This is a genomic window from Thermostichus sp. MS-CIW-30, assembly GCF_054058015.1.
Map to the genome: position 1 here is coordinate 1 of NZ_JBSRZW010000011.1, position 56283 is coordinate 56283.

Consider the following 56283-nt stretch of genomic DNA (forward strand, 5'->3'; position numbering starts at 1 on the left):
GTCAGGACTTGGGTCATGGTTCTATCGTAACTTCCGCATTCCTCCCGACACTGACCCTACGGGTACAGTGCGGGGCTCCTGCGATTTCTAGCTGACCCTAACCAGCGGGCGGTTTCTGCTAGAAACCCATCAGACGAGCAACAGCGGACAGCTCAGGGACAACGCCGGTGTGGATAGGAGCGGATCCCTGGTGGCTGGCCGTGTCCGGATCCTTAAGGCCATTGCCCGTCAGCACGCACACCACCTGTGCTCCAGCAGGCACCTGCTCTCGCCATTTCAGCAATCCTGCCACCGAGGCCGCGCTGGCCGGCTCGCAAAAGATCCCTTCTTCGGATGCCAGGAGACGATAGGCTGCCAGAATCTCCTCGTCGGTGACGCTATCCACCTGACCGCCGCTCACCTGCACTGCCGCCTTGGCCTTCACCCAACTGGCAGGATTGCCGATGCGAATGGCCGTGGCCACCGTCTCTGGGTGTTCCACCACCCGGTTCAACACCATGGGGGCAGCACCGGCAGCCTCGAAGCCGTAGAGACGAGGGCGACGGGTAGCCTTGCCCTGCTGGCGGTACTGGCAAAACCCCATCCAATAAGCCGTGATGTTGCCCGCGTTGCCCACCGGAATACAGAGCCAATCGGGGGCATCCCCCAAAGCATCCACCACCTCGAAGGCGGCGGTTTTCTGCCCTTCCAAGCGGAAGCGGTTGACCGAGTTCACCAGGGCCACCGGGTAGGTTTCCGCCAGCTGCCGCACCATAGCCAGCGCTTGGTCGAAGTTGCCTTGAACGGCGATGATCTCCGCCCCGTACATCAGGGTTTGGGCCAGTTTGCCTTTGGCCACGTAGCCATCGGGGATCAGCACATAGGCCCGCAGACCTCCTTTGGCCGCAAAGGCAGCAGCCGCCGCCGAGGTGTTGCCGGTACTGGCGCAGATCACGGCCTCTGCTCCGGCCTCTTTGGCCTTGGACACCGCCATCGTCATACCCCGATCCTTAAAACTACCGGTGGGGTTGAGGCCCTCCAGCTTCAGGTAAACTTGGCAGTCTCGCCCCAGCCGTTGGCTCAAAGCCGGGGAAGGCACCAGAGGCGTGTTGCCCTCATGTAGCGTGACCACAGGTGTGCTGGCGCTGACGGGGAGCCATTCCCGATAGTGCTGGATCAGGCCGGGCCAAAGCCCCACTTGCGCGCGGGATCCGGCTATACGAGGGGGATGGGTGGGATTCAGGGTCGCCATGCCGCAGAGGACACCGAGGCTAATCAAAGACCGGCTTTCTCACTGTAGCTGTTCGTGGAGGGGTTCGTATCCACCTCCCGCAGCGGCGGCAGAAACATCTTCCTGATCCCCTCTCTTCAGAAGCTGGGGAGCGGAGGAGCTGCAGGTCGCAAGGCCAGAGCCTGCACCAGAGAGCGCAACTTCAGACGAATCTCGGCCAGCTCTTGCTCTGGGTTGGAGTCAGCCACAATCCCGGCACCGGCATACAAGCGGGCCCAATTCCCCCGAATTAGGGCGGAGCGGATCCCCACCACAAACTCGCCATTGCCCTGTAAGTCTACCCAGCCCAAAGGAGCAGCATAGCTGGAGCGATCAAAGGGTTCCAACCGCTCTAGCCACTGCAGCGCCGCCTGTTGGGGATACCCTCCCACCGCTGCCGTCGGGTGGAGCTGGGCCAGCAGATCGAACAGATGTACATCGGCGGGGAGCTCCGCCTCGATCAAGGTTTGCAGATGCTGGATGTTGGCTAGACGGAGCAGCCGCGGTTGCGGGGAAATGCAGGGATCCATTCCCAACCGACTCAGAGCCTCCCGGATCGAGCGCACCACCCACTGGTGTTCGCGGCGGTCTTTGGGGCTGCGGAGCAGCTCCTCGGCCAACTGGCGATCCTGGACAGGGGTGGCGCCGCGGGCGGCGGAGCCGGCTAAGGCATCGATCTGCACCCGGCCTTGCCACACGGAAAGCAAGCGCTCCGGGGTGGCCCCCAAGAAAACCTGGGGAAAGGCCCCCTCTTGGACCAGGGGGAGAGGCCTGGCCGGCAAATTCCCCCGAGCATCTGCCTCCAAGGACTTCGGCCCGCTGACGCCAGCGGCAAAGGCAAAGATGCTGCAATCGGGATGATCTGTTTCCAGGTAGGCCAGCAGGGACGGGATTGACGGCGGGACAGGCAAGTGCAGATCCACGGCTTCGGCCAGCACCACTTTCTCCAGGGATCCCGCCTGAATCACCTGCAGGGCTTTTTGGATGCGCGCCAAGAGGGGGGCTTCCTCCAAGTTCACTGGCACAGGAGCTTGCAATTCCCACGAGGGCAAGGGGGATCGAGAAAGGCGCTCCATTTGGGCAAAAAAGGCGGTGATCTGCCCGGCCAAAGCTGCTAGGTCACTTTCGGGAGCAATTTCCAGATTGAGCCGCGCCACCGCCAGAGATCTCCAGGAGCCTGGTACCTGCAACAGTTGCCAGCGCGGCAGAACCAGCGCCGCCCCCCCATCACTCCTGGGGCTGAAACCAAGGCGACAGAAACACAGGGGGCGTTCCTGCCGGCTGTCTGGGAATCTTCCCACTTCCGAGGGCTCCGTTCTGCCAATGCAAGCGGCATGGACGTGGGGCTGCAGCTCTTCTACAAAGCTCCGTGCCGCCCGCAAGCCCCCTTCTCCCGAGAGATCGACCTGCCGCAGGGATCCCCATCCCAACACCCGCACCCTTTCCCCGTGGGCCTTGTGGGAGAAATAACAGTAGCTCGGGAATCGGTTCGTGGGGAGAGAACCCAGCTTCTGGGCCAGCACCGCCAGCGGATCCAGCTCTGGGATGGGCTGGGACAAGCTGAGGATTTGGGGCACGCCCCGCGCCCGCGCCATCTGTTGGCAGGCGGCTAGGAAGGGATCCCAGTGGCGCCGATTCCCCGTCTCGCCTGTCCAAGCAGAAGTGCGCATCGGCGGCCATGCTCTCGGCCACTCCAGGCACTCAAGCGTACCGTGGGCATTCCGAGGGGAAAGAGAAGAGGTCATGCGAAAGAGCAAAGAGAACGATCCCACCTTGGCCGAAAACAGGACACCTGTCGATGGAGACCGGCAGGAGATGACTTTAGGATAAGAGATTAGGAGAAGAGCCGGCAGCCCGGGCTTTTGGGGGCCAGATCTGAGGAGCTTCTTCACGGACTGCAAAGTTTCTTAGCATCCTGGAGAATGCTTCCTAAGGCGCTCTACCTTACAGAACAGATATAGACAGATCCGGAGACGGGCCCCAGAGCAGGCTTGCTCCCCAAGGAGAATTCGCATGCATCCAGATGTCGGCCAAGTGCAGCCACCAGCAGAGGTCGCATGGAGTGACCCCTCCCGCCGGCAATTGTGGATGGCTGCCCTCAAGCCCCCCATGTACAGTGTGGCGATCATGCCCATCTGGGTGGGATCCGCCATTGCCTACGCCCAGTCAGGGGTACTGGATTTGGGGGTTTTGGGGGTGTTTTGGGGAGCTGCCATCTGCATCTTGGCCTGGGTCAACCTCAGCAACGACGTGTTCGATGCCCAGACAGGGGTGGACAAAAACAAACTCCACTCCCTGGTTAACCTGACGGGCAAGCCGGGGCAGGTGTTTTGGGTGGGGAATGCCTTTTTGGCCCTGGGTCTGCTGGGGATCCTGTGGCTGAGCTGGCGGCAATGGGATCCGACGGTGCTGCTGTTGGTGCTGCTGGCCTGTGGGCTGGGCTATGCCTACCAAGGGCCGCCCCTGCGCCTGGGCTACCAGGGCCTGGGGGAGATCCTCTGCTTTTTCAGCTTTGGGCCGCTGGCGGTCTCGGCTGCCCACTACAGCCAAAGCCAGACCTGGTCGCTGCCGGGGTTGGCAGCCTCACTGGTGGTGGGAATGGCGACCAGCTTGATTTTGTTTTGTTCCCATTTCCATCAAGTGCAGGATGACCTAGCCTGCGGCAAGCGCTCGCCGGTGGCCCGCCTGGGGACTTTGCGCTCGGCCCGCCTCATCCCCTGGCTCTGCGGCAGCCTTTTTGGCCTGATGCTGCTGTTTGTGGGGCTGGGGATCTTTCCAGCTTGGACCCTGCTGAGTTTGGCGGGGATCCCGTTTGCGGTGCGGCTCTCCCGCCTGCTGGGGGCTTACCATGACCAGCCGCAGCGGATTAGCCATTCCAAGTTCATTGCCGTCGGCCTCCACTTTTGGCTGGGGCTGTTTCTGGGGTTGGGGTTCATCCTCAGCCGCTATGGCTGAAGGCTGAAAAGTCGGCTTAAGGCTAGGTGTGCGCGGGATCCCTCCGGTGCAGCCGGCAAAATGGGATAAGCTACAGCCTAGAGTGCTAGCTCAGAGCGTTGGCTCCAAGGGGAGTGGTCAGTTCGGGTCGAGGTGAGGCGGCAGCAAGAATAGGATGGGGCGATTCTTCAATTCCAACCTGGGAGTGGCGCTGTTGGGGAGCAGCATCTTGGCTGCTTTGGTGGGCTGGGCCTTGTCGATCGACATCGAAGAAGTGAAGGTGGAGTCTCCTCCCCCCGACCAGCCCCTCTCGGTCAGCCGCAGGGTAGATATCTTGGGTCGTCGGGGAGGCCATCAGCGGTGGCGACTGATCGCCGAGCAGGTGGATCTGGCAGCCGGGCAACAAGTATTTGAGCAGGGGGCGCACGGCTACTTCTACGGAGAAAGCGCCGACCGACAGGAAGGGGTGCCGGATCCCTTTTTTGATAGCAGCGAGCAGATGACTTGGCGGGCCAAGCGAGCCCGCTACAATGCCACCGCCGACGAGCTGTATTTGGATGGCGAGGTGGAGGTGAGGAGCGACGATGGCAGCTTGCTCTTGACCAGCGCCCTGAGAGTCACCCCCGAAGAACGCATCGAGGTGCCCGCGGAGTTCACCCTCAAAGGCCGGGAAATGGTGTTGCAGGGCCGCTCTGGCTCGTTTAACTTTCAATTTGCCCTTCTCAGCGCTCAGCAGGGCAAGCTGATAGTGTTGCCCCCAAACGGCTCGGCACCCACCTCCACCACCATCACCGCCGACCAGATCACCTACGACCGCACCCAACAAGTGGCTCAGGGGAAAGGGAACCTGCGCATTCGCGAACGTGGCATCGAAATTCGCGCTCCCCAGGGCACCTACCTGCGCCAGCAGGCCCAAAGCATTCTCTCCGGCGGTGTGGTGTTGCAAGAGGTGGCCGGCGACAGCAGCCGGGATCCCTTATTGGCCGATCTGCGCTTGGCCCAGGCCTCTCCCGGCCCGGAGGCGACCCCAGACCAACAGGATCAAGAAGTCACCATCATTGCCGACCGCCTCACGTACGACCGCAACACACAAATTGCCCAAGGGGAAGGCAACCTGGAGATCCGCCAGGGGGAAACCATCATCCAGGCGGCCCAGGGCACCTACCGCCGCCGCGAATCCCAAAGTCTGTTGACGGGAGGAGTTACCCTGGAAGAACCCGGACGGGTGCTCACCTCCGCCCGCCTGGAGGGCAACCACCGCGACAAGATCTTCTTCTTTGAAGAGAACGTCCTTTACCGGCAGATGGCTGCCTCTACCCCCACGCCCGGCGGGGGATCCCTGACAGAGGAGCTGCGCCAAGCCGAAACCGAGGTGCGGGCTGCCCGCCTGGTTTACAACTCCCGCACCGGCACTTCCGAGTTTAGCGATGCCGTCGAGTTCATCCAGCGGGGGCGCAGGGCCAAGGCCAACCAGGCCACCATCACCCCTGAGAAAGTGGAGCTGCGGGGAGAGGTGGTGATCGAGCAGATCGAGGGGGAGTGGCTGGCGCGGCGCTTGCAAAACTCAGAGACCCAGGCGGATGTGGATCAGCCGACGGTGATCTACGCCGACCGGGTGGAGATCGACCAAGCCAGCGGCGATGCCCGCTTCTTCGGCAATGTGGTTATTGTGCAGGCCAACCGCGCCATCGAAGGGGATCGCGCCGATTACTTTGACCGAGAACAAATTTTCAAAATCAGCGCCGAACAGGCTCCTGTGGTGCTCTGCGATCGGGGAGAGGTCGGCCGCCTTCCCGGGGAGAGCACCCAAGCTCTGCCGGGCCGCAACGCGCTGGATCAGATGTGCCGGGGCGCCAATCGCCTCAGTGGCAAGCTGGTTACCCTGAACATAAAACAAGATGAATACACCGTCGAAGGGGACGGGCAACAGCAGGGCATGTTTCAGTTTCGCATCACCGACGCCCTCTGATGGGATCCCCCCTCGGGGAGCCATCTGTGGTTTTTGATCGTCCAGGTTTGGCTGAGGTTGTGATCCGAGGTGATGTCATGACGGCTCCACTCGCCGAGGGCAAACTGCGCAGAACCCCTGCTCAAGCGGGCAGCTTTTGGGGATCCCTGAGATTGGGGGCTGCCTTTTTGGAGTTTTATCTCTTCAAAGAGATGATTCGCCCCTTCTTTCTGGGAGTGGCCGGGGGGACGGTGCTGATGCTGGGCAACCAGCTGTTTATCTACACCGATCTGCTGGTGAAAAAGGGCGCCCCTCCCCTGACCATTTTGCACATTCTCCTCCTCAATTTGCCCGCCATTTTGGTGGTCACCTTTCCCATTGCCGGCCTCTTTGCCACCTTGCTCACCCTGGGCAAAATGGGAGCCGACAGCGAGATCACCGCCCTGCGTGCTGCTGGGATCCCCTATCGCAAAGTGTTTATCCCCGTGCTCTGTATTGGCCTGCTGATCAGCGGCTTGGCGCTGTTGACCAATGAAGTGATTGTGCCGGAAACCAACCAAAAGGTGAAAATCCTGAACAAGAACCTCATCTTGGCTCAAGATGCTCTTTTGTTTAATCCAGAAGAGATCGTGCGGGTGGATGATGATCTCTGGTTTCATGTCGGATCGATTGACCCGAAGACCGGCTTGATGCAGGATTTGTTGATCCTGGATCGCAAAGCTGAGACCGGCCACCTGCGCTATCCGCAGGTGATCTCCGCTCAAACCGCGCAGCAGGTGGGCCAATCGTGGCAACTGCGAGATGTGGTGATCCGCCGTTATGACGAGCAGGGGCGCACCTACTATGAAGGCCAGGTGGAAGAAATGCAGCTCAACATCGTCAACAAACTGGTGGGCCTGGTGTACGCGGAAAAAGTGCCCCAAGAGCAACGGGCGGGGGAGCTGTGGGAGCAGTGCCAGCGATATCGAGCGGAGCAACGCCCTTCTGCCGATGTGGCCCGCTGCCTGACGGAATACCACCTCAAGTTCGCCATTCCTTTGGCCAGCTTTTTCGCCATCTTGGTGGCTGCCCCCTTGGGCCTGCAAACGGTGCGGCAAACGGGGCGCTACGGCGGCGTGGCGCTAGCGATTGTTCTGGTGTTTATTTACTATGTACTGATGAGCCTGGGACGAGCGATGGGTCGAGTGGAGCATATCGATCCCTGGCTGGCTGCCTGGTTGCCGAATATGATTTTCGGTGGGGTGGGCTTCTCTTTACTGTGGCGGTTTTTACGGTGAAATCCTGCAACTTCCCCCCTGACTTCAGCCCTTGGGCAAAGTGGTTGGCTCTTTGCTGGGGCGGCTCCCTGTGGTTGGGGACGGGGGAGGCCGTCTTCGCCCAGTTGGACCCCCTGCCCACTGTTGGCGTCGGCGGGACGGAGTTCTCTCTGGAGGGCTACCAGCGCTTTCGGTCAGCGCAAACACTTGCTCAGCGCCTGCAACTGGCCCGCCGGGCTTCCAGCCCAGAACCGATGGCTGCCGCCGATGAGGAGCCCATCACCTTGGCCGAGGCGCAATCTTCTCTGCCTGCTACAGCCTTGACTGCGGCAACCCCACCCCCTACGGCCCCGGTTTCAGACTTTGGATCCCCTCCCCTTGCCAACTCTCCTGAAAAGCCCCTCACGCCAGAAGAACTGAACCGACAGCGGCTACAACGGCTGTTGGCCGAAGGGGCAGCAGCCCATGCTCGGCGACAGGCGCAGCAGGCCCAGGCAACACCTTCTCCCCAACCCCCTTCACCGGCGACGCCCACCGCGGCAGTTCCCAGCCTGAACTCCCTTCGGCTTTCCCAGCCCATGACTTCTCAGGCTGAAGCCCTGCAGGTGGAAGAGCAACCCTGGCTGCGCCCCACCAAGGACTCCGTCCCGCTGACGCGATCGGAATCCAATGGCGAAAACCGGGCTACGGCCCAACTGCAAGGTGGAGCCGGTTCAGAGGCAAGGTTAAATCGGATCCCAGCTTCCCCCAAGACCATTCCTCCCCTGATCTCCCAAGCCGGTGGGAGCTTGGATTTGGGCGGTGTCCTGTTGGCAGAGGCCACCCCTGGGTCGGGGCTGACGGGATCCCCTCCAAGGGGAACGGAAGCCTTTATCCCCACCGCTGGCTCACCCCTGGCTCCTCAACTGCTGGAGCAGTTCCCCCTTTTGCGGGATCTGGGCACCGGGGCAGATGCCGTCTCGGCGACAGGGAACGTTAGCCAGGGATCCCAGATTCGCCAGCAGCTCTCGGCCACCGCGCAGCGGCAAATTCCCCTTGACCCGGATCAAATCAACGTGAGTGGGGATGTGCTCAGCTACATCGCCGAACAAGACCTGGGCATTGCCGAGGGGAACGCCTTGATCCAACTGGCTGACGGCACCCGCATCACCGGCGACCGGCTGCTGTTTTATCGGCGGGAGCGACGCCTGCGCAGCGAGGGCCCTTTTCGCATGGAGCAGCCCCCTGGCCCCCAAGGGCGGGGGATCCGGCAAATCGAAGGGCGAAATTTGGATCTGGATATCCCCGGTCGCACCGCCCAATTTGAGAGCTCGCTAGTCATTCTGCCGGGGGAGGAGCCGGGCACCAAGGTCTTTGTGCGCAGCCAAGAGACCACTGCCATTTTGGGGGATCAGATCTTTTTCGAGAAAGCCACCGTCACCACCTCGCCAGAGCCACCCATCACCCACTACGTGCAAGGGGATCGGGTGGAGGTGTTTCCCGATGACCGGGTGATCGTCTACGACGCCCGCGTGTTTGCCGGCGGCGAGCTGACAGAAGCAGGGGATCTGCGGGCGGGCCTTCAGGTCGCCTATTTCCCCCTGTTCATCTACAGCCTGCGGGATCACCAATGGGTGCTGCCGGGGCGCAGCGAGACAGAGGGGGTGTTTGTCAAATCCAGTTGGGCCTACCGCTTCGACGAATACAACTTCGGCGGCCTGCGGCTGGATGCCATCCAGAAAAAAGGGGTGGGCATCGGCTTCCTGCACGACTACATCCTGCCCATCCCGGACAGTGTCAACTACGGGCGAGCCCAGTTTTACTTGGTTACCGAAGCTGACCAACAGCGCTTCTCCAGCCGTTTCCGCATCGACCACAACTTCGACTTCTACGCTGCCAACCTCTTTGGGCAGGAAGGCCAACTGCGGGGACAGCTCAACCTCAACCTGGACAACACCTACCGTCCTGCCGGCGGACGCAACGACAACGCCGATCTCCGCCTCAACGCCACCTTTCAGGGGGATCTCTCCACCACCACCCTCAACATCAGCCGCACCGGATCCCAGGAGCGGGGCATCTACAGCTTCCCCCTCACCCTCAGCCACACTCAGCGCTACGGGGGCGTGCATTGGCTGCAATCGGATCTGCGCTTGGACTACAACCAGCGGGTGAGCGTCAAAGATGGCCCCGACTTTGCCGATGCGCGGTTGACGCTGGGCACTCAACTGACCCCACCCGGTTGGGGAGGTACCTATCGCCTGGCCTACCGTGCCTACAGCAGTTCCAATGGCGACAACGAGCCGCGTCGCAACTTCGAGCTGGCCTTTAACCCCGACCTCATTCGCATCACGCCCGATATTGCCCTCAGCAGCGCCCTCACCCTAACTCAAGAGCAACAGCCGGATCAGGAGGTGGGGGCGGGCCTCCACTTTTTCAATCGCTACGAGCTGCGCTCCAGCCTCCAGTTCAACGATATTCAACCGGCTCCCTGGATCACCTTCATGCCGGGTTCTATCGATTACACCCAAGTCCTCTACTCCACTCCTGACCAGGAGTCTACCGTCAGCCTCAACCCTCGCCTCAGTCTCAGACCTGCCGACTGGAATACCATCGACCTGCGCTACAGCCGCACCTTCTACGGCAACAATTCTGTGCCCTTCCAAACCCTCTCCACCAGCCCTAAAGATGTGGATCGCATCAATGCCAACATCAGCTTCTTTACGCCCCGCGATCCCCTACCCGATGTGCCCCCAGGCTACATTGCCTTTGAAGATGACCTGCCCGGCGAGCTGCCGATAGCCCTGACCTTCCCCGACGATACCCCGGAGGATTTGGCAGCGATTGCCTCCCGCAACTTGCAGGAGCTGCAGGCAGAGGTGAGAAACTTGGTGCGCCTGGACACCAGCTTTGGCTACGACTTCGTTGCCCAGAAGTGGGACACCCTCAACGCCAACTTCACCTGGAACACCGCTCCCGATCTGTTCAACATTCAGTTGCAGACGGCCTACGACCTCAACGAAGGGCAGTTGCAACCGATCCGTCTGGAATATCGGGGGCGCAGCAGCACCACGTTTAACCGGGATCAACGCTCCGGCCTGGATGTGTATGAGCCGGGGATCAGCTATGCGCTGCAGGCGGTTTACGATCCCCGGTTGGGCCAGATCTCTACCTATGGCCTGGAGCTGGATGCCACTCTCGGCACGCAGTGGCAAAACCACTGGCGGCTGCGCCTGGGCCTGACGGAAGCAGGGATCCGCCGGGTGGAAGTTCGCCGTGACCTGCGGGATTTTGAGCTGCGCTTTGCCTACGATCCGGTGGCAGAGTCACTGCGCTTGGAAGGGATCCTGGTGGCTTTCCCCAGTCGCCCGGTGGGCCTCACCCAAGAGCGGGGAGATTTTCAACTGACCTCTCCCATCACCTCCCCTATCGGCACCTTTCTGCTCCGCGACGCCGAAGCGACCGGCTGGGATGGCCTCAGGCCCTGATCCCCGCTTCTCCAGGAACCGCCGCCGGCAGGATCCCTGCCAACAGTTGCGGCGGGTTAGGTGATGACGTCTGGCTGCTGCCGACCGGTGCGGGCGCGAATCTGGGCAAGGTGATCGGCCAGTTGAATCTGTTCGGCCAAGGCCGCTTGGGGCTCCAGGCCATGTCGGGCCGGATCCAGCTCCAATCGCTCCAGGTACACCCGCAGGGTGGCTCCGTGGGTGCCGGTTCCCGAAAGCCGGTAGATGATGCGGGAGCCATTTTCAAAGCCGATGCGGATCCCTTGGTGGCTGGTGGTGCTGCCGTCTACGGGATCGGTGTAGCTGAAGTCATCGGCATAAGCCACTGTGTGGGATCCCAAGCGCTGGCCCACCCACCCAGGCAGGGAGCGTTGCAAGTCTGCCATCAGCGCCTCGGCCACCTCCACCGGCAGTCCCTCGTAGTCGTGACGGGAGTAGACGTTGCGCCCATAGGTGCGCCAGTGCTCTTCCACGATCTGCCGCACCGGCTGCCGTCGAACGGCCAAAATGTTCAGCCAAAACAGGACGGCCCAGAGCCCGTCTTTTTCCCGGATGTGGTGAGATCCGGTGCCGAAGCTCTCTTCCCCGCAGAGGGTGACCTTGCCGGCATCCAGCAGGTTGCCGAAGAATTTCCAGCCGGTGGGGGTCTCGTAGCAAGGGATCCCCAGCTTGGCCGCCACCCGATCCGCCGCCTGGCTGGTGGGCATGGAGCGGGCAATTCCCGCCAGACCTTCTCGGTAGCCGGGTACCAGGTGGGCATTGGCAGCCAAGACTGCCAAGCTGTCGCTGGGGGTCACGTAAAATTGGCGGCCCAGGATCAGATTGCGATCCCCATCCCCATCGGAAGCGGCCCCAAAGTCCGGCCCATCTTCCCGAAACAACAGTTCCACCAATGAGCGGGCATGCACCAGGTTGGGATCCGGGTGTCCGCCGCCAAAATCCGGCAGGGGCTGCCCGTTGAGCACACTGCCCTCTGGTGCTCCCAGGGATCCCTGGAAAATGGCGTGGGCATAGGGGCCGGTGACGGCGTGCATGGCGTCGAAGGCAATGCGGATCCCAGAGGCCAGGTAGTCGCGGATGGCCTCGAAATCGAACAGACGCTGCATCAGGCTCAAATAATCGGCCACCGGGTCGATGACGGACACCGTGAGGGACCCCAGCCGTTGCTCGCCCAAGCGATCCAGATCGACATCGGGAGCTTCCAGGATGCGGTACTCCCGGATCTGCTGGGTGCGGGCGTAAATGGCCTCAGTCACCTTCTCCGGGGCAGGGCCACCGTTGCCGATGTTGTACTTGATGCCGAAATCCCCCTGGGGGCCGCCGGGGTTGTGGCTGGCAGAGAAGATGATCCCCCCGTAGGCGCCGTACTTGCGGATGAGACAGGAAACCGCCGGCGTGGAGAGGATCCCTCCCTGCCCCACCAACACCCGCCCAATGCCGTTGGCCGCCGCCATCTTGAGCAGGATCTGAATGGCCTCGCGGTTGTAGTAGCGGCCATCTCCCCCCACCACCAGGGTTTGGCCGGCGGATCCCTCTAGGACATCAAAAATGGATTGGACGAAGTTTTCCAGGTAGTGGGGCTGCTGAAACACCGATACCGGCTTGCGCAGGCCAGAGGTGCCGGGTCTCTGGCCAGGGAAGGGCGTCGTGGGAACGATGCGCAGGCTCATAGGCTGCCGGAAAAGCTGCTTGCTCCTCTACTATCTCATCGTTGGGCCTCTCGTTTGGGCTGAGCAGAGTTCTTTCCCCTCCACCCATTTGTGGATGGGTTGAATGGATGCATCGATCTCCGCTGGTAGCCCTCCATCTTCAATCCCCTGGCTTAACCACCCACTCCACCGGGGTTTTGCTGGGATCCGGCAATTTCAACGAGAACAGCCCCGCCGCCAAGATCAAGAGGGTGGAAAACCAAAGACAGCCCTCCAATCCGTAGAACTGGAAGAGGATCCCAGAAGTTACCGTCCCCAACAGCCGCCCGCCGGAATTAGCCATGTAATAAAAGCCCACATTGAGGGCTACGTCGTCGTCTTCCGTGTAGGCCAGCACCAGGTAGGAATGCACTGCCGAATTGAAGGCAAAGACGATCCCGAACAGGATCAAGCCGCCGGTGATCACCAGCTCCGGTGCCAGCCCGGCCATGAAGGCTGTGGCAATGATCGCCGGCACCGCCGTCAGCACGAAGGTCCAAATCTGGATGGTGCGGGCCTTGGGAGCACGGCCAGGGCGACCCCCACCCAGCAGTTGCGGCGCTACAAACTGAATGAACCCATAGCCGATCACCCAGATGGCCATGTAACTGCCCACCTGCATAAAAGTCCAGCCCAGCTCGTCGTAGAGAAACACCGGCAGGGCCACCACAAACCACACATCCCGCGACCCAAACAGGAAAAAGCGAGCTGCCGAGAGGATGTTGATCTCTCTGCTCTTGGAAAACAGCCGCTTGAAGGGGATCTTGGCCTTGATTTTGCCCATGTCTGCAGGCAGCAGCGCCCCCGAACAGAAGATCAAAGCCAACGCCCCCGCCTGGACAAAGTTGGCCATGCGGAAGCCCATGGGATCCCCGTAGATTTCGGTGAAGATCTGCAGCAGGGCCGCTCCCACAAAGAACCCCACCCCCTTGAGGGCGTTTTTGGATCCCGTGAGCATAGCCACCCAACGAAACAGGCGGGATTCCGCTTCTTTGGGCACCACCAGGCGGATGGCGCTTTTGGAGCTCATCTTGGTGAGGTCTTTGGCGATCCCGGCCAGAGCTTGGGCCGTCATCACGTAGGCCACCTGGCCCCAGACCGGCCACTGCATGTTCAACACGCCCAGCATCACCAATCCCAAGATCTGGATGGCAATGCCGCCATACAGGGTCAGCCGCAGGCCAAACAGGGATCCAATCCACCCGCCCAGGAAGTTGGTAATCACCCCGAAGATCTCGTAGAAGAGAAACAGCATGGCAATTTGGATCGGGGTAAAGCCCAACTTGTGGAAGTGCAGCAGCACCAACATGCGGATGGCGCCATCGGTGATGGTGAACCCCCAATAGGCCGCTGTAACCAGGGCGTAGTTGCGAACCGCAGAGGCTTGAGCCGTCGAAACAGAAGTCATGGGCAGGTCTCCAAAGGGGATCTATAGACTGCGGGCCACTTTGCGGGCCAGTTCCGCCATGCGGTTGGCGTAGCCCCATTCGTTGTCGTACCAGGCCAGGATCTTCACCTGGGCGCCATCCACCACCATCGTCGAGGGCGCATCCACAATGCTGGAACGGGGATCCCCTTTGAAATCCACCGAGACCAAGGGCAGCTCCTCATAGCCAAGGATGCCTTTGAGTGGGCCCTCGGCTGCCGTTTTTAAAAGGTGATTAACCTCCTCCACAGTGGTGGGCCGCCTGACCTCAAACACGGCATCGGTTAGGGAAGCGTTCAAGAGAGGAACACGCACCGCAATGCCGTTCAACTTGCCGTTGAGTTCGGGGTAAATCAGCCCAATGGCCGTGGCCGAGCCGGTGGTGGTGGGCACCAAAGACAGCAGAGCGGAGCGGGCCCGCCGCAGGTCTTTGTGGGGGGCATCCACCATGGTTTGGGTATTGGTGACGTCATGGATGGTGGTGATCACCCCGTGAACAATGCCGATTCCCTCGTGGATGACCTTCACCAAAGGAGCCAGGCAGTTGGTGGTGCAGGAAGCCGCCGTCAGCAAATGGTGCCGGGCCGGGTCGTACAGGTGATCGTTGACACCCATAACAATGTTGAGGGCCTCTTCGTCCTTGACAGGGGCAGCCACAATCACCTTGCGCACCCCCGCTTTGAAGTAGGCATCCAGCTCTGCTGCCTTGACAAACTTGCCCGAGCATTCCAGCACTAGCTCGATCCCCAACTCTGCCCAGGGCACTTCACCAGGAGACTTGTGTTCGCTAAAGGTGAGGGTTTTGTCCTGAATGCGCAGCCGGTTATCGGATCCCTCAATGTCGATAGCCCAGCGGCCCTGCACCGAGTCAAACTTCAACAGGTGGGCCGCCGTCGCAGCTCCCCCTTTGATCTCGTTGATGTGGGCGAATTCCAGCTCTTTCCAGCCCCAAGCAGCCCGCAGCACCAGCCGTCCGATGCGGCCAAAACCGTTGATGCCCACCCGCACTGCCATAGCATTGACCCTAGACTTGTCCAGAAGGGATCCCGCTCTCTCAGGGCAAATCCCGCCTCGACTTTATCAGAACGCCCTAGTCGTTTCAAGACAAGTTGATGGGTAGGGTCAGGAGAGACTGGCCGATGGGGGTCGGTTCACGGTTGGCCTTGGGAAATGTTGCCGAATGTCCTGAAATCCAAAAGGGATCCGCTGAGGCAGCCCCAATCGACAACAGGGCCTATCCTGTAGCCGATTTGCAGTCCAGATCCACACCTCTGGGCAACAATTCGCCCAACCCGGCAACCGGTGGCGTGACATACTCCCATCGCTGACCCTACGGGTACAGCGTGGGCTTCTCGCTTCAAAGTGCTACGCACCGCTGACGCGAACGGGGAGCCTACGCAAGAACCCTCCACGAGCAGACACGGAATGCCCTACCGCGTAGTTGCACCAGATTCCGGCAAAAGCCGTTTTGTGCAAGTACTCCCACCATACACCATGTGGGGGTATCTGTATCTCGACACTGACTCTACGAGTACAGTGCGGGGCTTAGCTACCCCCACACCCCGACAAGCTAAGCTGGGAAAAGTTGTGCTTTTCTGGATGTGCCCCCGCCGCCTCAGCCTTCTGTGCAGGATGACTTTCCTCCCTTACCCCCCCCACCTCCCCGTTCTCCGGCTTTGAGGGTGGTGGAAACGGCTTTTTTGGCCAGTACGGCAGCCTTGATCTGGATCCTGAGCTACACGCCGCTAGCTCCTTTCATGCGCCTGTTTTTCCCCATTCCGGTGGCGCTGGCGGTGATGCGCTGGGATCCCCGCACAGGGGCAATGGCCCTGGCAGTCTCCGGCCTGTTGCTGACGGTGCTGATAGGGCCCACGCGCAGCATTCTCTATGTCATTCCCTATGGTCTGCTGGGCTATTGGTGTGCCCGCCTGTGGCAGCAGCGTCTTTCCTGGTACGTCTCGGTGGTGAGCGGGGCTGTGCTCAGCGCCCTGGGCTTGATCTTTCAGTTGGTGCTTTCCTCCCTACTGGTGGGGGAAAACCTCTGGATCTACGTAACCATTCAACTTACCGGCCTAACCAACTGGCTCCTGGATGTGTCCCTCAGCCGATGGGGCGTCTACTGGGTGGCAGAACCCTGGATGGTTCAGGTGGTGGTGGTGGGATTTATTGCCTTCAATTCCCTCATCTACGTATTCACGGTGCATTTGGTGGCCGCCCTGGTGATGGAGCACTTTCGTTGCCCGCTGCCACCCCCGCCGAAGTGGGTACAGTTTTTGCTGGATTAGCAGCCCCTGTGAGTTGTACAAGAGCAGAGCAAGCTGCTCTACAAATGAGTTCTTGACAAATCTTGACAAATGAGTTCTTGGCAAAAGTCCCACCCTATTGCCATGCAACGCTACAGGAATGCAAGAACTGGAAGGTTCTCTGCTAGGATCGCGGTAGCGGGACGGAGTCCTTTCGCGTTAGCGGGACGGAGTCTCGTTGGGATCCTGGTGGCAACAAGATATCAAGATTTAAGACTGCGATTATGGCTTCCCGCAAGAATCAACTGGCTATTGACAATGACGAGCTGATGCGTCGGGTAGAGGCTCTGATCAACGCTTCCAAAAATCGCTATCGCATCACGGTACAGGTGGCCAACCGCGCCAAGCGCCGCCGCTACGAGGATCCGGATGATATAGAAGATGGCTGGATGAAGCCAATCCGCCGCGCTGTCATCGAAATGTCGGATGAACTGACTGAGCCGGAAATCATCGGCGATGAGTAGTCACTAGACTTGCGGCCTGCTGGCGCGACCGCCCTGTTGAAACTGCTAGCCGGCTGAGCGGCTAAGGGTAGAAGCTTTCGGCAGCCGCCTATTTTGTCAATTTGTCAAGTCGTTTGCAACGGGATCCCTTTCCCGCAGGCGAGCCTCGAGCCGCGATTCCATCAGGTGCAGCAAGCGGTGGGTCTCCTCTGGGCTGAGACCCTGGATGCGCATCTCCAAGGGGCTGTGGAACCAGAGGGTCTGCTGCGGGAAAGGAATCTGGATCCCTGCTTGATCGAAGGCGTGCTTGAGGCGACGGCGGTATTCCCGCGCCACCCTCCACTGCTGCAGGGGCTGCACCTTGATCCAAATGCGCAACGTGATCCCCCGCTCCCCCAGATCATCGACACCGTGCATTTCGGGGGGCTCGAGAATTTGTTCCCGCCAAGCCGGCTCCCGGTACATCTGCAGAGCCACCTGCTCGGTGATGCGTATCGCCTGTTCCAGATCGTTTTCATAGGCGATCACAATCCCCAGATCCACCCGTGACCAGCCGTTGGAGAGGTTCTCCACCACCCGGATGGCACTGTTGGGAATGGAGATCAAGCTGCCTTCGGTGTTGCGCAACTGGGTTAGCTAAACCGCCGGGAAGCCCCGCACTCTCTGCAACAGCAGGAGGGTCGGGATGAAAGGCGTATATATCCTGTGCCATAATCAACATGGCTGTACAAAACGGCGTTGCCGGAATCTGGTACAGCTACGCGGTGGGACATCCCGTGTCTGCGCGTGGAGGGTTCTTGCAGTAGCTCCCCGATGAAGCGCGAAGCCCACGCTGTACCTGTAGGGTTAGTGATGGGAGTATGTCACAGACGCTGGCAAAGGTGCTGAGGCGTTTGCTGAGGCGATAGGTGGGGGCATTTTGCTCTTGGCGCAGGGCAGCAAAGAGGTTATCCAGTACCAGTCCACTCAGCCAAACACTGCCATAGGTGGCCAGGCCCACCCCTGTCAACCGCAACAGAGGGCCGCGCAGCGAAACCAGGAAAAACGTTTGCAGGGGTCGCGTTTGTGGGAAAAGGCCCAAGCTCACCCCGACTCCGCCCACCCACAGGCTAATTTGCACCAGGCGCAGCAGGCGAATTTGCAGCTCCAAGTAGGATTCCTGCCGTTTGCGTCCGGCCTGTTGTTCGACCAAGACGGGATCCACGCCCGGCTGCTCTTCCCCCGCTAGGCGCTCCTGAATCTCTGCTTGGATGGCCTGGTATTCCGTCTGCAGGGCATCGCGTTTTTGCTGCAGCCGTCGCCGTTTTCGCTGGCAGAGCTGGCTCAGGCTCCCTACCACAGCCAAGATGCCGAGGGCAATCACCGCTTGGCGGCGCAAAAATTGAGGCTGCCGTTCCCGTTGCGAGGTGCGCAGCGCTTCCTCGACAATGCCGGCTACTTGCTCAGCCCAGTCCATGGGTTGGGCGCCCTGGAATTGAGCATCGAGGGAGGTGATGGTTAGCAAATGTCGCCCATTCACCCGGATAACAGGCTGGTTGGTCTGGCCGTCCAGGGTGACTTCAACCTGCAGCGCCTCTGGATCGAATCCGGCGCTGGCCAACTGGTGCAGGGTTTGTTCAATGGAGCGCACCCGCTGCAACACCGGAGGCAGGCTGCCGGGATCCCCCTGGGGAGCAGTAACCACAAACAAATGCCGCCCATCCAGCGTCACGGCCTCCGCCTGGACAGAGGAGGTGGGGAGGCTAAGCGCTTGCCGCAGCTCTTCTAGGGCATCCAAACGGTTGAGCAAAGGCAGGTTGGAGGTGGTGCCGTTGTTTTCGGCAGCTTCCTGCCCCCATGCGGGCCCGCCTATGGGGGATAGGGCAAAAGATGCACCGAAAAGGAGAGGCCACAACAGGGATCCCGTTTTCCCCGGCTTCGGCTTGTCTACCGATCGCAGTTTGTGCAGCATGAGCCGTTTGCGTCAGCGGTGCAGAACACTTTAACGCCTCACTCCAGAAAGAAGAAAGCAATCCCGAGGATGGCATAGGTGGCCAAGAGCAGTAGCCCTTCCAGCCAGTTGGAGCGCCCATCGCTGCTGACGGAATTGATCAGCAGCACCGAGACTGCAATGGCCACCAACTCCACCATGCCGAAGTTGAAGTTCATGGGCTGATGCAGCACATCCCCGGCCAGCACCAGCAGAGGTGCCACAAACAGGGCAATTTGCATCGTCGAGCCCAGCGCCACCGAGAAGGAGAGATCCATCTTGTCTTTCATGGCCACCGTGATCGCCGTCGCATGCTCTGCCGCGTTGCCGATGATCGGCAACAAAATCACCCCCATAAACAGCGGCGTCATGTGAAAGTGTTCCAGCGTGTCCTCTAGGGTGCTCACCAACAGTTCCGACTCCAGCGCCACCAACACCGTCAACCCCAAGAGGGCCAGCACCCAAAACCCCAAACCGGCTCCCTCGGGCGGAGCCGTCAACACCTGGGGAATGGATCCTTCCGCCTGCAAAACCGGATTGGGGGCCAGGCGATTGGCCGCCTCATCTTCTGCGGCTTCTGCTTCGTGAAGGGCGTAGAGGTAACTGTGGGTTTTGAGGGAAAACAGCAAAGTGAGACCGTAAACCCCAATCAGCACCAGGGCTACCGCCGTGGATAGCTCTTGGATGGAGATCTCCCCCAAGTTGGCATCGGTGTAGGTGACCACGCTGGGCAAGATCAAGGCCACCACCGCCAGGTTCATCACCGAGGCATTCATGCGGGCCACCTCGGGTCGAAAGCTCTGCTCCCGAAACTTGATCCCGCCCAAAAACATGGCCAAGCCGGCCACCAGGAGCAGGTTACTGATGATCGCGCCGGTGATGGAGGCTTTTACCACATCCACCAGCCCCGCCCGCAGTGCCACCAAGCCGATGATCAACTCCGCCGCATTGCCAAAGGTGGCGTTGATCAGCCCCCCGACTGTCGGCCCTGTCAAGGCTGCAATCTCTTCCGTGGCCTGACCCATAAACTTTGCCAAGGCCACCACCGCCAAAGCCGCACAGAGGAAGACCAGGTTGGGATCCCAGCCCCGGAAGTGCCCCACCCAAGATAGGGGAACCCCCAACAGCAGCAGGAACATTATGCTGTTCAGACCTCTCTGCCAACCTGATGCAGAGCGATCCGGGGAAATCAAAGGATTTGCATTAGCCAGGGTCATGGTTCACAAGGGGAAAATAAGGTAGCGAGGCTGTTTGGGTTTCGGGGAGCCAGATCCCCCATGGCCAGGAGTGACCATCTCCAAGAGTCTAACGGCTGCGAGGGGAGGTTGGATAGGTGCTGCTGGCTAGAGGGAGATAACCCGGTTGCGCTGCAACTGCCGGGCGATCTCGGCTCCCAATTGATCGGACAGATGCTGGGGATCGGCGATTTTCAAAAAACTGCTGCCCTCTACCTCAAAGGGAAAGGATCCCTCGATGCCGTCGCGGGGGAGTTGTACCAGCAGCAATTGTTCGGGGCGCTTCGATTGCAGGGCATAGCCCAACTCCAGACAGACCTGAGGGCTGGGTAGGGGACGCCCCCGGCCATTCACCTGCACAGGGGTTACATCGGCCACCACCAGCAGCGCGTGCTTGAGCTTGCGAATCAAGGCCGCATCGATGAGCGGGGTCTCAGCCTCAGCGGGAAGGGATCCCTGAAGCTGTAGGGGCACAACCGGCCCGTGGTTGCGATTGAGGGTCTCTACCACGGCTTGCAATGCCCGGTGCAGAGTGGCGCTGGAGTCGGGGTAATCCGATTGGCCGCAGAAGTAGATGACCGGCTCGGTCATGTTCAGGGTGGCCCGCTTATTAAAGTAGATCTCACGGCTGATCAAATCGAGGTTGGAGATGCTGTAGGCGCCGCTGCCTTCGATGTAAAACTCCACCAGCTCTCCTTCCAGGTAGCGCTGCCACCACAGGGAAGCCTTCACCTGCTCCACATCGTCGAGAAAGTCGGCCCGCATCGCCGTTTTCAAGAGGCCGGTACGGCTTAGGCGCAGGTCAGGGGCCCTCTGTTGGACTTGAGAAGCAGACAACACCGAATCCAAATACCAGGCTTTCAGGACGATGATCGCCATGGGATCCCTCTGCGCTCAGCCTTAAAGGTACGTGACATACTCCCACACTCATGCTGACGCAAAGCGCTCCGCGCCGCCAAAGCGAGAGAGTGCAGGCTTCAAGGACTCCGTCCCGCTGACAGGAAGAGTGGCCCGCGCCCTGTCCACAGGACGAGCGCCGGGAGGATGTCACTCCTCTGTCCAGAAACGCTCGGAAAGATATTTGTCAGCCCCGTCGCAAAAGATGGTCACCACCACTCCAGAGGAGAGCTGACGGGCCACCTCTAGGGCTGCCACCACATTGGCGCCGGCAGAGATGCCCACCAGCAGGCCTTCTTCCAACGCCAAGCGCTTGACCATTTTCTGGGCTGCTTCTGTGGAGATCTCAATGTGCTGGTCAGGCAGGGTGGGATCGTAAATCTCGGGTTTTAGAGCTGTGGCCATGTGCTTGAGCCCTTCCAGGCCATGGAAGGGAGAGTCGGGCTGCATGGCAATGATTTGGATATCCGGGCGATACTCTCGCAGGCGCCGCCCCACCCCCATACAGGTGCCGCTGGTGCCTAGCCCGGTAACAAAATGGGTGACCTGCCCCTGGGTTTGCTCCCAAATCTCCACCCCAGTGGTTTCGTAGTGGGCTTGCCAGTTGGCGGGGTTGCTGTACTGGTCAGGGTAGAAATAAAGCTCGGGGTTTTCCGCATAGAGGGCGCGGGCTTTCTCGATGGCCCCATCGGATCCCAGAGCGGGATCCGTCAGAACCAAGTCCACGCCATAGGCAGCCAGGATCTTCTTGCGCTCCGGGCTGGCGTTGGCGGGAAGAGCCAGCTTGACCTTGTAGCCCAAGGCGGCCCCGATCCAGGCATAGGCGATGCCGGTGTTACCGCTGGTGGCATCGAGGATGATCTTGCCGGGGGTAAGCTTGCCCTGGCGTTCGCCAGCGCGAATCATGTTGAGGGCCGGGCGATCCTTGACTGAACCCCCAGGGTTGTACCACTCTGCCTTGCCATATACCCGTACCGATTCCGGCAAATCGGCAGCAACCCGCCGCAGACGGATCAGCGGCGTCCCCCCCACCAGCTCAATAGGGCTATCCACAGCAGGGAGTAACGGGCGAGAAGAAAATGCAGTCGGATACAAGGGGGATCCCTCGCTAGACAGGCATCGGCTGGACAACCATTGCTCATCTTACCCCGGTCTTTCCGGCCTCTTGGGAGCTTTTTAGTTTCCCCCTCCTGCCCAAGTTCTGGCTAGGCTCCAAGTAGGCTCTAAGATGGGGGTAGAAAAGTGGGATTTTCCCACAGCAGGATGACGCGGAGGGGCATGGCAGAAATTGGGATTGTGACTGCCCAGCAGTTTGATCGGCGACGGGGCCAGATCCATGTCTACGACGGCGAGGGCAAAGGCAAGTCCCAGGCGGCCCTAGGGGTTGTGCTGCGTTCCATTGGCTTGGGGATCGAAAAGGCGGCCCCCAGCCGGGTGTTGCTGGTGCGGTTTCTCAAGGGGCCAGGCCGAACCTATGCTGAGGATGCGGCCATTGCGGCTCTGCAGCGAGGCTTCCCCCATCTCATCGATCAATTGCGCACCGGGCGGGGAGAGTTTTTCGGCCCAGATGAGATCACCAAGTTTGACCGTCAGGAGGCCCGCCGCGGTTGGGATGTGGCCAAAGGGGCTTTGGCGTCGGGGTTTTACTCGGTGGTGGTGCTGGATGAGCTCAACCCGGTGCTGGATCTGGGCCTGTTGCCTGTGGAGGAGGTGGTCAGTACCCTCAAGCAAAAGCCGGAGGCCATGGAGGTGATCATCACCGGGCGCGGCGCTCCCAAGGAAATTATCGACCTGGCGGATTTGCACTCGGAAATGCGCAGTGTCCGGCGGGCGACGGATCCCCGCAACGGCGAGCTTCCTTCCAGCGGCATCGAGATCTACACCGGCAACGGCAAGGGAAAATCCACCAGCGCTCTGGGGCGGGCTCTGCAGGCGATTGGACGCGGCATCAGTAAGGATCTCTCCCATCGTGTACTGATCATGCAATGGCTGAAGGGGGGAACGGGCTACACCGAGGATGCAGCCATTCGGGCCCTGCGGGAAAGCTACCCCGATTTGGTGGATCACCAGCGCTGCGGTCGGGATGCCATTGTCTGGCGGGGCAAACAACAGGAAATCGACTATGTAGAAGCGGAGCGGGGCTGGGAGTTGGCGCGGGCGGCCATCGCTTCTGGCCTGTACAAAACCATCATCCTGGATGAGCTGAACCCGACGGTGGATCTGGAGCTGCTGGACGTGGAGCCGATTGTCCAGGCTTTGCTGCGCAAGCCGCGGGACACGGAGATCATCATCACGGGGCGGTGCCATGCCCCCTTACCTTACTTTGAGCTGGCCTCTGTCCACTCGGAAATGGTGAGCCACAAGCACTATGCCGAGCAGGGGGCCGATCTGCGGCGCGGGGTGGACTATTGATGGGATCCTTCGCAGCGTTCTCAGCCAATTCTGCTCTCTCTTGGCCTCCAGACCCCAGGACTCTGGCCCAGTTGTTGCTCACCCTTTTCCAGACGGAAGTGTGGGTGGAGGGCAAGGAGCACGTTCCCGCCGGCCCGCTGGTGGTGGTGAGCAATCACCGCAGTTTTCTGGATGCGCCGGTGCTGATCGCGGGGTTGGACCGACCGATTCGCTTTGCCTGCCATTACTACCTGGCTCAGGTGCCGCTGCTGCGGGAAATCGCCCTGGCTTTGGACTGCATTCCCCTCAAGCAGGGATCCCGACAGCAAATCCATTTTTTTCGCCAGGCACAGGCCAGTTTGGCAGCGGGGGTGGGTGTGGGGATCTTCCCAGAAGGGGCGGAGCAGATCACCCGTGAGACCTCGCCTGGGGAGGTGGGGCGGTTTCAGCCAGGTTTTGCCCACCTGGCGCTGGCGGCAGCGGTGGATCCCTTGCCGATTCTGCCGGTGGCGGTGTGGGCGCAGGAAGAATGGCGGGGAGTAGATATTCCTATGGCTTTTTTCCGCTGGTTTGACCCCACTGAACCCCGATTTCAACAGGAAGGGGGACATCCGGTGGTGTTGTATCGGCGGGTGGTGCTCAGGGTGGGATCCCCCCTTTGGGTGGGCAGGAAGCAGCGCCAGGGATCCCGACGCGAGCGAATGCAGGTCATTCAAGAGCTAACTGCAGCGGCCCGAGAACAGGTGCGATTGGGATTGGCAGAGAGATGAGAAAGTTGAGTGGCGAGCCGGTAGCATCTGCCTCTAGCTTGGTCAGCCCGGCAACGGGAGCGGTCGGTCAGGAGCGGCCCCTGCTGCTGTATTTGCCCGGTATGGATGGCACAGGTACGTTGTTTTACCGGCAGGCGCAGGCTCTGCAGCGGGAGTTTCGCATTCGCCCCCTGAGTTTGAACCACCCGGAAGCGGGGGATAGCTGGGAAACCCTGGCCGATTGGGTGGGATCCCAGCTAGAAGCGGGGGCGTACTTGTGTGGAGAATCCTTTGGGGCCTGCCTGGCCTTGCTGGTGGCCGCCCAATGGCCGGAACGGTGCCGCGGCCTCATTTTGGTCAATCCAGCCTCGTCGCTGCGACGTAGGCCCTGGTGGTGGGCAGGACATGTTCTCCTGCCCTTTTTGCCGCCGGGGCTCTATCACCAGTTGTCGGAGCGGGGGTTGGGGGCTTTGGCGGAGCTCAGCCAAATGGAGCCGCCGGATCGGGAGCGGCTGCGCCAGGCAGTTCACAGTGTTGAACCCACAGTGGCTGCCCAGCGCTTGGCTTTGCTGGGATCCTTTGCTGTGGAGAAGCTGCCTCTGGAGTCGATGACCTTGCCGACTTTGCTGGTGGCGGGGGGGCGGGATCGCCTGTTGCCCTCGGTGCAGGAGGTGGGCTGGCTGGCGGAACGGCTGCCCCAGGCGCAGGTAGAAATCTCGCCCCAGAGCGGCCATGCTTGCCTGCTGGAGCGGCGGATGAACCTGCGGCGTTACCTGCTCAAGCCGGATGGCCTTTTTGCCCCTCTGCTGCTCAATTCTGCTTCGGCCCATTGAGCATGGACAGGGATCCCCACAGATCTTCTATCCGCTCTGGGCAGGAGCTCTCCTTCCCCTCTCGATCCAGCCAAAGGGCTCGCAAGCCTGCTGCTTTTGCCCCCTGATAATCGTCGCGGCGGCTGTCGCCAATGTGGCCGGCGGCTGCGGGGGGGATCCCGTGGGCTGCCAGGGCAGCTTGGAAGATGCGAGGATCGGGCTTGGCATAGCCCACTTGGGTGGAGAGGGTGAGGGTGGAAAAGTAGGGATCCAACTGCAACTGCTGCAGCACCCTGGGCAAGCGGCTGTCGAAGTTGGAGATCACCCCCAACCGGATCCCTTCCTGCTGCAGGGCCCGCAAAGCCGGCAGCGTCTCGGGATACAGCTCCCAGGGATCCGCCCCGGCAAAGTGCTCAAACAATTGGGCGAAAAAGTCTTCAAACCGGTGCTCTCCGAAGGCAGCCAGGGATCCCACCCGGGCAAAAGTCTCCCGCACCACCTGGCGCCACCAGGTCCGCTCCCACTCCCGCAAAGGGGATCCCGTCAATCCTGGGCAGGCCGGGGCTGGAGCCTGGGCAAAAACTTGGCCAAAAGCGCGATCCAAGGCCTGGGGATCCACCCTTACCCCATACTCCGCTGCCACCTGGCTGTAAACCTGGCCCACGCTGCCCCGCACCCGAAACAAAGTGCCCACAGCGTCGAAAAAGAGCACCCTCAGCTTCACGACTGCCCCTCGTAGCGGGCGTAGGCATCGACAATCCGCTGCACCAGAGGGTGGCGCACCACATCCCGCTGGTCGAAGTAGCAAAAGGCAACCCCCTCTACCCCTGTCAGAATACGCTCTGCCGCTGCCAGGCCGGACATGCGATGTTTGCCCAGATCCGTTTGGGTGAGATCCCCGGTAACCACCATACGCGACCGGAATCCCAGCCGCGTGAGGGCCATCTTCATCTGCTCGGGGGTGGTGTTCTGGGCTTCGTCCAAAATGATGAAGGCATTGCTCAAAGTACGGCCTCGCATATAGGCCAGCGGCGCCACTTCGATCACCCCCTGCTCCATCAACTGCGGCAGCTTGGCCGGGTCGATAAACTCGAACAGGGCATCGTAAAGGGGCCGCAGATAGGGATCCACCTTTTCCACCAGATCCCCCGGCAAAAACCCCAGTTTTTCTCCCGCCTCCACAGCCGGGCGAGTCAAGATCAAACGCTCGTACTCCCGGTTTTGTAGGGCAGCAATGGCCACAACGGCAGCCAGATAGGTTTTGCCGGTACCCGCCGGTCCAATGCCAAAGCAGAGGTCGTGGGTGCGAATGGCTCGCACGTACTCCTGTTGGCGGGGCGTTTTCGGTCGGATAAGCTCCCCTTTGCGGGTGCGGGCCAAAACTCCTGCTTGTGCTTGCTGATAGGCGGCAGCCTCCTGGCCGGAGAGGGCGCGAAAAGCTTGCTCTGCATCGATCACAGTGACGGGGTGCCCAGTTTGCCAAAGCGGCCTCAGCAATTCTAGCCATTGCCGCACCTGCTGCCGCTGTTGGGGAGTGCCTTTCAGGTACAGGTCCTGTCCGCGCAGCGTTACAGAAGCACCGCTGGAGCGACTGATCCACCTCAGGTTGGCCTCCTGAGTGCCCGCCAAAGACATGGCCTGTTGAGGATTGGACAGAGAGATGACTTCGAAATCAGAAGAGAGGGAAGTAGGGTTGTCGTGCATGCCGTGGGCGCCGGGCACCCTGGGAGACCTGTAGGGGTGATCTTACCAAAAACGCTTGTCAGGGCGCTCTGGGCTGTGGAAAGCCGCTGCAGAGCCCAGGGGTCGAGCGCAAGAGTGCTTAACAGGCGATTACACCATTAATGTGTTCCAAAATACAAGCTTCTGGAAGATCTGCAGCAAACCTGGATTTGGGTTCTGGCCTTCATTGGCAGCCGAGTCACAGGGAATTAGCAACTCCCTAAGGTTCCCTAAAAAAGTATTGCAAAGGGCTATCTTTTCGGGAATAGCTTTTATTCATCAAGTAACGTTGATCTATCTGCTAAAGGAGCTTGAACTCCCAACCTCTCATCCGTTTGGGCAAGAGCTTGAGGTTTTCAACTCCGTTGGTCATCGTGCATCTGACATTCTCTACCCAGCAGGGGAGATGTGGATAGGTTGGTCTCTTACAACCCTTCCCTAGACACATTTTTGGGATCCCTGCGGCTCCTCAATCTCTGGGGAGGGAGCCCATCCTTTCTGGAGTCATTTTGAAAAATCAGATGGAAAAAGGAGAGATAGATGTTTACCCAATCTGCGTCTGATACCCTGGGGTTGGCACAACTGGATTTGGCGCAAATTCCGCGGCAGATCACCTGCGATGGCAGTGACTTGGATTGGAGCCAGGCCCTGGCCATCGAAGGGATCCAACCTGAAGAAGAAGCTTTACAGGCTTGGATGGCTTTCCGTGACCTGCGGGTGAACCAAGAGGCGGGCAACATTTTACGCTGGCAAGGGCGTCCGTTGCGGGCCAGCCGTATCCGCTTTTTCCCCAGGAATGTGGCTTGGCGCTATGGCTTCTCGTTTTCCACCAGCATCCGCTCGCCCCTTGGCAAAGGGATCCCGACCCCTGAGGAGTGGCGCTACCCGGGCCTCTGCCGCTACGGGATTGTGCTGTTTCAACCCAAAGCCCAACTGGTGGCCCATCAGGTTTTCGAGTCCTCGCCAGAGCAGCCCCAAGAGGTGGATCTGGATCCCAACCTGGATATTGCCTTCAACATCAATGACGCCAAGGGCAGCTACGGCGACAATAGCGGCAGCTTCGATATTTACCTGCAGGTGGTGAGCTAGACTCACCCAACCCCAGGAGGGATCCCGGCTGATCGCGATAGCGGGACGGAGTCTTTGCAGGGCGGGTCAGGGGGCAGTTGCCGGGTGGGATCCCATCCCCTACAATGAGTGAACTGGTGTCTGGATCCCAGCTTGCCATTGCCCTTCCTGGCCCTGGAGAGGTGGCTGAGTGGTCGAAAGCGGCTTCCTGCTAAGAAGTTACGGGGCCCAAAAGCTCCGTCGAGGGTTCGAATCCCTCCCTCTCCGTCCATATTTGCTGTCCATATTTGCTGACCAAGGTTGTTGACGTCCTCTGCGCGCCGTTAGCTTACTTCCCCATAGCGGTAGGGCGGGGCTTTTCTCAGTAGCTCGGGCGTCTCAGACTAACCTGAAACGACCATAGAGGCCAACTCCGCTACCAGTCATGGGTCGTGGAAGCAGGAAGAAATCAGAGACGTCACCTCCTATTGGGGTTTCGTAAGTTTTTCAGAGGGGTGTAGTCCTCAATCCAAATAGGCGCTCAACTCCTCCTCCAATGTAGGCAGTTGCACCTCTCCCTGCTCCAGCTCTTCCAAATCTTCCAGTTGCTTGCGCAAACGGGCGATCCGCTCTTGCAGGCACTCTTTGATGCCTTTGGCCCCCAAACCGAGGCAGCTGCGGCAGACTTCCCCGTAGATTTGCCCGCGGTCGTTATAGACCACCGCCAGCAACACTTGGTGCCCTTTTTTCTGGATGGGGTTGGCCCATCCCCCACAGATAATGCAGGGCACTCGGCCATTGCCCCCGTAAATGCTGCGTTCCCAGACGATTCTCACGCTCAGCCTCAATGCAACTTGTTGCCCACCAGCATAAAAACCCAGGGGGATCCCTTGCCACCCCAAGATGCCGCGTTCCTTCCCTTCCCATTGCGGTGAAACGGTTTGCTGGTTAAATGCCTGCCCCCCTCTCCCCCTGGGAGAGGGGCTTGGGGGTGGAGGCCAAAAAGGGATCCCAGTGGCTAGGTGCTGGGCCGGGCAGATTGAGAGCGGTCGATGGTGCGATAGGTGAGGCTGGCAGCCACCTCTAGAGCTTTGGCGGCGTCGCGGAAATAAAACCCCAACTCCTCATCCTTCTCCGTGCGGTTGGGCTTATTGAACTTGGCCTTGAACTGCACGTTGCAATACATGGCCAACCCCACCAGAACCTCTGACAGTCCGTGCTGGTTGATCAGCCGCTCCACGTCCGTAAGCAGGCTTTTGATCAAGGCATCGGCTACTGGTTCTGGCAAACTGTCCAGGTCGTGCATGGGGGCTCCTCAACCAACGAGAGCAAACAAGCCAACGGGTCTGGGATCCCGAAGGCAACCTCTCCTGATTTTCCTGCATCTTTTCCAGAATGCCCAATCCCCTTGCCAAGGCTACCACCACTGCCGCAGCCAGCCCCACAGGCCCGGATAACGAATGGAGCGCTCCCGGGCCGCTTGTTCCAGATGATGGGCGTGGTCTTGGATGCCGGGATCCCGCAGACGATTCAGGCGCATCAAATAGGCATAGCGGTGGATCTGTTCTCGCAACTGAACTGGGGGAAGAGCAAAGCACTCTGGGCAAATAGGGCCGAGATTCAGACCCCTATCGTTGAAAAGGCAACGAACTCGCTTCCCGCCCGCAAAACGCTTTCCGCAGGCGGCACAGTAGCAAGCTGAGGGCTGGTTGGCAAGGCGCTGCCAGCGAATTCGCATGGTCTTCCCGACAAAAAGGCAAGCAACGTGCAGGCAATTCGCTGTAGCCATAATAGGCTAGAAGCTGGTGAGCAGAACCCAGGATGGGGGGGCCTGGAGTATCGAAAACCATGCCGCAACTCTACGACTGTGTCATCGTCGGCGCCGGCCCTGCTGGAGGATCTGCCGCCTACCATCTGGCCAAGCGGGGACGCTCGGTGCTGGTTCTGGAAAAGGATCCCTTGCCCCGCTACAAACCCTGTGGGGGCGGCGTTTCTCCTATGGTGGCGGCTTGGTTTGACTTCGACTTTGGCCCCGCCATTTCCCTCAAGATCCGGCAAATCCGCTACACCTGGCGCGGCGGCGATCCGGTGGTGGTCGATTTGGATTTGAAAGAGCCCGTTTGGATGGTGCGGCGGGATGTTTTCGACCACTACCTGATTCAGCAAGCGCAAAAGCAAGGGGCTGCGCTCCAGGCAGAATGCCCCGTCTCCGGCCTTGAGTGGCAAAGCGACCGCTGGCAAGTGATGACAACTGCCGGCCCGGTCTGGGGTCGGTACGTGATCGGGGCCGATGGGGCAAAAGGCTCAATGGCCAAGTGGCTGGGCTTTCAGGAACGCCGCCGTCGCCTGGCTGCCGCCTTGGAAGCAGAAGTGCCCCTCTCGCAGCCGCAAACTGCAGCCGCCCATTTTGACTTCGGCGCCGTCAGCAATGGCTACATTTGGAACTTCCCCAAGGCTGATGGCTACTCGATTGGAGCCGGCACCTTTCGGGGTGGAGAAAAACAAAACCTGCGGGAAATTGCCGCCCAATATGCCCAAAGCTTTGGCGTAGACTTGAAGTCGGTCAAGCCGTTTGGCCATCCCATCTGCCTCTGGGACGAAGATCAACCGCTACACACCCAAAATGCCCTCTTGGTGGGAGATGCCGCCTGCGTCATCGATCCGTTTACCGCCGAAGGGATCCGCCCTTCCCTTCTCACCGGCATGTTGGCGGCCCAGGCCATCGATCAAGCTCTAGGCGGGGATACAGAAGCTCTGGCGAACTACTCTGCCCGCGTGCAGCAGGAATGGGGCTCAGAAATGCGCTGGGCTAAGCGGATTGCGGCGTTGTTCTATCGCTTTCCGGGCGTGGGCTACAGGGTGGGCGTCAAACGACCGGGAGCCACTCGGCGCATGGGCCAGATCTTGGCCGGTGAACTGCGCTACAGCGATGTGGCCAGCTCAGCTATTCGCAAGTTAAGCGGTGGTCTGCTCGCCTAAGCCCGGCACCGACAGACGCGGGCGAGATCCAGGATCGTCGAAGCGCTTGCCGATCAACAGGCAGTTGCGACCATCCGCTTGGCGGCTGTAGCTGAGGTGAGTAGAGAGAGCTTTCATCAGCAGAATACCCCGTCCCCCCTCGGACTCAAGATTGGCGTTGGGCGATGTGGGATCCGACAAGTTCCGAGCAAATCCCTCCAGATCAAACTCCTGCCCCTGATCCCAGATGCGCAACTCCAGCCCTTGCGGCATCAGCAGCAGCTCAATGTCGATGGGCGTACTTTCCGGCAGAGCGCAGTGGGCGTGGCGAACGGCGTTGGTAAACCCCTCTACCAAAGCCAACTGACATTCCGCCCAAATGGGATCCGGGATGCCCGCATTTCGGAAAGACTCAAACCAGGTCAAAACCTGGTCAAGCGCGTCCAGGGTTGTGTCAACCCTCAGCGCAAACGTTTGCCTCTTGTCCAGAGGGATCCCTGCCGCGTTCAAAACCGAACCCCAACGATGAGGATTGAACTCAAGCCCATCAATCCTGGCCGGATTGACCCTACCAGATTCTAGACCAGAGCCCTGCTAGAACGTGTCATCCCCCACTTTGGGGGGTGCAGCTAGGGAGCGATGACCAAATCCACACGGCGGTTCCGCTGCCGTCCGGCTTCTGTGTCGTTATCGGCAACGGGCAAGGTGGGACCAAAGCCAGAGGTTGTCCAACTGATGGGATGGCCTTCCGGCAGCAGCTTCGTCAAATAGTCCTTAACCGCATTGGCGCGGCGCAGAGAAAGGGCCAAGTTGTAGTTTAAGGGCCCGATGTTATCGGTGTGGCCATTCACTTGAACGCGGGCGCCGGGCATAGCTTCCAAGGACTTGGCCACCTGGGCCAACAGCGAGGCTGCTTCAGGTCGAATCTCGGCTTTGTCAAAATCGAACAGCAAATCGCCCGGCAGGCTGATGGTTTGGGTTCCCACCTGAAAAGAGGTCGGCGTTTTGGTCGGGGCTGGGGTGCTTTCTTCTCCTGGGACGATCTCGGCAGCAGTGGAAGATTCCCTGACAGGCTCAGGGGCTGTTTGAGAACGCAGCCGTTGCAGCCGCGACTCCAATTCCTCAATTCTGATCAAGAGCTGGATCACCTGCTGGCGGATCTCCCGAATCTCTGCCTCCAGATCCGTGGGGCTCTCATGATTTTCCTCTGGATCTGCATCTGCTGTTGGGCTGGCCACCGGAGGATTGGCCTGGGGCGGAGCCAAGGTGGGCAGGATCGGTGGTGTGGGAGAAGCGGGTTGAGTGGGAGAGATGTTGGTCTCCGGCTGGGGCTGAGGTTGGGCCTGCTGGGGAAGCACCATCCCGACCCAGATTCCGCTGCTGACCAAGAGGATCCCGCTTAGGGAATGGAGAGCGACTGTTAGGAGCTGGGACGAACGAGCCATTGCAGGCAAACCTCCGGCTGGATGGGCGCAGGCAAGGAGCAGGAACTCCTCTCAACTCAACCCTCAAGACCCATCCTAACCGGCGACCCGATCTCGCCAAGGGGATTCTCGGTCGGTCCAACTGCCACTTCCCGCCATCTGCTGTGGGAGGCTAATCAAAACTGATGCGACCTCGATAACGCCCTATGAGGGTTAGGCCGTTGATGGGATCCGCCAAATCCGCCACAAAAGGGGGAAAGCGGGGATTGTCGCTGATCACCTTCACCTGGGATCCGGGCAGGCGCTGCAGTCGTTTGACCAACAGATCCCCATCCATCTGAAAGACGTAAATGCCTTCACAGCTTAGATCCCCGCCCTCTTGCCGTTCCACAAAGATCCAGTCGCCATCCTCCAACGTGGGAGACATGCTATCCCCCTGCACCCGAATCAGACTTAGATCGGCAGGGTTTCCCTTCAAGTGCGTCCGCAGCCAGTTTCGCTCAAAAGCAACCACCGATTCGATCGATTCTTCGCGCACCAACACCCCCGCTCCGGCAGAGGCGGCTACATCGACAAAAGGCACATACACATACTCTGCTTTCGCGTCGGGATGCAACTGCGGGGATCCCTCCCCTGTAATCAGCCAATTGAGGTTGACCTGGCCCACTTGGGCAATTTTCACGGCCTTGTCAATGCTGGGCACGGATCCCTTCAGGTAGCTGCGCAAGGCCGTATCGCTAATTCCGGCCCGTCGCCCAAACGCATAGACGGCTTCATCGCCAATCACCCATCGCAAGCGGTCTGCAAAAGAAGAGCCAGAGGAGATGGACATCGGCTTAACGCTACATATTGTGTATAAGCAGATTTTTACCACTATATCTTGACAAGTCAACAACCGGTGCAGCCATTTGGGGACAATCTTCAACCTGAGCTGACCAAGCGGCAGAAGGGAAATCTCACTTATTGTTAGCAGGCTGGCTGGGGAATCCTACTGGCGCTACCGTGGTTTTGGGTTGTGTTCACAGCGGGTCAGCAGCGGGCCGGCACAGCTTACTCTACCCAAAAAGGTGCACGTGGGATCTTCACCAAGTGCTGGGGTAAGCTACCCTGTCTGTTGAACTTATTCCGGCAGTCTGTCTGGGTGAAAGATGGTAAACTACCCGACTCAGACCGCTAAAGCAATACGGAGCGGGCTTTTAGTAGCCCTGCAGTTAGTAAACTAACCACGGACCTCTGGGCTGGTTTACGACAACCCCAATCGACCGTTACCAGTGCCCTAAAAAGCCGTTTCTGGTGTCCGCATTATTATTATAACATAAAACAAATAAAGTCACGCATTCCTCCCAACACTGACTTTATGAGTACAGTGCGGGGCTCCTGCGATTTCTAGCTGAGATATCGGCATTAGCGGCCCAAAAGGTTCGGTTCCCAGATTGCCTCTAGGTCTACTTCAAGCTGTTCTGCCTCAATCCCTATGGTTTCCTCTGACCTCAAGCGCTGGCTGGATAACTTCCTGATTGCCGTTGTCTTTCTGGTGTTCGCCGGGTTTGTCTGGTTTGTCTTTTCCGTAACCGGGGCTTTTCTTGGGATCCCACTGGGCTACAAACTTTGGATGCGGCTCTGGCTGCCTTTGTTTCAGCCGGCTTTGGGGATCCTGATGGCCGGGGCGGTGGTGAGCGGAGTGTGGGGCTGGCTGGAAAAACGCCGCTCCCAACAATCATGATCATCAATAGAACTGAAGATCCCGTGGCGCAGGGGAGCCACAGACTGGCTCTATACTGGAAACGTATCTAAATGTTGAGCAACTGAGGCAGTCTGGCGTCGTGTTTGTTCTGTCCGGCTACGAGTATTTGCTGGTTTTCCTGATCCTCTGCTCTCTGCTGCCGGTTTTGGCTCTGGGGGCTTCTGCACTCTTGGCGCCAAAGCGGCGGGGATCCCTGCGGCGCAGCACTTACGAGTCGGGCATGGAGCCGTTTGGGCAAGCCTGGATCCAGTTCAACATTCGCTACTACATGTTCGCACTGGTCTTCGTCATTTTCGATGTAGAGACGGTGTTCCTCTATCCCTGGGCAGTGGCGTTTCACCGCTTGGGGCTGTTGGCCTTTGTGGAGGCCCTGATTTTCATCGCCATCCTTGTGGTGGGTCTTGTGTACGCCTGGAGAAAAGGAGCATTGGAATGGTCATGACGTCTGAGAAATCGCAAGTCTTGTTTCCGGGGGCTGCCCCCCAGGTGACTACCGACCTCTCCAACAACGTCGTTCTGACGACGGTGAACGACCTGTACAACTGGGCTAAGATGTCCAGCCTCTGGCCGCTGCTCTACGGCACCGCCTGCTGCTTCATCGAGTTTGCTGCCATGCTGGGATCCCGCTTTGACTTCGACCGGTTTGGCCTGTTGCCTCGTTCTTCGCCACGCACCGCTGATTTGATCATCACGGCGGGCACGGTCACCATGAAGATGGCTCCGGCGTTGGTCAAGCTCTACCAGCAAATGGCTGAGCCGAAGTACGTGATCGCCATGGGGGCCTGCACCATCAGCGGTGGCATGTTCAGCTCCGATTCCTACACGGCAGTGCGGGGGGTGGACAAGCTGATCCCGGTGGATGTGTACATTCCCGGCTGCCCTCCTCGTCCAGAAGCGATCATGGATGCCATTGTCAAGCTGCGCAAGAAGATCGCCGCCGAGGACATGCGGGAACGAGGCCGTCTGCAGCAAACCCACCGCTACTACACGGTTAAGCACAACCTCAAGCCTGTGCCGGAGATCATCACCGGCAAGTATCTGGAGAGCGAGACCCGCCAAGCTCCCCCGCCAGAGCTGGCTGCGGCCATTGGCTTGCCAGTGCCCCCGGCCTTGCAAACCGCCGACTTTAAGCGGGCGGAACAGCAGCTCAAAGCCTTGCAGGGAGGAGTGTGAGATGGCAGAGGAGAATGCCCAGGAAAAACAAGCGCCGCCATCCGCAGGCGAGCAGTCGGAACCCTTGGTGACGTTGGAGCGGGGCCCGGTTTCCCAGTTTCTGGCCGACAACGGCTTCGAGCACCAGTATTTGGGGAGAGACGCAGCGGGGGTAGAGCTGTTGGAGGTGGAGCGGGACTTTCTCCTACCCTTGTGTACCGCCCTCTATGCCTACGGCTTTAACTACCTGGAGTGCCAGTGCGGGTATGACCTGGGGGCAGGGCAGCCACTGGTCAGCCTTTACCACCTGATCAAGCTGTCAGACGGGGCGGATCGCCCTCAGGAGGTGCGGCTCCAGGTAAAGTTGCCTCGCCAGGATCCACGCCTACCTTCCGTATACTGGATTTGGAAGTCGGCGGATTGGCAGGAACGGGAAACCTACGACATGTATGGCATTGTTTTCGAGGGACACCCGAACCTGAAGCGGATTTTAATGCCGGAAGACTGGATAGGGTGGCCCCTGCGCAAGGACTACATCACGCCTGATTTTTATGAGCTGCAGGATGCCTACTGATTGGGGATCCCTGACTCGGTGAGCAGCGTTGAACAGGATGGGTTGAGATGTGGCCTTTTTTGCTCTTGGCAATCTATGCAGGTGGAGTTTGGTACTCGGCCCGCAAGGCGGATCGCATCTATTCGGGCTCCGGGAAGTGGGTGGTATCGGCCCTCTGGCCGGTGCTGCTGCTCTCAAACCGTCAGTTTCGCCAAAATTGGCGTCGTCCCCTGAACAAGTAAGTTGAGTGAGTCTGGATCCCTGGAATCCTCACCTGTGATCGCTCCTGAGCAACACCTACGCGACCCGAGTCTTTCTCTATCGACACCTCAGGCCACGCAGAAGTTGCGGGAGTTGATTGTCAGCCGCATTCGCGCTCAGGGACCGGTGACCTTTGCCCAGTTTATGGAGTGGGCTCTCTACGAGCCAGGGTTGGGCTATTACGAGCAGGGATCCCCGATTGGCCCCGACTACCTCACCTCCCCCCACCTGGCGGCGGACTTTGCCCAACTGTTGGCGGAGCAAATCCACCAGTTCTGGCACATTTTGGGATCCCCCTCTGCCTTCACGGTCATCGAGATGGGGGCAGGCAGCGGTCGCTTGGCCCAGGATTGGCTGACCTACGTGCGCTCTGCAAGGCCTGCGGCCCGCTTACGCGAACAGCCCTCTTTTTGGCAGGCGCTGGACTATGGGATTTTGGAGCGTTCTGCCCATCTGCGGCAGCTCCAGCAGGAGCGGTTGGCCCCTTTTGGGGAGAAGGTGCGCTGGTTGGATTGGGACGGGATCCCGGATGAGTCGGTCACAGGCTGTTTCTTCTCCAATGAGCTGGTGGATGCTTTTCCGGTGCATCGGGTGCAGGTGCAGGATGGGGCTTTGCGAGAAATCTATGTCGATTGCGGCGAGGCTGCAGAAGCCAACTTCCGGGAAGTGCTGGGGGATCTGTCCACTCCTGAGCTGAGGGAGTATTTTGCCCGCTTGGGGATCCCTGTAGAAACTTATCCGTCCGGTTACCAAACCGAGGTGAACCTGAAAGCCTTGGAGTGGCTGCAGCTGCTGGCCCGTAAGCTGCGGCGAGGCTACGTGCTCACCATCGATTACGGCCACACCGCCCAGAGCTACTACAGCCCCCACCGCGCCCAAGGTACGCTCTTGGCCTACCGACAGCACGGCAGCTATACGGACCCCTATGTTCGGGTGGGATCCCAGGATCTCACCGCTCATGTGGACTTTACGACCCTAGAGCAAGTGGGAGAATCTCTGGGGCTAAGATGCCTGGGGTTCACCCGGCAGAGCAACTTTTTGGTGAACCTGGGATTGACCGAGCGGCTGGCTGCCCTCAGCCAAATGGGGAACCCGGTTGATGGCGAAGCTGTGGATGTGGGCCAGGTTTTGCGGCGGCGACATGCTCTTCACGCGCTGCTGGATCCCATGGGGTTGGGGGGCTTTGGGGTATTGGTGCAGGCCAAGGGCTTGATCCCCTCAGAACACGCTCACCCTCTGCGGGGCTTTGGCGAGCCAGAGCTGTGAACCGTTTCGGTGCTATTGGGATGGGATGTCTGCCCCTACCGGCTACCGTTGCCTTCCATCGATGCCAGTTCTGCCATTGCTCTGGCGCTATCTTCCAGGTTGTCGATTCGCTCCTCGAGGGTTGCAAAGACTTCGTCATATTTGTCGGCCCATGCGACGCCGGCGGCAGCTTTGGTCGTGCGGGCCAAGTTGAGAGATACGTCTGGAGATCCTTTTTTGGGAACGGATGGCCGTTCCGCGAAGTTGCCAGCAGCTGTTGAGGGATCAGCCTGGGTTAGGGGGGCAATATCTTGCTTGAGGAGATTCTGTTTTGATTGGAGTTGTTCCACCTTGGCTATGCCCTCTTTGAGGGACTGAATGGGCCTTTTTTTCTTGGCTTGTAAATCTTCAATCGAGGCTTTCAGGCTTTGCTCTTCTGCGCGTAACTGAGGAAGTCGTTCTTCTTGAGATTGGATCTGGATCTCTGTTTCAAAATGAAGCTGAGGAGTTTGAGCTTGCGAACGAGCCTCATCATAAGGTTGGGCAGCAGCCACCCCCTTCTGCTGGACTTTTGCCCAATCTTCAAGGGCAGCACGCAGGTTGGCCAGTTCGCTTTGCAGTTGCTGTAGGTCTGAAGGAGTGATTTCGTTTTGCTTCTGTCGATTTTCGAGGTGCTGCAGAAGCTGGATTTTGGCTTTGGCCTCGCTTCCAGATAGAGCAGAAGCCACATAGCCCGTCATCCCCGTGGCCAAACCTGCTGCTCCTGCCTGCCACAGGGATCCTCCCGCCCCAAGGCCGCCAATAGCCACCGTAACTCCAGCCAACGCGGGAAAGGCAGTTATCCAAAGCTGGCGGCAGGAGAAAGGCAACATCATCGACCCCAGGGTGGAAGAGGAGATTGTCTTGAAGATTGTTTTGACCATAGGTAATGTTTGGGTAGGTTTTCTCTCACTCACAACTCCTCTTTTTTTAAGGAGAAAGGGGAGCTAGAACCAACACAAAGAACAAAGAACGCCTTAGAGACAATTTTACTGCACTATTTCACTGCACTTCATCACTGCACTTCAAGATGACTCTGGTGTACTGCTGAGGTTACAGTTCTTTACGCCATCCCTCCAGTATGGCCACAACTACAAGTCAATCGCCACTCTAAACCTGCAAGAGCCACTTCAGCTAGAAATCGCAGGAGCCCCGCACTGTACCCGTAGGGTCGGTGTCGGGAGGAATGCTATAATAATACTGCGGGCACCAGAAACGGTTGTTTAAGGCACTGGTAACGGTCGATTGGGGGTGCTGTAAACCACCCCAGAGGCTCGTGGTTGGCTTGCTAACTGCAGGGCTACTAAAAGCCCGCTCCGTACCGCCTAGCGGTTGGTGTCGGGTAGTTTACGCTCATCCTGACCGGCTTTCTTGGCAGCGACGCCCAAGGACATCTGCTTTGACATGCTCGATAGGACTCCGTCCCGCTGACGCGAAAGGACCCCGTCCCGCTGCCGCAGTGGATCCCAGGGCTTGGAGCCTTGAGGAGAAAGTGGGGCAACTGTTTCTGGTTTATTTTGAGGGAGCTGAGTTTTCCTCCGCTCTCGAGGAGATGATCCGGGACTACCACGTGGGCGGGCTGATCTTCTATTCGATTGCCGGCAACATTCAAACGTTGCCTCAGGTGGCCCAGCTCATTGCCGCGGCTCAGGCACAAGCCCTTGTCCCCCTGTGGATAGCCATTGATCAAGAGGGGGGGCCGGTGGTGCGCCTTACCGAGGGGGTGACGGTGTTCCCCAGCGCCATGGCAGTGGCAGCAGCGGGATCCCTGGCAAAGGCGGAAGCTATGGCCCGTGCGGTGGGAACGGAGCTGAAAAGTTTGGGGTTTAACCTCAACTTCGCCCCTGTTGTGGACGTGAACAGCAACCCCCACAACCCCATCATCGGCATCCGAGCCTTTGGGTCAGACCCGAAACAGGTGACAGATTACGGCCTCGCCCTGTGGCGCGGCTATCGGCAAGCCGGGATCCTCTGTACGCCCAAACATTTTCCCGGCCATGGGGACACCGATATGGATTCCCACCTGGGGTTGCCGCGGGTGGATCGCCCTCTGGAGGCGCTACAGACCACGGAATTGCGCCCGTTTCAGGCTTTGATCCGGGCAGGGGCAGAGGCGATGATGACGGCGCATGTGGTGATGCCGGCTCTGGGATCCGTCGGCGACAGCGGGACGAAGTCCTTGCAACCGGCAACGCTGGCCCCTGAGGTGGTGTCCGGCTGGCTGCGGCAGAAGCTGGGTTTCAAGGGTCTTGTCCTGACGGATTCCCTGACCATGGGGGCCATTGCCCGCACCTACGGCATTCCCGAAGCGGCAGAACTGGCCTTTAGGGCAGGGGCCGATGTGCTGGTGTTTGGGGCAGATCCCGGCTTTAGCCCGGCCATCCAAAAAGAAGCCTATGCCCATCTGCTGCGGGAGTTCCGTGCCGGTCGTTTGTCGGTTGAGCAGTTGGATCGGTCAGTGGAGCGAATTTTGACCTTGAAGCGGCGCTACGGATTGGGATCCCCCTGCCCCCCTTTCCCCCCTGCCGGCTTGGAAAACCACCGGGCACTGGCCCGCCAAATCGCCCAAGACAGCATCACCCTAGTACGGGGATCCCTGCCCCCCTTAGCCCCCGACCCGCTGCTCATTACCCCTGTGCCTCTTCTGGGGGATCTTTTCCAAAATGTCTGGCCCGGTGCTCAGGTTCTCAAGATCAGCCCAGAGCCTACCCCTGAGGATTTGCAAACAACCCTGCAAGGGGCGTCAAGAGCTGACCAAGTGCTGGTGGGATCCCTTGATCTGTTTCGTTACCCGCTTCAGAAGGAGTTGCTGGCGGACTTACTGGGATCCCTTCCGCCGGAAAAGGTGATTGGGTTGGCCTTGGGATCCCCCTACGACGCCTTTGCCCTGCCCCAGATCCCGGTCTATTTGGCCTGCTACGGCACTACCCCCGTCTCTCTACAGGCGTTGCTGCAGGTGTTGTTGGGACAGATCCCGGCCCAGGGTCGCTTGCCGGTTGGATCCCACTTGGAGGGATCCTGGTCGCGTTAGCGGGACAGAGCTCTTTCCCGTTAAAAACAGATCCACTAACTGCTGAGGCTGCTGACAGTGCGCCGTGCCAGGGCCGGCACCGTTCGCTTCACCAAGCCCGTCAGAACATTTCCGGGGCCGATTTCCCACACCTCTTGGATGCCGTCGGCAGCCATGTGCAGCACCGTCTCTCGCCAGCGGACAGGGGCAGTCATCTGGGCCAGCAGCGCCTGCTTAAGGGCTTGCGGATCCCGGCTGGCGGTGGCAGTGCAGTTGCTGTAGACGGGCACTCGCGGCGGCTGAAAGTCAACAGCGCGCAAGGTGTGGGCAAACTCCTCGGCAGCAGCCTGCATAAAGGGCGAGTGAAAGGCGCCACTTACCTTGAGGGGAACGGTGCGCTTGGCCTGCAACTGCTCACAGACGGCCCGCACCCCCTCCACTGAGCCGCTGATCACCACCTGATCCGGGCTGTTGTCGTTGGCAAGGGTGACATCGGGGATCATCTGGCACAGGTGCTCCAGCTTGTCGCGGTCAAACCCCATCACTGCCGCCATGCTGCCCGGGGGATCCCCTGCGGCTTCCATCAGTTGGCCCCGCAGCGCCACCAGCCGTAGGCCGGTTTCGAAATCAAACACGCTGGCAGCGTAGAGGGCGCTGTATTCGCCCAGACTGTGGCCAGCAGTGCAGGCAGGAGCCTGTCCCTGGGCGTAGAGATAGTCCGTCAACAGGGCCGATACGGTGAACAAAGCCGGTTGCGTGTAGCCGGTCTGGTGGATCTGGTCTTCCGACAGAGCTAAGGGATCCCATCCCAACATCTCACGGGCCAAAGCCAACTTCTGGGCTGCTCCCTGCCAGTTCCGCAAGTCCCTTCCCATGCCCACCGCTTGGGATCCCTGGCCGGGATAGATCCAGGCAACGGTCATCAATTCATTTCCCCCAACGAAACACAATCGCCCCCCAGGTAAGGCCGGCGCCAAAGCCCGCCATCACCCCCAGATCGCCGGCGCCAAAGCGTCCCTGCTCGATCCAAGTGGCCAAGGCAATCGGCACCGAAGCGCCCGAGGTGTTGCCGTAATGCTCTAAGACGCTGGCCACCCGCTGCGGATCCAGTTGCAAACGCTTGGCTACCGCATCGAGAATGCGCTGGTTGGCCTGATGAATAAAATATCCCTGTACTGCTTCCGCCGGGATCCCAGCCCGAAAGAGAGCCTTCTCGATGATCTCCGGCACCGCCTGGACGGCAAACTTGTACACCTCGCGGCCATTCATGGTGATGGGGCAGCAGCGATACTGCCCCACCTGCAGGGATCTCACCAGGGGCTTGGCCTCTGTAGCCATGGACAAGCTGAGCAGCTGGCTGCCACTGCCATCGCTGCGCAGCTCAATGCTGAGGATCCCGCCGGTTTCCCCCGCCTCCAGAACCACCGCCCCGGCCCCATCTCCAAACAAGACACAGGTGGTGCGATCTGCCCAGTCCACCGTGCGGGAGAGCACATCCGCCGCCACCACCAAGGCCCGCCGGTACAGCCCGGTTTGCAAAAACTGCGCTGCCGTGGCCACTGCAAAGACAAAGCCTGTGCAGGCTGCCGTCAGATCAAAAGCCACCGCCCGCGTTGCTCCCAGAGCTGCCTGCACCTGAGGGGCCGAGCCAAACCGATCGACACCGGTGGAAGTGGCCAGCAGGATCAAATCCAGGTCTTGAGGCAAGATCCCGGCCTGAGCCAAAGCGGCCTTGGCTGCCTGGACCGCCAAATCCACCAAGCTCAGCTCAGGGGGCAGAATGCGCCGCTGACGAATGCCGGTGCGGGGCCAGATCCATTCGTCGGAAGTTTCGACGATCTGGCCGAGATCGTCGTTGCTCAGGCAGGGATCCGGCAGGGCAGCCCCTGCCCCCACCAGCCGCACGGTCGGGAGGCTATGGCTGGGCATCTTCCACGGGTTCGGGACAGCGGGAGGAAGTCCTTTCCAGGGATCCCAACGGCAAGACTTCCGGGCCAGAGCCAGAGTAGACCTGAAGGGGCCGGGTGCGCCGCCTGGGGTTGGATTCAGGTTCGCGAGGGTCAACCATTTCCGCCTGCAGCCGCTGTAGGATTTTCTGTTCTGCCGCCTCTTTGGCCAGGCGAATGGCGTGGTAGACCATCGGCGCCTTGGAGCTGCCGTGGGTAATCACGCAGATGCCGTTGACGCCGAGCAGCAAAGCACCGCCATACTCCACGTAGTCCATGCGCCGCTTTACCTGCTTGAGGTTGGGCCGGAGCAGCCAGCAGCCCAACTTGCCGCGCCAGCCGCGGGGCAGCTCCTCCCGCAGCACCTGGGTGATCACCTGGCCAACACTTTCGGCAAACTTGAGGAGGGCATTGCCCACAAAGCCGTCACACACCACCACATCAAACTCCCCGGTCAGCACATCCCGCCCCTCGGCATTGCCGGCGAAATGGATCCCTGGCAACTGGGCCAGACGCTGGTGGGTGGCCAGAGCCAAATCATTGCCCTTGTTGGGCTCCTCGCCGATGTTGAGCAGGCCCACCCGCGGACGCTCGATCCCCAGCACGCACTGGCAGTAGAGGGATCCCATGCGGGCAAACTGCTCCAAAAAGCGGGGCCGGCAATCCACATTGGCCCCCACATCCAGCAGCAGCACCGGCTTGCCTTTCAAAGTGGGCAAAAGAGCGCCAATGGCCGGGCGATCGATCCCTGCCAGCCGGCCCAAATTCAGGTAGGCCGCAGCCATCGCTGCTCCGGTATTCCCGGCGGCCACCACGGCATCCGCTTGGTTGGAGCGCACCTGTTGCATCGAGATGTTGATGGAGGCTTTGGGCTTTTTGCGCACCATCAGCGGCTCTTCCGCCATGCCCACATCCTCTTCGGCAGGCACAATGGTGATCCCAGCAGGCAAGGGTTGGGGCAGAAAGGGCTTGAGGGAATCTGGACGACCGACTAGTGCAATCCCGACCCGGAGCTGCCGATGGGCCAGCAGGGCGCCCTTGATGATCTCTTCGGGAGCGTAGTCACCCCCCATCGCATCGACCGCAATTCGCACAAGCTGACCTCACACTGGAATATCCTTGGCAACTGCAAGCAGGAAGCGGGGCAAAACGCACTAACCTCTGCAGTCCCCTCGCCCGAGAATTGGGAGCCCCAGTGGCTGCAGGGTGCTAGCGAATTTTACCAGATTTGTTTTCCTCAATTAAGGCCGTAGTTCCGCTTGCGCCGGTTCTCCCCACCCCCCACAGGAAACGTGAACTCCCTCACGCCTGCGCGAGGGTAGCCAAGAGAGAGTGTACCTGCTGGACGTGGTCGCGTGCGGTGGAGTTTCTGGCTTGGTGTTGGCTCAGCTCCGTCTCCAACTGCGCCAATTCTCCCGCCAACGCTGCCCACCGATCCCGCTCTGGGTAGAGGGTGGCCTGCAGGTGATTGAGGCGACCCCAGGTTTCTGCCATGGCCTGGGCGCGCGCCCGCAGGGATCCCTCCTCTTGCTCCAGGTGTTGCCACTGCTGCTCCAATTCCTGCCGTTGGCGGGCGAGCTGCTCCTGCTGAGAAGGCAAGGACGATTCCAGTTGTTGAATGAGGGTTTGCAGACGACCTTTTTCTTGGAGAAGATCCTGCTTCTGGCTGCCGATCTGTTCCAGGAGCGGCCCAATATCGACCTGAACCGGGGCAGCAGCTTGATTTTGCAGCTGTCTAAGGCGGGCTTCCTGGCGGGTCAACTCTTCATACTCTCGCTGCAGGTTTTTTTCCTGAGGCAGCAGGGCTTCTTCCAAAGCACTGCAGGCAGACTGGGCATAGTCGATATCCATCTCGATGTCAAACCGCTCCTCTGGAGAGGCGGTGGCCAGCCGCTCTTGCAGCTCCCGCAGGGTTTGCCGGTTTTGCTCCAGTTCGGCCCGCTGCTGGCTGACCTGGGCCGCCCGCTGCTCGTAATCTCGGCGCAGTTGGCTGACCAAAGCCGCCAGCTCCTCGACCGAGATCGCCGGCTCCCCAGCCCTGCCGTTGCTGCTGCCATCGACGATAAAGTCGTACTCCTGCACCAGACGAGAGGCTTTCTGGTATAGGCTCTCTTGAGATTGCAGCTGCTGGAGAATCCTCTGCAGGTGCTCTTGATGGGCTCGCAGGGATCCCCGTCGAGTTTGCCACTCTGCTTGGCTTTGCTCCAGGGATTGTCGGGATCCCCACCAAGCGGTGTGGCGTTCTTGCCAAGCGCGGTAGTCTCGATCCAGCTCGTCTTGCCGGGCCTGGGCCTGCTGACGTTCTGCTTCCAGTTGGGCAATCTGTTGATTCAAGTGCTCCTGCTGCTGCTGAATGTGGCTTTTCAAGCTTTGCAGAAGCGCCAAGGGATCCCCAGCCGGATGTAGAGTCTCCTGGAGCTGCTGCACCAAAGCCTGTAGCTGCGCTGCTTCTGCCTCCCCCAAGCGGCTGGAGCGAGCTTCTTGCAACTGGGCTTCCAACTCTTGCCGCTGCCGATTCAGAGCTTCCCGCTGCTCTCCGAGCAGGCGCTGTTGTTCAGCCAAGTAAGCTTGCTGGGCTGCCAGTTCCTCTTTGAGGCTGTCCAGAAGTTTGCGATCTTCCTCCACACTCTTGTATTGCTCATACAGCCGCTGCACCTCTTCTTCCTGGGCTGCTAGCTCCATCTCGCGGCGGGTAAGCTCATGCGCCTGAAAGGTGAGGGACTGTTTCCAAACCTCGATCTCCTCTTCCTGGCTGCGGGCTCTGAGCTGAAGTTGGCTGAAGTTTTGCAGATAGGTCACCAGTTGGCGAGCGGCTTCGCTGATGCGGGCGACCTGACGGTTGCCGGAGATTTCCGCCAGCACCAATGACCCATCCTTGAAGCGCCCAGCCTCCTGGGCGATGCGGCCTTCCAAGGTAATGGATTCTTCGTTCACGGCCACCCAGGTATTGTCCTGCTGCTGCTTGGCCAGCAATTGCAGAGACGACTTGGCAAATCCAATCGGCTTGGATAGCTCTGCTAGGTACAGCACGCCTGAACTCCTCTAAAACAGCATGGACAGGACCAGCCTTGACCCCACCGAGCCACTGCCCCTGGCCGGGGAAAAATGGACGGCCGCCAGAACATGGCTCGCCGAGGCGCACAAAGACTACACCACCTTTCTAGACTCAACCATAGGGTAAAAAAAACGCCTTCGCCAGATGAGTTTTGGGGATGCCTGGGGTAGCTATTCAAACCGGTGGCGGAGCACTAAGGTAGTCTAGGGTGTGGTGTAGGGTTCTGCTCAGGGTTTGTATGGAGCTGCAAGGTGAGCCGCTTTCTATTCGTCGGCGTTCTCCTGCCCCGCCGGTGGTCGTAGCCTCTCAGGTGTACCAGACAACAGCGCCGGAAGCCAAGCCGCGCCACATTTTGGAAGAGATCGTCTGGCACAAAGAACAGGAGGTGGAGCGCCAACGGGAGCAGCTTCCCCTGAAGCAATTGCAACGGCAACTGGATCAAGCCCCGCCGGTGCGGGATTTTGTGGCGGCTCTTACCCAGTCGCCTCACCCTGTTTCCTTGATTGCCGAGGTCAAAAAAGCCTCCCCCAGCCGCGGCGTTCTCCGGGATCCCTTTGACCCGGTAGCCATTGCCCAGAGCTATGAAGCCGGTGGGGCCAGTTGCCTCTCGGTGCTCACAGATGAGCGGTTCTTTCAGGGCAGCGGCGAGTATCTGCGCCGGATCCGTCAGGCAGTAGGGATCCCCATCCTCTGCAAGGAGTTCATCCTCTACCCCTACCAAATCCTCTGGGCCCGCAGCCTGGGGGCAGATGCGGTGCTCTTGATTGCCGCCATTCTCTCGGATGCGGATTTGGGCTACTTTCTCAAGCTGATTCGGCAATTGGGCATGGCGGCTCTGCTGGAGGTGCACACTTCCCAAGAGTTGCAGCGGGTGTTGCGTTTGCCTCAACTGCAAGACTCCAGGGGGCAGGTGCTCATTGGCATCAACAATCGCGATCTGAGAACCTTTGCGGTGGACTTAAACACAACGCGCAACCTGTTGGCCGCCCACTCGGAGCTCCTTGGCGATCTGCCTGTGGTCAGCGAGTCCGGCATCCATACCCCTGCCGATCTGCAGCAGTTGCGGGCCTGGGGGGTGCGCTCTGTGCTGGTGGGGGAAGCGCTGGTGACCCAGCCGGATCCCGGCCAAGCTGTGCGCCACCTGTTGTCATCTCAGTGAATGAAAACCATTTATCAATGGATCTCTGCGAGAACAATTGATCTCTAAGGATTGCTTGGATCGATGAAACGTATTCCTGTGCCGGCTCATATCCACTACGAATTTCTGCTGCGGGTGTTGGAGCGGCAAACCTTTCCGGCAGTGGAAGAACAGGATTTTGGCAACCGAGGCCGCACGCAAGAGCTGATCAACTCCCTGCGCAAAGCCCTCACCCAACAGGTGCAACTGGAGGAAGAGTGGCGACAGCGGGGCTATCAGGTGGACTACCGCTGGAATATGGACGAGCCTCAGCCTCCCTCTTGACCTTCCAGCCCACTGTAAGGTTTAGCATCCTTTCAGTGGCATTGGGGGGGTTTTCCAAGATGCAGGTTGTTTTGACGGTGCCCAAGCTGGCCTGTGGGGCCTGTATAGACACCATTGCGCAAGCGGTGCGGCAACTGGATCCCCAGGCGCAGGTGGAAGGGGATCCCAAAACCAAACAGGTGCGGATTACTTCTGAGCGGCCTGTGGGCGATTTGCGGCAGGCCCTCACCCAGGTGGGATATCCCCCGGCCTAGTCAAGGCTGGGTCGAGAACGGTCGGGCGTCTGTTTTGAATTCCTGTACAGATGGCTGCCTTCGCCCTGCCCAGGGTGGAGAGTAGCTGTCGTTTCATCAACAAGGTGTTGCCATGCCTGCCCCTGAAAAGTCATCGGCTGCACTATCGGCCTCTGCGCCTTCTCCTGAGGGCACTTGGCAGTTGGCCCTGCAAGGGATGAGCTGTGCCTCCTGCGCCCGCAGCATCGAACAGGCCCTCGCTCAGGTGCAGGGGGTGTCCCACGGATCAGTGAATTTTGCCAGCGAGCAGGCCACCGTCAAAGGGGATCCCAGGCTGGTGGATCCGCAGGCGTTGATTCGGGCGGTGGAGCGGGCGGGGTATCGGGCGCGCCTTATCCAGGAGGATTGGCAGCTGGACGATCTGTCGGATCCAGAGCGGATCGCCCAACGGGCCGCAGAACGGGAACTGAAGCTCAAGGTGGCGATAGGGGTGGGCATCAGCACGGTGCTGGTGATCGGATCCCTGCCGATGATGCTGGGGATGGACATCCCGGGCTTTCCCATGTGGCTGCACAATCCTGGGTTGCAGTTGCTGCTGACGGCTCCGGTGCAGTTTTGGGTGGGCAAGCATTTTTATCGAGGCGCTTGGGCCGCTTGGCAACGGCGTTCGGCGGATATGAACACGCTGGTGGCCTTAGGGACGAGCGCGGCTTTCTTCTATTCCATTTTCCCAACGGTTTTCCCCGACTCTTTCCATCGGCAGGGACTGCATCCCGATGTGTATTACGAAGTGTCGGCGGTGGTCACCACCCTGATTCTGGTGGGTAAGTGGATGGAGCAACGGGCCAAAAGGCAAACCTCTGAGGCCATTCGCAAGCTGATCGGGCTGCAACCGAAAACGGCAAGGGTAATTCGCCATGGGGTGGAGCAGGATATTCCGATTCGGGAAGTGCAGGTGGGGGATCGGATCCGGGTGCGCCCCGGCGAGAAGGTGCCGGTGGATGGGGTAATCCTAGAGGGATCCTCCACCCTCGACGAGTCGATGGTGACCGGCGAGAGCCTGCCTGTACTCAAGTCGGCGGGGGATGAGGTGATTGGGGCAACGCTGAATCAGACGGGCAGCTTTGTGATGGAGGCGCGGCGGGTGGGCAAAGACACAGTTCTGGCCCAGATCGTGCGCCTGGTGCAGGAAGCTCAGGGATCCAAAGCCCCAATTCAACAGGTGGCGGATCGGGTGACTGCCTGGTTTGTGCCGGCAGTGATCGGGGTGGCAGTTCTAACTTTTGTGCTCTGGTGGGTGTTGGCGGACAACCTGACGCTGGCCTTGGTGAACACGATTGGGGTGCTGATCATCGCCTGCCCTTGCGCGCTGGGGTTGGCAACCCCCACCTCGATCCTGGTGGCCACGGGACGAGGGGCAGAATTGGGGATCCTGGTGAAAAGTGCCGACAGCCTGGAATTGGCCCACCACTTGCGCACGGTGGTCTTGGACAAAACCGGCACCCTGACCGAAGGTCGCCCTACCGTCACCGATATTTGGGCTAATGGCTCCTCTCCCCTGACGGTGTTGCGCCTGGCAGCGGCAGTAGAGCGGCACTCGGAACACCCTTTGGCCCAGGCGGTGGTGCAGAAAGCCGAAGCCGAAAAAATTGTGATCCCTCCTGCCTGGCACTTTCAGGCAAGGGTAGGCAGTGGGGCAGAAGCCTGGGTGGAAGACCAGTGGATCCGCATCGGTCGGCTGAGCTGGCTACAGGAGATGGGGATCCCTTGGGATCCCTCTTGGTCAGAGCGGGTTCAGAATTGGGAAAGCCAGGGCAAAACGGTGATCGGCGTAGCCCAATCCCAGAGCCTGGTGGGGCTGCTGGCCATTGCCGATCCGCTCAAACCCACCTCTCCTGAGGCAGTGCAACAGCTGCAACAGATGGGTCTAGAGGTGATCCTGCTAACCGGGGATAACCCCACCACGGCCCAAGCGGTTGCCCGGCAGGCAGGCATTCAGCGGGTAATTGCCCAAGTCCGTCCGGATCAGAAGGCCGCTTACATACGCAGCCTAAGACAACCGCGACGGCGGGTGGCGATGGTGGGAGATGGCATTAACGATGCTCCGGCTCTGGCAGAAGCGGATGTGGGGATCGCCATCGTTACGGGTACGGATGTGGCAATGGCCGCCAGCGATATTACCCTCATGTCGGGAGATCTGCGGGGAGTCGCCACTGCCATTCAACTCAGCCGGGCCACCCTCAACAACATCCGCCAGAACCTCTTCTTCGCCTTTATCTACAATACGCTGGGGATCCCGATTGCCGCTGGGGCGCTCTATCCCTTTACAGGCTGGCTGCTCAACCCCATGCTGGCGGGGGCAGCCATGGCCCTGAGTTCCGTTTCGGTGGTCGCCAATGCCCTGCGCCTGCGACACTTTCAGCCCCCCAGACCAGCGGGCCGGCGTTAGGCCCTCTCCCAGGGGCAAGGGGGATTAGCGCGGCAACAGTTTTGCTGCCCTTTGAGCATGAGTCTGCCGTACCGCTCATGCCTCAGGGCTATCTTCTGGCAGGCAAGAACATCCCCCCCGGGAGCTTGGTGAATGGCAAGCGGCAAGCTAACCTAAAAGGCTCAGGCAGACTGGGGAAAGCGCGGTGCAAGTCCGCCACTGTGACGCAACTGTGATGGGATCCCTCCCTCAGCCAGAACACCCACCTGCCGTTGTCCTGTACCCCTTGCGATTCACAAGGAACGGAGTTTTTTGTGTTGAATACCCTCAGTGTTTCCCCTCCCCTTTCGGTTGGGCAGCTTGCTTCTCCTTCATTGCCCCTATTGCTTATCGGCCACGGATCCCGCGACCCTGAAGGGCGGCAAGCCTTTCTGGAGTTGGCCCAAGTCTACCAATCCCTCACTCCCCATCGACCGGTGATCCCTTGTTTTCTGGAGCTGACCCAGCCAACCATTGCCCAGGGGGTAGAGCAGTGCTTGGCCCAAGGGTGGCAGGAGATCGTGGCCCTGCCGCTGTTGCTGTTTGGGGCCCGCCACAACAAGTTCGATGTGACGATGGAATTGGATCGCCTGCAGGCCCTCTATCCCCAGTTGCGCATTCGTTACGGTGGGCCGCTGGGGATCCGCATCGAGATCCTGCAACTGCTGCGAGACCGATTGGCTGCTCTGATAGCTGCCCAACCGCAGCGGATCCCAGAAGCAGAAACCGTGCTCCTGTTTGTGGGTCGCGGCTCCAGCGATCCCGAGGCCAATGCCGAAGCCTGTAAACTGGCCCGGTTGCTTTGGGAAGGATCTGGGTTTGCCGCTGTGGAAACTTGCTTTATCGGCATTACCCATCCCCGCCTGCCCGTGGGATTGGAGCGGGCCTTGTCCTGGCAGCCGCGCCGGGTGATCGTGCTGCCCTACTTTCTGTTTACGGGGGTGTTGGTGAAAAAAATCGAGGCGGCAGTGGAGAAACAACGACAACGACAGCCGGAAATCGACTGGCTGATGCTGCCGGAATTGGGCCTTGTGGATACGGTGCTGCACAGCCTGCAGCAACTGGAGCAGGAAGCCCTGCAGGGCCAAACCCCGATGAACTGCCACCTGTGCAAGTTTCGCCTGGCCGTGAGCGCAGAGGTCAGAGCTGGGCATACCCATCACCATCCTCACGAGCATCATCACCACCATCACGGGCACGGATCCCATCACCACCCTCATTCTCACCATCACCCTCAGCACGGCCACACCCACGCAGCGGCTGGGGATCCCTGGGCCCAATTAGAGGGCTACCACCAACGGGCTTGGCAGGTGCCCTAAGAGGGAAACAGAGGCTGCTGGCGGGATAAACTGAGTGCAGACAGGCCATTTTTGAACCTGGTTTTCCCGCTCTAGCGGTTGTGATGACGAAAAAACGATGATGCTCTCCCGCTCCTCTTGGGTTTCAGGTGCCGCTGCCGCGGGGAGCGGGATCTTTGTTTTCGCCCTGGTGGTGGGGCTGCTGGATCAGATCCTGCCCACCCTGCCCAAGGTTTCCTTATCCTTGGCCGGGATCCCTGGGATCCTGGCTGGAATTGGGTCTGCCTATGGGGTTTGGCAGGTGGTTCAGATGGGTCTGCAGTCGGCTTCCTGGAGCGACTTTCGAGAATCGCTGGTGGCGACCCTGTCTCCCTTTGATCCTGCCGATTATGGCGGCAACCCTCGGCAACCCGAGGAGGATTCTCTCCCTTTGCAGTCGGTTGACGAGGATCCTCAAACCCAGATCCGCGATCGACAAATTCTTGATCAAGCTGAGCAGCAGACGGAAACTGAAACCGAAGTAAGCGAACACACTCAAGTAAGACTGCAGGGCGAGCAGCACCAGGATCAAGCTTCGCAGGCCAAGGCCCAACAGTTGCAGCCCCTACAAGAATTGTCATCACCTTCTTCCCCAAGCCCTGAGTCGGCAAAACCCACACCAGAGCCAGAGCTCAACCAAAAACTTCGCCAACTCCAGATGCAGGTCGCCACTCTGAAAATAGAACTGGAACTCCAAGAAATCCAACTGCAGCAGTTGGAGGTGAGGCGGACTCGGCTTCAGCAGCAGAAGCAGAAACTCAAGCACGTTCTGCGTCGCACGGCGTCCGAAAATCAAAGGCTGCGCTTCTTACAGGAGCAAAAAGCCCGGCAACTGGAGCAAACTCAGCAAGAGCTGCAAGCTTTGCGGGAGTCCTACCGCGCCTTGCAAGTTCTACAGGAAATAAGCTTCACCCTAACCCAAAACCTATCTCACAAAATAGCCGAAACGGAACCCTCTAAGCCCTCCGGCTAGCCGAAGTCTCAACTCACCCGTTTCAGGACAAATACACTCCCCTCGCTGCCCCGGCCCATCCGCAAATCTTCATCCAAATAGGTGATATCCAGCCAACCCGTTGGCTCGCGGCGGCGGATATCGATTTGAATAGCCGGGATCCGCTCCGGAGCCCGCTCGAGCAAATAGAGAAAACTCTCGATCTCGTAGCTCATCAAAGCTTGGGATCCGAGCACCAATCGCTCGAAAATCACCCTCACCCGGCGCTCAGATTCGGGGTAAAAGCGCGCTGATACAGCCAAGACTCCCCGTGGCATCCAAGCCTCCAGCCAACCGGATCCCTGGATCTCCGCCACGTTGAAGACCCGTCCAGCTTTGGCCCGAATACACTGGTAGATCTCGCCGGTGGTCAAAAAAGGCAACTGTGCCAGCCGCAGCAGAGCTGTGCTGGTGGTAAAGAGGGTGAGCCAGTTCCCCTCCAACCCTTCAGGGGCCGATGTTGGCTTGGGGGTGGGGTTGAGCGCTTCTAGGACGGCAATTTGAGACAGGATCTGGGCTTGCTGCTCAGGGGAGACTTTCCGGCCCCGGTCGGTCGCCTCCAGCAGGTGCAGCAGAGCCGATTTTTGCTGAGCCAGGGCCATGAGCACACTCCAAGGCATCAACCCCATTTTAGAGAACGCCAGATCCGGCTGCCCTCAACCGTCTTCTTCTACGGGTTTCAGATTTAGATCTGCCACCTGCTCATACCCTAGCCCGGCCCGCACCACCAGCGGCTCGGATCCGGTCAAATCGATTACCGTAGAGACCTTGGCCCGGCGGGGGGCATCGTCATCCAGCACCAGATCCACCTGTTTTTCCAACTGCCGCATCTCTTCAGCCGCAAAGATCCCACCCTCATCCCAGGGGTCGCTCTCCCACTCCCAGGCTTGCCCAGAACTTAAGTCCAGGGATCCGACGGGATCCCCCCCCAGCTTGGCAGAGGTGGAGACAATTGGATTGCCCAACTCTTCCAGCAAAGCCTGACAAATGGCCGAGTCGGGCACCCGGATGCCGGTGGTTTTCCGCTTGGGATCCATCACCAACCTGGGCACCAGCTTGGTGGCCGGCAACAGAAACGTAAACGGGCCGGGGATCAGCCGCCGCATCAGCCGATAGGCCGAATCGGTTACCTGGGCATAGTGGGCAATGCGTGAGAGAGAAGGGCACAAAAAGGTAAGAGGCTTGTCGTTGGAGAGCTGCTTGATACGGCGTACCCGCTCCACTGCTTGTTTGTGGGTCACATCGCAGCCAATGGCATAGACTGTATCGGTGGGGTAAAGCATCACCGCCCCCTCCCGCAAAGCCGCCGCAATCCGCCGGATGGAACGGGCCTGGGGCTGTTGCGGATGCAGCTTAAAGTACTCGGCCATCGGGCAGATGGGAAGAGGTCAAGACTCGGAGCAGCTCCCCCCCAAAGGGTTTTCCACAAGAGGGCGAGGGGTCGGTGGCACCGACGCGGGCGGGGATCCCTGAGATTCGGGCCAGTCCTTCAGTTGTTGCATCAGGGCTTGGATGTGCAGACGGGGCAGATAGGGCCAGTCGCCGGCTTCTTCCAAATCCTGAAGCACCCGATACAGAGCTTGACGGGTGTTGGGCAAAGACTCCCGAAAGGCACCTTCCAGGATCGCGCGGTGCAACTCCTCCAGCAGCCGCAGGAGCATCAGCAGCTCCACACACGCTCCCGCCCTCGCCTGAGCCGCCTGTTCAACGGCCAACATAATCTGACGCAAATCCGGTGGCAGATCCTCCGCCGAGATATACATGGCCACTCGTCTCTGGGTTCTGGGAAGGCAGGGGCTTTCCCATTCTAAGATTCTTCTGCCTTAGGACTGGATGGCTCCCACAAGATCCAACTGCGCAGGCTGTTGGGATCCCCGACCCAGGCACTGCCACACCCGCTGCAAGAGGGGATCCAGCCCCTGCTTGGCAATCGCAGAAATGGTCACCACCGAAGTGCCGGCAGCAGCAGACAGCCTCTGGGCGCGCTCGGCAACCTGCTGGGGATCCAGAACATCGATCTTGTTCAAAACCAGGATTTGTGGCTTATCGATTAACCCGTGGCCGTAGGCGCGCAGCTCCTGCTGAATAACCTGGTAATCCTTGACGGGATCCGCCGCCGTGCCATCCACCAAATGAATCAGTACCCTGGTACGCTCCACATGGCGCAAAAACTCATGGCCCAGCCCCACCCCCAAGTGCGCCCCCTCGATCAGCCCCGGAATATCGGCAAACACCACCCCATCTCCCGATGGATGGGGCACCACCCCCAAATTGGGCTGCAGCGTGGTGAAGGGGTAGTCAGCAATCTTGGGCCGGGCAGAGGAGACCACCGAAATCAGAGTGGACTTGCCCGCATTGGGCAGGCCGACAATGCCCACCTCGGCAATCAACTTCAGCTCCAGGCGCAGGCGCACCCGTTCTCCCGCTTCGCCCTTGGTAAATTGGCGGGGGGCACGATTGTGGTTGCTCAAAAAATGGGCATTGCCTAAGCCGCCTTTGCCCCCACGGGCTACCAGCAATTGATCCCCCTTGCCCACCAGATCGCCCAACAATTCCCCCGTCTCCGCATTGAACACCACAGTACCGCAGGGCACCCGCACCAGCCGATCCGCACCACTGGCCCCGCTGCGATGGTTGGGCCCCCCTTTGGCCCCGTGTTCCGCCTTGATCACCGGTTGAAAGCGAAAATCCAACAGAGTTTGCAGGCCGGGATCGGCCACCAAGATCACCGAGCCGCCCCGCCCGCCATTGCCGCCGGATGGCCCCCCAGCCGGCACATACTTCTCACGGCGGAAGGCAATGATGCCATCCCCGCCATTTCCCCCTTGCACTTCAATTTCGGCTTGGTCGATAAAGTGCAATCGTTCTTCTCCCAAATCTTCTATCTTCCAGCTTGGCAAGATGCCGGAAAACTTGCCACAAAAGACGCTCCTCTAAGCTACGATGGTATTTCCCAGCCACATCCTCCCCAGGTGGGAAAGTGGAAGTGGGATCCTGCCAAACTCGATTGGCCTTCTACCCTTTATCCCGCGCAACTGATCTGTTACTGCACCCCTATGAGTCGATTCACTGCTGCCGATGTAGGTTTTACCACTGAAGACTTTGCCGCCCTTCTGGATAAGTACGACTATCACTTCAGCCCTGGCGAAATTGTGGCGGGTACAGTATTCTCGGTGGAGCCACGCGGTGCTTTGATCGATATTGGGGCCAAAACGGCTGCCTTTCTGCCGCTCCAGGAGATGTCGATTAGCCGCCTGGAAGACCCGCACGAGATGCTGCAGCCGGGAGAAACCCGCGAGTTTTTTATCCTCACCGAAGAAAACGAAGAGGGACAGCTGACCCTCTCCATCCGCCGCATCGAGTACATGCGGGCCTGGGAACGGGTACGGCAGCTCCAGAAAGAAGATGCCACCGTTCGCTCAACCATTTTTGCTACCAACCGAGGTGGAGCCCTGGTGCGGATTGAGGGGCTGCGGGGCTTTATCCCCGGATCCCACATCAGCACCCGCAAGCCAAAAGAAGAGCTGGTGGGCGAAGAGCTGCCCCTGAAGTTTTTAGAGGTGGACGAAGACCGCAACCGCTTGGTGTTGAGCCATCGCCGCGCCTTGGTGGAGCGGAAGATGAACAATCTGGAAGTGGGCGAGGTGGTGGTTGGCACGGTGCGGGGCATCAAGCCCTATGGTGCCTTCATCGATATTGGCGGCGTCTCCGGCCTGCTGCACATTTCCGAGATCTCCCACGATCATGTTGACACGCCCCACAGCGTCTTCAACGTCAACGACGAAGTGAAGGTGATGATCATCGAGCTAAATGCGGAGCGGGCGCGGATCTCGCTGTCCACCAAGCAACTGGAGCCCAATCCCGGCGACATGATTCGGGATCCCAAGCTGGTTTACGAGAAGGCTGAGGAAATGGCAGCCAAGTACCGTGAGCAACTGCTGGCCGCTAAGCAAGGACAAGCGGCAGAGGCCCCACCGGAAGTGGTGGAAGAGGAGCTGGAATACGCGGCGACGGCTGTGGAATGATCACAAACTTTGCGTATTTCTGCCTGCTACAAGGCTTAGCTAGGCCGCCGAGAAGCCCGGCCCTCTCTCGCTTTAGCGGCGCGGAGCGCTTTGCATCAGCATGAGTGCGGAAGTATGTCACGGCATGAGCCTTTGGTTCCATCAGTGTGAGTGGGGAGCTGAGGAGCGATCCATAAGCCCGTGGGGGCGGGGGCAGTCCAAATGTCCGAAGAGACGGGTACTGCTGCTGTGGCGAAGTAGGCCGACGGCGCTCACGCAGGGCTGCAAACCTGCGCCAGTAACGGGAATCCCCCGCTCCTGAGCTTGAGGAGATGGTCAAAGACTGTAGATCTGCCCATCCATGAGCAGATGGGTGATGCCTTTCTTTTGCAGTTGGGTGCGCACAATCTCCAGGATGTAGCCGGGAAACTGGATCACCCGGTAGGGCGGGTAGGTGTTGCTGCCCCGACGGCTCATTTCGGAAAAGCGACGGGCCACCTTGTGGTTGTCGAAAATGGGCAGCGTATTGGCGTTGTCGATCCCTTCGATGGGCAGGGATCCCGAGCCAAAGAATTCTTTGAGAGGGCGGGTGGTCAGTTCTTGGTAGCGGTCAACAACGACATAGCAGGTTTCCGGTAGGGTGAGCTCTTCCAGGGGTAATACCTGAATTTGATAGCTGGGATCGGTGAGGGGATCCTCTTCTGGCCCATCTTCATCTTCTAGGAGATAGTCAGGGTCGTCCTCATCTTCGTCCTCGTCTTCAAGGTCACGGTCTTCTTCGGTCTCTTCCTCCACATCCTCCAGATCTTCCCGAAGCCCAGCCGCCAACGGCAGTTCTTCTGGGGGCAGTT

Annotated in this window: 54 protein-coding genes, 1 tRNA gene and 1 riboswitch (1 of these 56 only partly in view); of the genes, 27 read left to right on the forward strand and 28 right to left on the reverse strand. The window is 59.7% G+C overall.

Going from position 1 to position 56283, the window contains the following annotated elements; translation table 11 throughout:
- Nucleotides 1-118: 118 nt before the first annotated feature.
- Entirely contained in the window at nt 119-1231 is a 1113-nt protein-coding gene (gene thrC, locus ACVWXW_RS06545; protein WP_414407018.1) for a threonine synthase, read from the reverse strand.
- Nucleotides 1232-1347: 116 nt separating this feature from the next.
- A complete protein-coding gene (locus tag ACVWXW_RS06550; RefSeq protein WP_457403262.1) occupies nt 1348-2919 on the reverse strand; it encodes an isochorismate synthase in 1572 nt (523 codons plus the stop codon).
- 343 nt (nt 2920-3262) lie between these two features.
- On the opposite strand from ACVWXW_RS06550, the gene menA reads away from it, so the two are divergent.
- The 4 genes from menA (at nt 3263) to ACVWXW_RS06570 (ending at nt 10851) form a co-directional block, all read left to right on the forward strand.
- On the forward strand, nt 3263-4204 hold the full coding sequence (gene menA, locus ACVWXW_RS06555) for a 2-carboxy-1,4-naphthoquinone phytyltransferase (protein WP_457403264.1): 942 nt from the start codon (nt 3263-3265) through the stop codon (nt 4202-4204).
- 154 nt (nt 4205-4358) lie between these two features.
- Nucleotides 4359-6152, forward strand: a complete 1794-nt coding sequence (locus ACVWXW_RS06560) for an LptA/OstA family protein (RefSeq protein ID WP_457403265.1) — start codon at nt 4359-4361, stop codon at nt 6150-6152.
- Between the two features lie 77 nt (nt 6153-6229).
- Nucleotides 6230-7408, forward strand: a complete 1179-nt coding sequence (locus ACVWXW_RS06565) for an LptF/LptG family permease (protein WP_414343355.1) — start codon at nt 6230-6232, stop codon at nt 7406-7408.
- Nucleotides 7390-10851 carry a hypothetical protein gene (locus tag ACVWXW_RS06570; RefSeq protein WP_457403266.1) on the forward strand — a complete coding sequence of 1154 codons (3462 nt, stop codon included), beginning with the start codon at nt 7390-7392 and terminating at the stop codon, nt 10849-10851. The genes ACVWXW_RS06565 and ACVWXW_RS06570 overlap by 19 nt, the downstream gene beginning before the upstream one ends.
- A 56-nt stretch (nt 10852-10907) precedes the next feature.
- On the opposite strand, the gene ACVWXW_RS06575 is transcribed toward ACVWXW_RS06570, so the two are convergent.
- From ACVWXW_RS06575 to ACVWXW_RS06585, 3 genes are all read right to left on the reverse strand, one after another.
- Nucleotides 10908-12539, reverse strand: coding sequence for an alpha-D-glucose phosphate-specific phosphoglucomutase (locus ACVWXW_RS06575; protein WP_457403267.1), 1632 nt, complete (start codon nt 12537-12539; stop codon nt 10908-10910).
- Between the two features lie 139 nt (nt 12540-12678).
- Nucleotides 12679-13965, reverse strand: coding sequence for an organoarsenical effux MFS transporter ArsJ (arsJ, locus tag ACVWXW_RS06580; protein ID WP_457403268.1), 1287 nt, complete (start codon nt 13963-13965; stop codon nt 12679-12681).
- Between the two features lie 21 nt (nt 13966-13986).
- Entirely contained in the window at nt 13987-14997 is a 1011-nt protein-coding gene (locus ACVWXW_RS06585; protein ID WP_457403270.1) for an ArsJ-associated glyceraldehyde-3-phosphate dehydrogenase, read from the reverse strand.
- Nucleotides 14998-15122: 125 nt separating this feature from the next.
- Here ACVWXW_RS06585 and ACVWXW_RS06590 point away from each other — a divergent pair, with 125 nt between their 5' ends.
- The 3 genes from ACVWXW_RS06590 (at nt 15123) to ACVWXW_RS06600 (ending at nt 16750) form a co-directional block, all read left to right on the forward strand.
- Nucleotides 15123-15311 carry a hypothetical protein gene (locus tag ACVWXW_RS06590; RefSeq protein ID WP_457403271.1) on the forward strand — a complete coding sequence of 63 codons (189 nt, stop codon included), beginning with the start codon at nt 15123-15125 and terminating at the stop codon, nt 15309-15311.
- 273 nt (nt 15312-15584) lie between these two features.
- Nucleotides 15585-16268 carry a DUF2232 domain-containing protein gene (locus ACVWXW_RS06595; protein ID WP_414409010.1) on the forward strand — a complete coding sequence of 228 codons (684 nt, stop codon included), beginning with the start codon at nt 15585-15587 and terminating at the stop codon, nt 16266-16268.
- A 242-nt stretch (nt 16269-16510) separates the two neighbouring features.
- Entirely contained in the window at nt 16511-16750 is a 240-nt protein-coding gene (locus tag ACVWXW_RS06600; RefSeq protein WP_011433877.1) for a DNA-directed RNA polymerase subunit omega, read from the forward strand.
- Between the two features lie 96 nt (nt 16751-16846).
- On the opposite strand, the gene ACVWXW_RS06605 is transcribed toward ACVWXW_RS06600, so the two are convergent.
- The 5 genes from ACVWXW_RS06605 to ACVWXW_RS06625 all read right to left on the reverse strand — a co-directional run bounded on the left by ACVWXW_RS06605 (nt 16847) and on the right by ACVWXW_RS06625 (nt 21883).
- A complete protein-coding gene (locus tag ACVWXW_RS06605; RefSeq protein WP_457403272.1) occupies nt 16847-17356 on the reverse strand; it encodes a mechanosensitive ion channel family protein in 510 nt (169 codons plus the stop codon).
- A gap of 130 nt (nt 17357-17486) precedes the next feature.
- On the reverse strand, nt 17487-18680 hold the full coding sequence (locus tag ACVWXW_RS06610) for a hypothetical protein (protein ID WP_457403273.1): 1194 nt from the start codon (nt 18678-18680) through the stop codon (nt 17487-17489).
- Nucleotides 18681-18718: 38 nt separating this feature from the next.
- Nucleotides 18719-19837 carry a calcium/proton exchanger gene (gene cax, locus ACVWXW_RS06615; protein WP_457403275.1) on the reverse strand — a complete coding sequence of 373 codons (1119 nt, stop codon included), beginning with the start codon at nt 19835-19837 and terminating at the stop codon, nt 18719-18721.
- Nucleotides 19838-20041: 204 nt separating this feature from the next.
- Nucleotides 20042-20812, reverse strand: a complete 771-nt coding sequence (locus ACVWXW_RS06620) for a hypothetical protein (protein ID WP_011433880.1) — start codon at nt 20810-20812, stop codon at nt 20042-20044.
- 168 nt (nt 20813-20980) lie between these two features.
- Nucleotides 20981-21883 (reverse strand): PLP-dependent cysteine synthase family protein, encoded by a 903-nt coding sequence (locus ACVWXW_RS06625; RefSeq protein WP_011433884.1) that lies wholly within the window; start codon nt 21881-21883, stop codon nt 20981-20983.
- Between the two features lie 210 nt (nt 21884-22093).
- On the opposite strand from ACVWXW_RS06625, the gene ACVWXW_RS06630 reads away from it, so the two are divergent.
- The 3 genes from ACVWXW_RS06630 to ACVWXW_RS06640 are packed head-to-tail and all read left to right on the forward strand — an operon-like array spanning nt 22094 to nt 24803.
- Entirely contained in the window at nt 22094-23242 is a 1149-nt protein-coding gene (locus tag ACVWXW_RS06630) for a cob(I)yrinic acid a,c-diamide adenosyltransferase (RefSeq protein ID WP_457403276.1), read from the forward strand.
- A complete protein-coding gene (locus ACVWXW_RS06635) occupies nt 23242-23991 on the forward strand; it encodes a lysophospholipid acyltransferase family protein (protein ID WP_414413352.1) in 750 nt (249 codons plus the stop codon). The genes ACVWXW_RS06630 and ACVWXW_RS06635 overlap by 1 nt, the downstream gene beginning before the upstream one ends.
- Nucleotides 23988-24803: an alpha/beta fold hydrolase gene (locus ACVWXW_RS06640; RefSeq protein ID WP_414421914.1), complete on the forward strand. Its 816-nt coding sequence runs from the start codon at nt 23988-23990 to the stop codon at nt 24801-24803. The genes ACVWXW_RS06635 and ACVWXW_RS06640 overlap by 4 nt, the downstream gene beginning before the upstream one ends.
- On the opposite strand, the gene ACVWXW_RS06645 is transcribed toward ACVWXW_RS06640, so the two are convergent.
- The gene (locus tag ACVWXW_RS06645) at nt 24781-25506 is read right to left on the reverse strand and encodes an HAD-IA family hydrolase (protein ID WP_414390957.1); all 726 of its coding nucleotides are present in this window, start codon (nt 25504-25506) and stop codon (nt 24781-24783) included. The two genes, ACVWXW_RS06640 and ACVWXW_RS06645, sit on opposite strands and share 23 nt — an antisense overlap.
- Nucleotides 25503-26486, reverse strand: coding sequence for a PhoH family protein (locus tag ACVWXW_RS06650; RefSeq protein ID WP_414424518.1), 984 nt, complete (start codon nt 26484-26486; stop codon nt 25503-25505). The genes ACVWXW_RS06645 and ACVWXW_RS06650 overlap by 4 nt, the downstream gene beginning before the upstream one ends.
- 558 nt (nt 26487-27044) lie before the next feature.
- On the opposite strand from ACVWXW_RS06650, the gene ACVWXW_RS06655 reads away from it, so the two are divergent.
- Nucleotides 27045-27593 (forward strand): hypothetical protein, encoded by a 549-nt coding sequence (locus tag ACVWXW_RS06655; RefSeq protein WP_457403277.1) that lies wholly within the window; start codon nt 27045-27047, stop codon nt 27591-27593.
- A gap of 155 nt (nt 27594-27748) precedes the next feature.
- A tRNA-Ser gene (locus tag ACVWXW_RS06660) sits at nt 27749-27839 on the forward strand.
- A 236-nt stretch (nt 27840-28075) separates the two neighbouring features.
- Here ACVWXW_RS06660 and ACVWXW_RS06665 read toward each other — a convergent pair.
- The 3 genes from ACVWXW_RS06665 to ACVWXW_RS06675 all read right to left on the reverse strand — a co-directional run bounded on the left by ACVWXW_RS06665 (nt 28076) and on the right by ACVWXW_RS06675 (nt 29124).
- The gene (locus ACVWXW_RS06665; protein WP_457403278.1) at nt 28076-28387 is read right to left on the reverse strand and encodes a hypothetical protein; all 312 of its coding nucleotides are present in this window, start codon (nt 28385-28387) and stop codon (nt 28076-28078) included.
- Nucleotides 28388-28569: 182 nt separating this feature from the next.
- Nucleotides 28570-28857 carry a hypothetical protein gene (locus tag ACVWXW_RS06670; RefSeq protein WP_011433893.1) on the reverse strand — a complete coding sequence of 96 codons (288 nt, stop codon included), beginning with the start codon at nt 28855-28857 and terminating at the stop codon, nt 28570-28572.
- Nucleotides 28858-28968: 111 nt separating this feature from the next.
- On the reverse strand, nt 28969-29124 hold the full coding sequence (locus ACVWXW_RS06675; protein WP_457403279.1) for a hypothetical protein: 156 nt from the start codon (nt 29122-29124) through the stop codon (nt 28969-28971).
- A gap of 275 nt (nt 29125-29399) precedes the next feature.
- On the opposite strand from ACVWXW_RS06675, the gene ACVWXW_RS06680 reads away from it, so the two are divergent.
- Nucleotides 29400-30530, forward strand: coding sequence for a geranylgeranyl reductase family protein (locus ACVWXW_RS06680; protein ID WP_414342010.1), 1131 nt, complete (start codon nt 29400-29402; stop codon nt 30528-30530).
- On the opposite strand, the gene ACVWXW_RS06685 is transcribed toward ACVWXW_RS06680, so the two are convergent.
- The 3 genes from ACVWXW_RS06685 to ACVWXW_RS06695 all read right to left on the reverse strand — a co-directional run bounded on the left by ACVWXW_RS06685 (nt 30507) and on the right by ACVWXW_RS06695 (nt 32765).
- On the reverse strand, nt 30507-31019 hold the full coding sequence (locus ACVWXW_RS06685; protein WP_457403280.1) for an ATP-binding protein: 513 nt from the start codon (nt 31017-31019) through the stop codon (nt 30507-30509). The two genes, ACVWXW_RS06680 and ACVWXW_RS06685, sit on opposite strands and share 24 nt — an antisense overlap.
- A 119-nt stretch (nt 31020-31138) precedes the next feature.
- Nucleotides 31139-31954, reverse strand: a complete 816-nt coding sequence (locus ACVWXW_RS06690) for an OmpA family protein (RefSeq protein ID WP_414342005.1) — start codon at nt 31952-31954, stop codon at nt 31139-31141.
- Between the two features lie 151 nt (nt 31955-32105).
- Nucleotides 32106-32765: an XRE family transcriptional regulator gene (locus ACVWXW_RS06695; RefSeq protein WP_457403281.1), complete on the reverse strand. Its 660-nt coding sequence runs from the start codon at nt 32763-32765 to the stop codon at nt 32106-32108.
- A gap of 642 nt (nt 32766-33407) precedes the next feature.
- Here ACVWXW_RS06695 and ACVWXW_RS06700 point away from each other — a divergent pair.
- The 6 genes from ACVWXW_RS06700 (at nt 33408) to ACVWXW_RS06725 (ending at nt 36909) form a co-directional block, all read left to right on the forward strand.
- Nucleotides 33408-33656, forward strand: a complete 249-nt coding sequence (locus ACVWXW_RS06700) for a hypothetical protein (RefSeq protein ID WP_011433899.1) — start codon at nt 33408-33410, stop codon at nt 33654-33656.
- A 100-nt stretch (nt 33657-33756) separates the two neighbouring features.
- Entirely contained in the window at nt 33757-34119 is a 363-nt protein-coding gene (gene ndhC, locus ACVWXW_RS06705) for a photosynthetic/respiratory NAD(P)H-quinone oxidoreductase subunit C (protein ID WP_414331498.1), read from the forward strand.
- Nucleotides 34116-34850: an NADH dehydrogenase subunit K gene (locus tag ACVWXW_RS06710; protein ID WP_457384275.1), complete on the forward strand. Its 735-nt coding sequence runs from the start codon at nt 34116-34118 to the stop codon at nt 34848-34850. The genes ndhC and ACVWXW_RS06710 overlap by 4 nt, the downstream gene beginning before the upstream one ends.
- A 1-nt stretch (nt 34851) precedes the next feature.
- Entirely contained in the window at nt 34852-35403 is a 552-nt protein-coding gene (locus tag ACVWXW_RS06715; protein ID WP_011433902.1) for an NAD(P)H-quinone oxidoreductase subunit J, read from the forward strand.
- A gap of 47 nt (nt 35404-35450) precedes the next feature.
- Nucleotides 35451-35624 (forward strand): hypothetical protein, encoded by a 174-nt coding sequence (locus ACVWXW_RS06720; RefSeq protein ID WP_414331502.1) that lies wholly within the window; start codon nt 35451-35453, stop codon nt 35622-35624.
- A 1-nt stretch (nt 35625) separates the two neighbouring features.
- Nucleotides 35626-36909, forward strand: coding sequence for a class I SAM-dependent methyltransferase (locus ACVWXW_RS06725; RefSeq protein ID WP_457403283.1), 1284 nt, complete (start codon nt 35626-35628; stop codon nt 36907-36909).
- Nucleotides 36910-36944: 35 nt separating this feature from the next.
- Here ACVWXW_RS06725 and ACVWXW_RS06730 read toward each other — a convergent pair whose 3' ends face one another.
- Nucleotides 36945-37628, reverse strand: a complete 684-nt coding sequence (locus tag ACVWXW_RS06730; protein WP_457403284.1) for a hypothetical protein — start codon at nt 37626-37628, stop codon at nt 36945-36947.
- Between the two features lie 791 nt (nt 37629-38419).
- On the opposite strand from ACVWXW_RS06730, the gene ACVWXW_RS06735 reads away from it, so the two are divergent.
- Nucleotides 38420-39958, forward strand: a complete 1539-nt coding sequence (locus ACVWXW_RS06735; protein WP_457403285.1) for a glycoside hydrolase family 3 protein — start codon at nt 38420-38422, stop codon at nt 39956-39958.
- A 35-nt stretch (nt 39959-39993) separates the two neighbouring features.
- On the opposite strand, the gene fabD is transcribed toward ACVWXW_RS06735, so the two are convergent.
- The 4 genes from fabD to hmpF form a co-directional block, all read right to left on the reverse strand.
- Entirely contained in the window at nt 39994-40860 is an 867-nt protein-coding gene (gene fabD, locus ACVWXW_RS06740; RefSeq protein ID WP_457403286.1) for an ACP S-malonyltransferase, read from the reverse strand.
- Nucleotides 40861-40864: 4 nt separating this feature from the next.
- Nucleotides 40865-41866 (reverse strand): beta-ketoacyl-ACP synthase III, encoded by a 1002-nt coding sequence (locus tag ACVWXW_RS06745; protein ID WP_457403287.1) that lies wholly within the window; start codon nt 41864-41866, stop codon nt 40865-40867.
- A complete protein-coding gene (gene plsX / locus ACVWXW_RS06750; RefSeq protein WP_457403288.1) occupies nt 41853-42977 on the reverse strand; it encodes a phosphate acyltransferase PlsX in 1125 nt (374 codons plus the stop codon). Before plsX ends, ACVWXW_RS06745 begins: the two co-directional genes overlap by 14 nt.
- A gap of 208 nt (nt 42978-43185) precedes the next feature.
- On the reverse strand, nt 43186-44913 hold the full coding sequence (gene hmpF / locus ACVWXW_RS06755) for a pilus motility taxis protein HmpF (RefSeq protein WP_457403289.1): 1728 nt from the start codon (nt 44911-44913) through the stop codon (nt 43186-43188).
- Between the two features lie 263 nt (nt 44914-45176).
- Between hmpF and trpC the strand changes: the two genes are divergently transcribed.
- From trpC to ACVWXW_RS06785, 6 genes are all read left to right on the forward strand, one after another.
- The gene (gene trpC / locus ACVWXW_RS06760) at nt 45177-46097 is read left to right on the forward strand and encodes an indole-3-glycerol phosphate synthase TrpC (protein ID WP_457403291.1); all 921 of its coding nucleotides are present in this window, start codon (nt 45177-45179) and stop codon (nt 46095-46097) included.
- A gap of 63 nt (nt 46098-46160) precedes the next feature.
- Nucleotides 46161-46400 (forward strand): DUF5340 domain-containing protein, encoded by a 240-nt coding sequence (locus tag ACVWXW_RS06765; RefSeq protein WP_041436722.1) that lies wholly within the window; start codon nt 46161-46163, stop codon nt 46398-46400.
- Between the two features lie 59 nt (nt 46401-46459).
- Nucleotides 46460-46654 (forward strand): heavy-metal-associated domain-containing protein, encoded by a 195-nt coding sequence (locus ACVWXW_RS06770; RefSeq protein WP_099813329.1) that lies wholly within the window; start codon nt 46460-46462, stop codon nt 46652-46654.
- A gap of 112 nt (nt 46655-46766) precedes the next feature.
- A complete protein-coding gene (locus ACVWXW_RS06775) occupies nt 46767-49082 on the forward strand; it encodes a heavy metal translocating P-type ATPase (protein ID WP_457403293.1) in 2316 nt (771 codons plus the stop codon).
- Between the two features lie 127 nt (nt 49083-49209).
- Nucleotides 49210-49345: riboswitch (cobalamin riboswitch) on the forward strand.
- 30 nt (nt 49346-49375) lie between these two features.
- Entirely contained in the window at nt 49376-50419 is a 1044-nt protein-coding gene (locus ACVWXW_RS06780; protein WP_457403294.1) for a sirohydrochlorin chelatase, read from the forward strand.
- Between the two features lie 97 nt (nt 50420-50516).
- Nucleotides 50517-51410 (forward strand): hypothetical protein, encoded by an 894-nt coding sequence (locus ACVWXW_RS06785; protein WP_457403296.1) that lies wholly within the window; start codon nt 50517-50519, stop codon nt 51408-51410.
- An 8-nt stretch (nt 51411-51418) separates the two neighbouring features.
- Here the strand turns inward: ACVWXW_RS06785 and ACVWXW_RS06790 are convergent, their stop codons facing one another.
- The 4 genes from ACVWXW_RS06790 to obgE are packed head-to-tail and all read right to left on the reverse strand — an operon-like array spanning nt 51419 to nt 54289.
- Nucleotides 51419-52030 carry a PAP/fibrillin family protein gene (locus tag ACVWXW_RS06790; protein ID WP_457403297.1) on the reverse strand — a complete coding sequence of 204 codons (612 nt, stop codon included), beginning with the start codon at nt 52028-52030 and terminating at the stop codon, nt 51419-51421.
- A gap of 54 nt (nt 52031-52084) precedes the next feature.
- Nucleotides 52085-52798, reverse strand: a complete 714-nt coding sequence (locus ACVWXW_RS06795) for an L-threonylcarbamoyladenylate synthase (protein ID WP_457403298.1) — start codon at nt 52796-52798, stop codon at nt 52085-52087.
- A gap of 18 nt (nt 52799-52816) precedes the next feature.
- Nucleotides 52817-53191, reverse strand: coding sequence for a hypothetical protein (locus ACVWXW_RS06800; protein ID WP_457403299.1), 375 nt, complete (start codon nt 53189-53191; stop codon nt 52817-52819).
- Between the two features lie 60 nt (nt 53192-53251).
- Nucleotides 53252-54289 carry a GTPase ObgE gene (obgE, locus tag ACVWXW_RS06805; protein WP_457403318.1) on the reverse strand — a complete coding sequence of 346 codons (1038 nt, stop codon included), beginning with the start codon at nt 54287-54289 and terminating at the stop codon, nt 53252-53254.
- A gap of 195 nt (nt 54290-54484) precedes the next feature.
- On the opposite strand from obgE, the gene ACVWXW_RS06810 reads away from it, so the two are divergent.
- The gene (locus ACVWXW_RS06810; RefSeq protein ID WP_414419250.1) at nt 54485-55453 is read left to right on the forward strand and encodes a 30S ribosomal protein S1; all 969 of its coding nucleotides are present in this window, start codon (nt 54485-54487) and stop codon (nt 55451-55453) included.
- Nucleotides 55454-55768: 315 nt separating this feature from the next.
- On the opposite strand, the gene ACVWXW_RS06815 is transcribed toward ACVWXW_RS06810, so the two are convergent.
- A protein-coding gene (locus ACVWXW_RS06815; RefSeq protein WP_457403300.1) for a hypothetical protein crosses the window boundary here: on the reverse strand, nt 55769-56283 show its 3' portion. 364 nt of this gene lie beyond the right edge of the window; only the last 515 of its 879 coding nucleotides appear in the window; the start codon falls outside the window, past its right edge — the gene reads right to left on this strand; the stop codon is at nt 55769-55771.

Bases quoted from the DNA above. Each gene is read 5' to 3' on its own strand.
- thrC (WP_414407018.1), bottom strand. From the start codon at position 1,231: ATGGCGACCCTGAATCCCACCCATCCCCCTCGTATAGCCGGATCCCGC.
- ACVWXW_RS06550 (WP_457403262.1), bottom strand. From the start codon at position 2,919: ATGCGCACTTCTGCTTGGACAGGCGAGACGGGGAATCGGCGCCACTGG.
- menA (WP_457403264.1), top strand. From the start codon at position 3,263: ATGCATCCAGATGTCGGCCAAGTGCAGCCACCAGCAGAGGTCGCATGG.
- ACVWXW_RS06560 (WP_457403265.1), top strand. From the start codon at position 4,359: ATGGGGCGATTCTTCAATTCCAACCTGGGAGTGGCGCTGTTGGGGAGC.
- ACVWXW_RS06565 (WP_414343355.1), top strand. From the start codon at position 6,230: ATGACGGCTCCACTCGCCGAGGGCAAACTGCGCAGAACCCCTGCTCAA.
- ACVWXW_RS06575 (WP_457403267.1), bottom strand. From the start codon at position 12,539: ATGAGCCTGCGCATCGTTCCCACGACGCCCTTCCCTGGCCAGAGACCC.
- arsJ (WP_457403268.1), bottom strand. From the start codon at position 13,965: ATGACTTCTGTTTCGACGGCTCAAGCCTCTGCGGTTCGCAACTACGCC.
- ACVWXW_RS06585 (WP_457403270.1), bottom strand. From the start codon at position 14,997: ATGGCAGTGCGGGTGGGCATCAACGGTTTTGGCCGCATCGGACGGCTG.
- ACVWXW_RS06590 (WP_457403271.1), top strand. From the start codon at position 15,123: ATGGGGGTCGGTTCACGGTTGGCCTTGGGAAATGTTGCCGAATGTCCT.
- ACVWXW_RS06600 (WP_011433877.1), top strand. From the start codon at position 16,511: ATGGCTTCCCGCAAGAATCAACTGGCTATTGACAATGACGAGCTGATG.
- ACVWXW_RS06610 (WP_457403273.1), bottom strand. From the start codon at position 18,680: ATGCTGCACAAACTGCGATCGGTAGACAAGCCGAAGCCGGGGAAAACG.
- cax (WP_457403275.1), bottom strand. From the start codon at position 19,837: ATGTTCCTGCTGCTGTTGGGGGTTCCCCTATCTTGGGTGGGGCACTTC.
- ACVWXW_RS06620 (WP_011433880.1), bottom strand. From the start codon at position 20,812: ATGGCGATCATCGTCCTGAAAGCCTGGTATTTGGATTCGGTGTTGTCT.
- ACVWXW_RS06630 (WP_457403276.1), top strand. From the start codon at position 22,094: ATGACGCGGAGGGGCATGGCAGAAATTGGGATTGTGACTGCCCAGCAG.
- ACVWXW_RS06635 (WP_414413352.1), top strand. From the start codon at position 23,242: ATGGGATCCTTCGCAGCGTTCTCAGCCAATTCTGCTCTCTCTTGGCCT.
- ACVWXW_RS06640 (WP_414421914.1), top strand. From the start codon at position 23,988: ATGAGAAAGTTGAGTGGCGAGCCGGTAGCATCTGCCTCTAGCTTGGTC.
- ACVWXW_RS06650 (WP_414424518.1), bottom strand. From the start codon at position 26,486: ATGCACGACAACCCTACTTCCCTCTCTTCTGATTTCGAAGTCATCTCT.
- ACVWXW_RS06655 (WP_457403277.1), top strand. From the start codon at position 27,045: ATGTTTACCCAATCTGCGTCTGATACCCTGGGGTTGGCACAACTGGAT.
- ACVWXW_RS06670 (WP_011433893.1), bottom strand. From the start codon at position 28,857: ATGCACGACCTGGACAGTTTGCCAGAACCAGTAGCCGATGCCTTGATC.
- ACVWXW_RS06680 (WP_414342010.1), top strand. From the start codon at position 29,400: ATGCCGCAACTCTACGACTGTGTCATCGTCGGCGCCGGCCCTGCTGGA.
- ACVWXW_RS06690 (WP_414342005.1), bottom strand. From the start codon at position 31,954: ATGGCTCGTTCGTCCCAGCTCCTAACAGTCGCTCTCCATTCCCTAAGC.
- ACVWXW_RS06695 (WP_457403281.1), bottom strand. From the start codon at position 32,765: ATGTCCATCTCCTCTGGCTCTTCTTTTGCAGACCGCTTGCGATGGGTG.
- ACVWXW_RS06700 (WP_011433899.1), top strand. From the start codon at position 33,408: ATGGTTTCCTCTGACCTCAAGCGCTGGCTGGATAACTTCCTGATTGCC.
- ACVWXW_RS06710 (WP_457384275.1), top strand. From the start codon at position 34,116: ATGACGTCTGAGAAATCGCAAGTCTTGTTTCCGGGGGCTGCCCCCCAG.
- ACVWXW_RS06715 (WP_011433902.1), top strand. From the start codon at position 34,852: ATGGCAGAGGAGAATGCCCAGGAAAAACAAGCGCCGCCATCCGCAGGC.
- ACVWXW_RS06720 (WP_414331502.1), top strand. From the start codon at position 35,451: ATGTGGCCTTTTTTGCTCTTGGCAATCTATGCAGGTGGAGTTTGGTAC.
- ACVWXW_RS06730 (WP_457403284.1), bottom strand. From the start codon at position 37,628: ATGACGGGCTATGTGGCTTCTGCTCTATCTGGAAGCGAGGCCAAAGCC.
- fabD (WP_457403286.1), bottom strand. From the start codon at position 40,860: ATGACCGTTGCCTGGATCTATCCCGGCCAGGGATCCCAAGCGGTGGGC.
- ACVWXW_RS06745 (WP_457403287.1), bottom strand. From the start codon at position 41,866: ATGCCCAGCCATAGCCTCCCGACCGTGCGGCTGGTGGGGGCAGGGGCT.
- trpC (WP_457403291.1), top strand. From the start codon at position 45,177: ATGGAGCTGCAAGGTGAGCCGCTTTCTATTCGTCGGCGTTCTCCTGCC.
- ACVWXW_RS06765 (WP_041436722.1), top strand. From the start codon at position 46,161: ATGAAACGTATTCCTGTGCCGGCTCATATCCACTACGAATTTCTGCTG.
- ACVWXW_RS06770 (WP_099813329.1), top strand. From the start codon at position 46,460: ATGCAGGTTGTTTTGACGGTGCCCAAGCTGGCCTGTGGGGCCTGTATA.
- ACVWXW_RS06775 (WP_457403293.1), top strand. From the start codon at position 46,767: ATGCCTGCCCCTGAAAAGTCATCGGCTGCACTATCGGCCTCTGCGCCT.
- ACVWXW_RS06785 (WP_457403296.1), top strand. From the start codon at position 50,517: ATGATGCTCTCCCGCTCCTCTTGGGTTTCAGGTGCCGCTGCCGCGGGG.
- ACVWXW_RS06790 (WP_457403297.1), bottom strand. From the start codon at position 52,030: ATGGCCCTGGCTCAGCAAAAATCGGCTCTGCTGCACCTGCTGGAGGCG.
- ACVWXW_RS06795 (WP_457403298.1), bottom strand. From the start codon at position 52,798: ATGGCCGAGTACTTTAAGCTGCATCCGCAACAGCCCCAGGCCCGTTCC.
- ACVWXW_RS06800 (WP_457403299.1), bottom strand. From the start codon at position 53,191: ATGTATATCTCGGCGGAGGATCTGCCACCGGATTTGCGTCAGATTATG.
- ACVWXW_RS06810 (WP_414419250.1), top strand. From the start codon at position 54,485: ATGAGTCGATTCACTGCTGCCGATGTAGGTTTTACCACTGAAGACTTT.